This is a genomic window from Pseudarthrobacter sp. fls2-241-R2A-127 (assembly GCF_030209355.1).
In the GTDB taxonomy this organism is placed as follows: domain Bacteria; phylum Actinomycetota; class Actinomycetes; order Actinomycetales; family Micrococcaceae; genus Arthrobacter.
This window is the reverse complement of sequence record NZ_JARVSF010000019.1, coordinates 1-57,671: the sequence shown is the minus strand read 5'-3', so window position 1 is coordinate 57,671 and position 57,671 is coordinate 1. Positions and strand designations below refer to the sequence as shown.

The 57,671-nt window shown below is 65.9% G+C and carries 48 protein-coding genes, 1 tRNA gene, 1 pseudogene and 1 riboswitch (1 of these 51 running past the window's edge); of the genes and pseudogenes, 21 read left to right on the top strand and 29 right to left on the bottom strand.

Translation table 11 applies throughout. From position 1 onward, the window contains the following. On the top strand, positions 1–1,229 hold the 3' portion of the coding sequence (locus QRN53_RS13910; RefSeq protein ID WP_285244424.1) for a helicase-associated domain-containing protein. 1,249 nt of this gene lie to the left of the window's left edge; 1,229 of the gene's 2,478 nt are visible here — the last part of the coding sequence; its start codon lies beyond the left edge, outside the window; the stop codon is at positions 1,227–1,229. A gap of 13 nt (positions 1,230–1,242) precedes the next feature. Continuing rightward, complete coding sequence (locus QRN53_RS13905) at positions 1,243–2,889, top strand: DNA repair helicase XPB (protein WP_285244423.1); 1,647 nt, start codon at positions 1,243–1,245, stop codon at positions 2,887–2,889. Positions 2,890–2,911: 22 nt separating this feature from the next. On the opposite strand, the gene QRN53_RS13900 is transcribed toward QRN53_RS13905, so the two are convergent. Together QRN53_RS13900 and QRN53_RS13895 are read right to left on the bottom strand one after the other, a co-directional pair. Continuing rightward, positions 2,912–3,781: an FHA domain-containing protein gene (locus tag QRN53_RS13900; protein ID WP_285244422.1), complete on the bottom strand. Its 870-nt coding sequence runs from the start codon at positions 3,779–3,781 to the stop codon at positions 2,912–2,914. A gap of 5 nt (positions 3,782–3,786) precedes the next feature. Then, on the bottom strand, positions 3,787–4,044 hold the full coding sequence (locus QRN53_RS13895; RefSeq protein ID WP_285244421.1) for a hypothetical protein: 258 nt from the start codon (positions 4,042–4,044) through the stop codon (positions 3,787–3,789). 165 nt (positions 4,045–4,209) lie between these two features. Here QRN53_RS13895 and QRN53_RS13890 point away from each other — a divergent pair, with 165 nt between their 5' ends. The 4 genes from QRN53_RS13890 (at position 4,210) to QRN53_RS13875 (ending at position 7,397) form a co-directional block, all read left to right on the top strand. Further along, entirely contained in the window at positions 4,210–4,710 is a 501-nt protein-coding gene (locus tag QRN53_RS13890) for a DUF427 domain-containing protein (RefSeq protein ID WP_285244420.1), read from the top strand. Between the two features lie 73 nt (positions 4,711–4,783). Continuing rightward, entirely contained in the window at positions 4,784–5,494 is a 711-nt protein-coding gene (locus QRN53_RS13885; RefSeq protein ID WP_018762141.1) for a response regulator transcription factor, read from the top strand. A gap of 2 nt (positions 5,495–5,496) precedes the next feature. Beyond that, complete coding sequence (locus tag QRN53_RS13880) at positions 5,497–7,008, top strand: sensor histidine kinase (RefSeq protein ID WP_285244419.1); 1,512 nt, start codon at positions 5,497–5,499, stop codon at positions 7,006–7,008. A gap of 101 nt (positions 7,009–7,109) precedes the next feature. After that, entirely contained in the window at positions 7,110–7,397 is a 288-nt protein-coding gene (locus QRN53_RS13875) for a WXG100 family type VII secretion target (RefSeq protein ID WP_285244418.1), read from the top strand. Positions 7,398–7,401: 4 nt separating this feature from the next. On the opposite strand, the gene QRN53_RS13870 is transcribed toward QRN53_RS13875, so the two are convergent. Then, positions 7,402–8,514: a ribonuclease HI family protein gene (locus QRN53_RS13870; protein WP_285244417.1), complete on the bottom strand. Its 1,113-nt coding sequence runs from the start codon at positions 8,512–8,514 to the stop codon at positions 7,402–7,404. Positions 8,515–8,783: 269 nt separating this feature from the next. Between QRN53_RS13870 and QRN53_RS13865 the strand changes: the two genes are divergently transcribed. After that, a complete protein-coding gene (locus tag QRN53_RS13865; RefSeq protein ID WP_285244416.1) occupies positions 8,784–10,094 on the top strand; it encodes an ABC transporter substrate-binding protein in 1,311 nt (436 codons plus the stop codon). Positions 10,095–10,175: 81 nt separating this feature from the next. On the opposite strand, the gene groL is transcribed toward QRN53_RS13865, so the two are convergent. From groL to QRN53_RS13840, 5 genes are all read right to left on the bottom strand, one after another. After that, positions 10,176–11,810, bottom strand: a complete 1,635-nt coding sequence (gene groL / locus QRN53_RS13860) for a chaperonin GroEL (protein WP_255174503.1) — start codon at positions 11,808–11,810, stop codon at positions 10,176–10,178. A 289-nt stretch (positions 11,811–12,099) separates the two neighbouring features. Then, positions 12,100–13,356, bottom strand: coding sequence for an ABC transporter substrate-binding protein (locus QRN53_RS13855; protein WP_285244415.1), 1,257 nt, complete (start codon positions 13,354–13,356; stop codon positions 12,100–12,102). Between the two features lie 5 nt (positions 13,357–13,361). Then, positions 13,362–13,568, bottom strand: a complete 207-nt coding sequence (locus tag QRN53_RS13850; RefSeq protein ID WP_285244414.1) for a cold-shock protein — start codon at positions 13,566–13,568, stop codon at positions 13,362–13,364. Positions 13,569–13,729: 161 nt separating this feature from the next. Continuing rightward, a complete protein-coding gene (locus QRN53_RS13845) occupies positions 13,730–14,362 on the bottom strand; it encodes a LytR C-terminal domain-containing protein (RefSeq protein ID WP_285244413.1) in 633 nt (210 codons plus the stop codon). A gap of 51 nt (positions 14,363–14,413) precedes the next feature. Beyond that, entirely contained in the window at positions 14,414–14,743 is a 330-nt protein-coding gene (locus QRN53_RS13840; RefSeq protein ID WP_285244412.1) for a DUF3263 domain-containing protein, read from the bottom strand. Between the two features lie 127 nt (positions 14,744–14,870). Between QRN53_RS13840 and QRN53_RS13835 the strand changes: the two genes are divergently transcribed. Together QRN53_RS13835 and QRN53_RS13830 are read left to right on the top strand one after the other, a co-directional pair. Next, positions 14,871–15,641, top strand: coding sequence for a uracil-DNA glycosylase (locus QRN53_RS13835; RefSeq protein ID WP_285244411.1), 771 nt, complete (start codon positions 14,871–14,873; stop codon positions 15,639–15,641). A 14-nt stretch (positions 15,642–15,655) separates the two neighbouring features. Further along, positions 15,656–16,495: a siderophore-interacting protein gene (locus QRN53_RS13830; RefSeq protein WP_285244410.1), complete on the top strand. Its 840-nt coding sequence runs from the start codon at positions 15,656–15,658 to the stop codon at positions 16,493–16,495. Here the strand turns inward: QRN53_RS13830 and QRN53_RS13825 are convergent. The 3 genes from QRN53_RS13825 to QRN53_RS13815 form a co-directional block, all read right to left on the bottom strand. Beyond that, a complete protein-coding gene (locus tag QRN53_RS13825; protein ID WP_285244409.1) occupies positions 16,492–17,979 on the bottom strand; it encodes a threonine/serine exporter family protein in 1,488 nt (495 codons plus the stop codon). The two genes, QRN53_RS13830 and QRN53_RS13825, sit on opposite strands and share 4 nt — an antisense overlap. Positions 17,980–18,013: 34 nt before the next feature. Then, positions 18,014–19,330, bottom strand: coding sequence for a peptidoglycan bridge formation glycyltransferase FemA/FemB family protein (locus QRN53_RS13820; RefSeq protein WP_285244408.1), 1,317 nt, complete (start codon positions 19,328–19,330; stop codon positions 18,014–18,016). 130 nt (positions 19,331–19,460) lie between these two features. Continuing rightward, a complete protein-coding gene (locus QRN53_RS13815; protein ID WP_285244407.1) occupies positions 19,461–20,594 on the bottom strand; it encodes a lipid II:glycine glycyltransferase FemX in 1,134 nt (377 codons plus the stop codon). Between the two features lie 122 nt (positions 20,595–20,716). On the opposite strand from QRN53_RS13815, the gene QRN53_RS13810 reads away from it, so the two are divergent. Next, on the top strand, positions 20,717–21,259 hold the full coding sequence (locus tag QRN53_RS13810) for a TspO/MBR family protein (protein ID WP_285244406.1): 543 nt from the start codon (positions 20,717–20,719) through the stop codon (positions 21,257–21,259). A gap of 37 nt (positions 21,260–21,296) precedes the next feature. On the opposite strand, the gene QRN53_RS13805 is transcribed toward QRN53_RS13810, so the two are convergent. The 4 genes and pseudogenes from QRN53_RS13805 to QRN53_RS13790 all read right to left on the bottom strand — a co-directional run bounded on the left by QRN53_RS13805 (position 21,297) and on the right by QRN53_RS13790 (position 27,853). Beyond that, the gene (locus QRN53_RS13805; protein WP_285244405.1) at positions 21,297–22,736 is read right to left on the bottom strand and encodes an L-serine ammonia-lyase; all 1,440 of its coding nucleotides are present in this window, start codon (positions 22,734–22,736) and stop codon (positions 21,297–21,299) included. A 192-nt stretch (positions 22,737–22,928) separates the two neighbouring features. Beyond that, positions 22,929–24,076, bottom strand: a pseudogene (gcvT, locus tag QRN53_RS13800) (glycine cleavage system aminomethyltransferase GcvT). Between the two features lie 11 nt (positions 24,077–24,087). Next, positions 24,088–26,934 (bottom strand): aminomethyl-transferring glycine dehydrogenase, encoded by a 2,847-nt coding sequence (gene gcvP / locus QRN53_RS13795; RefSeq protein ID WP_285244404.1) that lies wholly within the window; start codon positions 26,932–26,934, stop codon positions 24,088–24,090. A gap of 191 nt (positions 26,935–27,125) precedes the next feature. Continuing rightward, positions 27,126–27,222: riboswitch (glycine riboswitch) on the bottom strand. Between the two features lie 94 nt (positions 27,223–27,316). Further along, positions 27,317–27,853: a TetR/AcrR family transcriptional regulator gene (locus QRN53_RS13790; protein WP_109863889.1), complete on the bottom strand. Its 537-nt coding sequence runs from the start codon at positions 27,851–27,853 to the stop codon at positions 27,317–27,319. An 83-nt stretch (positions 27,854–27,936) separates the two neighbouring features. Here QRN53_RS13790 and QRN53_RS13785 point away from each other — a divergent pair, with 83 nt between their 5' ends. Next, on the top strand, positions 27,937–29,496 hold the full coding sequence (locus QRN53_RS13785) for an MFS transporter (RefSeq protein WP_285244403.1): 1,560 nt from the start codon (positions 27,937–27,939) through the stop codon (positions 29,494–29,496). A 64-nt stretch (positions 29,497–29,560) separates the two neighbouring features. Here QRN53_RS13785 and QRN53_RS13780 read toward each other — a convergent pair whose 3' ends face one another. Further along, a complete protein-coding gene (locus QRN53_RS13780; RefSeq protein WP_285244402.1) occupies positions 29,561–30,040 on the bottom strand; it encodes a Dps family protein in 480 nt (159 codons plus the stop codon). Between the two features lie 223 nt (positions 30,041–30,263). On the opposite strand from QRN53_RS13780, the gene QRN53_RS13775 reads away from it, so the two are divergent. Beyond that, on the top strand, positions 30,264–31,820 hold the full coding sequence (locus QRN53_RS13775; RefSeq protein ID WP_285244401.1) for an APC family permease: 1,557 nt from the start codon (positions 30,264–30,266) through the stop codon (positions 31,818–31,820). 142 nt (positions 31,821–31,962) lie between these two features. Here the strand turns inward: QRN53_RS13775 and QRN53_RS13770 are convergent, their stop codons facing one another. The 6 genes from QRN53_RS13770 to araB form a co-directional block, all read right to left on the bottom strand. Next, on the bottom strand, positions 31,963–32,265 hold the full coding sequence (locus QRN53_RS13770) for a DUF4193 domain-containing protein (RefSeq protein WP_018762118.1): 303 nt from the start codon (positions 32,263–32,265) through the stop codon (positions 31,963–31,965). A gap of 105 nt (positions 32,266–32,370) precedes the next feature. After that, positions 32,371–32,562: a hypothetical protein gene (locus tag QRN53_RS13765; protein ID WP_285244400.1), complete on the bottom strand. Its 192-nt coding sequence runs from the start codon at positions 32,560–32,562 to the stop codon at positions 32,371–32,373. Positions 32,563–32,643: 81 nt separating this feature from the next. Next, positions 32,644–33,663 (bottom strand): LacI family DNA-binding transcriptional regulator, encoded by a 1,020-nt coding sequence (locus QRN53_RS13760; protein ID WP_285244399.1) that lies wholly within the window; start codon positions 33,661–33,663, stop codon positions 32,644–32,646. 4 nt (positions 33,664–33,667) lie between these two features. Beyond that, entirely contained in the window at positions 33,668–35,188 is a 1,521-nt protein-coding gene (gene araA, locus QRN53_RS13755; protein WP_285244398.1) for an L-arabinose isomerase, read from the bottom strand. Between the two features lie 28 nt (positions 35,189–35,216). Further along, positions 35,217–35,945 (bottom strand): L-ribulose-5-phosphate 4-epimerase, encoded by a 729-nt coding sequence (locus tag QRN53_RS13750; protein WP_285244397.1) that lies wholly within the window; start codon positions 35,943–35,945, stop codon positions 35,217–35,219. Further along, complete coding sequence (gene araB, locus QRN53_RS13745) at positions 35,942–37,690, bottom strand: ribulokinase (protein ID WP_285244396.1); 1,749 nt, start codon at positions 37,688–37,690, stop codon at positions 35,942–35,944. The genes QRN53_RS13750 and araB overlap by 4 nt, the downstream gene beginning before the upstream one ends. Before the next feature lie 270 nt (positions 37,691–37,960). Here araB and chvE point away from each other — a divergent pair, with 270 nt between their 5' ends. The 3 genes from chvE (at position 37,961) to mmsB (ending at position 42,010) form a co-directional block, all read left to right on the top strand. Beyond that, positions 37,961–39,088, top strand: a complete 1,128-nt coding sequence (gene chvE / locus QRN53_RS13740) for a multiple monosaccharide ABC transporter substrate-binding protein (protein ID WP_285244395.1) — start codon at positions 37,961–37,963, stop codon at positions 39,086–39,088. 107 nt (positions 39,089–39,195) lie between these two features. Next, on the top strand, positions 39,196–40,725 hold the full coding sequence (mmsA, locus tag QRN53_RS13735) for a multiple monosaccharide ABC transporter ATP-binding protein (RefSeq protein ID WP_285244394.1): 1,530 nt from the start codon (positions 39,196–39,198) through the stop codon (positions 40,723–40,725). A 4-nt stretch (positions 40,726–40,729) separates the two neighbouring features. Continuing rightward, entirely contained in the window at positions 40,730–42,010 is a 1,281-nt protein-coding gene (gene mmsB, locus QRN53_RS13730) for a multiple monosaccharide ABC transporter permease (RefSeq protein ID WP_285244393.1), read from the top strand. 115 nt (positions 42,011–42,125) lie between these two features. Here the strand turns inward: mmsB and QRN53_RS13725 are convergent, their stop codons facing one another. The 5 genes from QRN53_RS13725 to QRN53_RS13705 form a co-directional block, all read right to left on the bottom strand. After that, positions 42,126–43,379 (bottom strand): MFS transporter, encoded by a 1,254-nt coding sequence (locus QRN53_RS13725; RefSeq protein WP_285244392.1) that lies wholly within the window; start codon positions 43,377–43,379, stop codon positions 42,126–42,128. Between the two features lie 42 nt (positions 43,380–43,421). After that, positions 43,422–45,593 carry an elongation factor G-like protein EF-G2 gene (locus QRN53_RS13720; protein WP_285244391.1) on the bottom strand — a complete coding sequence of 724 codons (2,172 nt, stop codon included), beginning with the start codon at positions 45,591–45,593 and terminating at the stop codon, positions 43,422–43,424. 84 nt (positions 45,594–45,677) lie between these two features. Beyond that, positions 45,678–46,103: a ChaB family protein gene (locus QRN53_RS13715; RefSeq protein WP_285244390.1), complete on the bottom strand. Its 426-nt coding sequence runs from the start codon at positions 46,101–46,103 to the stop codon at positions 45,678–45,680. A gap of 119 nt (positions 46,104–46,222) precedes the next feature. Next, a tRNA-Thr gene (locus QRN53_RS13710) sits at positions 46,223–46,296 on the bottom strand. 151 nt (positions 46,297–46,447) lie between these two features. Beyond that, positions 46,448–47,335 carry a DsbA family protein gene (locus tag QRN53_RS13705; RefSeq protein WP_285244389.1) on the bottom strand — a complete coding sequence of 296 codons (888 nt, stop codon included), beginning with the start codon at positions 47,333–47,335 and terminating at the stop codon, positions 46,448–46,450. A gap of 178 nt (positions 47,336–47,513) precedes the next feature. Here QRN53_RS13705 and QRN53_RS13700 point away from each other — a divergent pair, with 178 nt between their 5' ends. The 4 genes from QRN53_RS13700 to QRN53_RS13685 all read left to right on the top strand — a co-directional run bounded on the left by QRN53_RS13700 (position 47,514) and on the right by QRN53_RS13685 (position 52,694). Beyond that, positions 47,514–49,010 (top strand): alpha,alpha-trehalose-phosphate synthase (UDP-forming), encoded by a 1,497-nt coding sequence (locus QRN53_RS13700; protein ID WP_285244388.1) that lies wholly within the window; start codon positions 47,514–47,516, stop codon positions 49,008–49,010. Further along, positions 49,000–49,836, top strand: a complete 837-nt coding sequence (gene otsB, locus QRN53_RS13695) for a trehalose-phosphatase (protein ID WP_285244387.1) — start codon at positions 49,000–49,002, stop codon at positions 49,834–49,836. Before QRN53_RS13700 ends, otsB begins: the two co-directional genes overlap by 11 nt. Positions 49,837–50,054: 218 nt before the next feature. After that, on the top strand, positions 50,055–51,137 hold the full coding sequence (locus QRN53_RS13690) for an ABC transporter ATP-binding protein (protein ID WP_110544020.1): 1,083 nt from the start codon (positions 50,055–50,057) through the stop codon (positions 51,135–51,137). Between the two features lie 138 nt (positions 51,138–51,275). Then, positions 51,276–52,694 carry a DUF4032 domain-containing protein gene (locus QRN53_RS13685; protein ID WP_285244386.1) on the top strand — a complete coding sequence of 473 codons (1,419 nt, stop codon included), beginning with the start codon at positions 51,276–51,278 and terminating at the stop codon, positions 52,692–52,694. 3 nt (positions 52,695–52,697) lie between these two features. On the opposite strand, the gene QRN53_RS13680 is transcribed toward QRN53_RS13685, so the two are convergent. Continuing rightward, complete coding sequence (locus QRN53_RS13680; RefSeq protein WP_285244385.1) at positions 52,698–54,068, bottom strand: FAD-binding oxidoreductase; 1,371 nt, start codon at positions 54,066–54,068, stop codon at positions 52,698–52,700. A gap of 190 nt (positions 54,069–54,258) precedes the next feature. Here QRN53_RS13680 and QRN53_RS13675 point away from each other — a divergent pair, with 190 nt between their 5' ends. After that, entirely contained in the window at positions 54,259–55,989 is a 1,731-nt protein-coding gene (locus QRN53_RS13675; protein ID WP_285244384.1) for a glycoside hydrolase family 13 protein, read from the top strand. Between the two features lie 2 nt (positions 55,990–55,991). After that, the gene (locus tag QRN53_RS13670; protein WP_285244383.1) at positions 55,992–57,032 is read left to right on the top strand and encodes a LacI family DNA-binding transcriptional regulator; all 1,041 of its coding nucleotides are present in this window, start codon (positions 55,992–55,994) and stop codon (positions 57,030–57,032) included. Here the strand turns inward: QRN53_RS13670 and QRN53_RS13665 are convergent. Further along, on the bottom strand, positions 57,029–57,532 hold the full coding sequence (locus QRN53_RS13665) for an SRPBCC family protein (protein ID WP_285244382.1): 504 nt from the start codon (positions 57,530–57,532) through the stop codon (positions 57,029–57,031). The genes QRN53_RS13670 and QRN53_RS13665 overlap by 4 nt on opposite strands. Positions 57,533–57,671: the final 139 nt, after the last annotated feature.

Genomic DNA, 57,671 nt, shown 5'->3' with positions numbered 1-57,671 from the left:
CCGGTACGCCGGCCGCCAGGTCTGCGTCCGGCACCACCATCGCAGCGTTGTCCGCCGGGGCGCAGCGGCCCGATGCCCCGGTGGTCCGTAAACGCATCCTGGAAATCCTGCATGAACTGACGTGCGAGGCATCCGCTCCGGACGGCACTGCACCAATACTCGATGCCGCCGCGGTCCTGCAGCGGGCGGAATGGTCACAACCGCGGATGGCCAGGCGGTTCAGTTCCCTGATCCGCGGCGTCCTGGCCGAGGCCGAGCTGCTGGGCCTCGTGGGGTCCGGCGCGCTGAGCCAGCTGGGAAGCGCGTACGCCGAAGACCATCCCGACGCCGCCCTTGCCATCCTGGGCGAGCACCTCCCGGCGGCCCTGAACCATGTACTGCTCCAAGCGGACCTGACCGCCGTCGCGCCCGGCTACCTGGCCCCCGCGCTCACCGAAAAACTGCTGGTGATGGCCGATGCCGAGGGGCAGGGACCGGCCACCATTTACCGGTTCTCCGCCGAGTCCATCAAACGGGCACTCGACGACGGCTACGACGCCCCCGCCCTGCTGCGCTTCCTGCGCGAACACTCGGCCACCGCCGTGCCGCAACCGTTGGAGTACCTGGTGGAAGACACCGCCTCGCGGCACGGCCGGCTGCGCGTGGGGCAGGCCACGAGCTTCATCCAAAGCGACGATGAGGCGATGCTCGCCCAACTGCTGGCCGGGCCGAAAGCAGTCCAGCTTGGGCTGGTCAGGCTTGCTCCCACCGTCGTGGCGTCGTCGGCTCCACAGCGCGACGTAGCCGCCGCGCTCCGCAGCCTGGGCCTCTCCCCCGCCGTGGACGGCACCGAACCTGCCGCCCATCTCCGCCGCGCTGCCTCACCGCCTGAAAACCTCCGGCCCGTCTATACCGCACCGCGGCTGGCACCCGCGGCAGAGGATGTGGACGCCCAGCTGCACCTCCTGCGCCAGGCGCGTGACGCCGTCGGCCACTCCCCGGGACCTGCAACGGGCAGCGAAACCGCCACGCAGCTGGGCCTGGAAGCGCTGCAGCGGGCCATCCGGCTGAAGCAGCGGATCCACATGAACGTGGTGGACAGCCTGGGGAATGCCAGCACTGAAGTGGTTGTTCCGCTGTCTGTCAGCGGTGGCCGGGTCCGCGTTTTCGATCCCGCCAAGGAAACTGAACGGGTCCTGTCCGTCCACCGCATCATCGATATCGAAGCCGCCGAGGAACTGCGGCAGTAAAGGATTACCCCGCGTGACCGACGGACCCCTGATCGTCCAGAGCGACAAGACCATCCTCCTCGAAGTGGACCACGAGCTGGCCACCGAGGCGCGGCACGCCATCGCGCCGTTCGCGGAGCTGGAGCGGGCCCCCGAGCACATGCACAGCTACCGGCTGACCCCGTTGGGCCTGTGGAACGCCCGCGCCGCCGGGCTGGACGCGGAAAAGGTGCTGGACGCACTCCTTAAATACTCCCGTTTTCCCGTGCCGCATTCGCTCCTGGTGGACGTGGCCGAAACCATGTCCCGGTACGGCCGGCTGCGCCTGGAAAAGGACCCGCGCCACGGGCTGGTGATGCGGACCGATGACTACCCCGTGCTCGAGGAAGTCATCAGGGCCAAGAAGATCGCGCCGCTGCTGGGGCCGCGGATCGACGGCGAAACGGTGGTAGTGCACGCTTCCCAGCGCGGCCAGCTCAAGCAGCTGCTGCTGAAGATCGGCTGGCCGGCGGAGGACCTGGCCGGCTACGTGGACGGCACCCCGCACCTGATATCACTCAACGAGGACGGCTGGCAGCTGCGCCCCTACCAGCGCCTGGCCAGCGAAAACTTCTGGGCTGGCGGCAGCGGTGTGGTGGTACTGCCCTGCGGTGCCGGCAAGACGCTGGTGGGGGCCGCCGCGATGGCCACCGGCTCCACCACCACGCTCATCCTGGTCACAAACACCGTTGCCGCCCGGCAGTGGAAGGACGAACTCATCAGGCGCACCTCCCTCACCGAAGAAGAGGTCGGCGAATACTCGGGCGCCTTGAAGGAAGTCCGGCCCGTAACCATTGCCACCTACCAGGTGCTCACCACCAAGCGCGGCGGCATCTACCCGCACCTGGAACTGGTGGACGGCCACGACTGGGGGCTGATCATCTACGACGAGGTCCACCTCCTGCCGGCACCGATCTTCAGGATGACCGCCGACCTCCAGGCCCGCCGCCGCCTTGGCCTGACGGCCACCCTGGTCCGGGAGGACGGCCGCGAAGGCGAGGTTTTCAGCCTGATCGGGCCCAAACGCTATGACGCGCCCTGGAAGGACATCGAGTCGCAGGGCTACATCGCCCCGGCGGACTGCGTGGAGGTGCGCGTCGACCTGCCGCAGGACGAACGGGTTGCTTACGCCATGGCCGAGGACGCCGACAAGTACCGGCTGTGCGCCACCTCCGAGTCGAAGACGCGGGTGGTGGAGCAGTTGGTGGCACGCCACGCCGGTGAGCAGCTGCTGGTGATCGGCCAGTACATCGACCAGCTGGACGAACTCGGCGAGCGCCTGCAGGCACCCGTAATCAAGGGCGACACCCCCGTGAAGGCCCGCCAGAAACTCTTTGACGCATTCCGTGCCGGTGAGCTGCAGACCCTGGTGGTGTCCAAGGTGGCCAACTTCTCGATCGACCTGCCCGAAGCCTCGGTGGCCATCCAGGTCTCAGGCTCCTTCGGGTCCAGGCAAGAAGAGGCACAGCGGCTGGGGCGCCTCCTGCGGCCCAAAAAGGACGGCCGGGCTGCACGGTTCTACTCACTGGTGGCCCGGGACACCCTGGACCAGGAGTTCGCGGCCAAGCGCCAGCGGTTCCTGGCCGAACAGGGGTACGCCTACCGGATCATGGACGCCAAGGACGTGGAGGCCGCCGGATAGGGTCCGGCAGCCCCCCACACTGTCAGCTCACGCCATACGAGCTGTCGCGTTCCATGGTTCCGGTCCGCGGATCGAACTGCGGACGCTCGTAGGCAAGTTCGCCGCCGCTGCGGCCGCCGTAAGGGCGGCCGTGGTCTGCGAACTCTTCCCGGAAGAACGCCAGGCACCACTGGCCCATCTGCATCCGGGCGCCGGTCCTGAGCAGGGAAGGGCCGCTGGTGGCAACGCTTCCGCTGACGGGGCCGTGCGGCACCAGGACATACTCGTCCTGCTCGTCGTGCCTGATCTCGGCGTGCAGCCCCTCCAGGCCTTCGAGCCGGATATCGGACCCCGGGTTGCTTCCGATCGTGGTGACCTCGCCCGACAAGGCCACCTCACGGGGGATCTGGCCTGTCCAGGTGGTGGCGTCCTGCACGAAGATCAGCCGTGGCCGCCCGCTCCCCCTGGTGTAGTGGGTGGTGGTGATGCGGCGGGGAATACGCCGCCTCACCGTGGGGAGCAGGGGCAAAGGTGTGGCAGGCGGCAACAGTGGAATGCCCTTTGGCCGGCGCCGTCCCTGCCGGAGCAGCGGCAGGAGGTTACCGAGCTTCCCCAGCTTGATATGCGGGGACCTGGTGACCAGCCGCTGCGATGCGGGACTGTCCACTGCTCCCAGGCTGATGAGGTTTCCGTCCGGACCGGAGACGTGGACACGGATGCCTTTCCGTGCCAGGACCTCGGCGAAGGGCTTCACCTCGTCCAGGGAGGGCAGTCCGCCTCCTGCCAACGGGGCCAGGTCCGCGAGCGACACCGTCACCTCCGTGCCGGCCGCGGTGGCAGTTCCCCGGGTGACTGCCCCGGACTCATCCGAGAAGGAGAAGTCCAGGTCCACGTCCAACCGGTACTCAGCCATGGCGTTCAGCCACGGTTCAGATCGGATCCGGCGGCATCCTTGTCGCTGGTGGTGACCCGCAGGCTGCCGTTGAGCTTCCAGGTGGCCCGCGGCGCATCAGGACCAATATCGCGGGGCACCTCGATGGTCATGTCCACGAACTGGTAGTTGATGGCGGCACCCTTGCCGGTGAGGTAGGACCACATTTCCTCCGCCAGGTCCGCCCAGTCGCGGATGCTGCGGTCCTTGGTTGTGGTGTTTTCAGATGCGCTCAGATCAGTCATGATGGTCAATCCCTTCACATGGGCCAGGAGCGATGGAGTCCGGGAATCAACACTGTATTCCCGCGCCCCTGACGGCGGAAGGGATGGGACGATGAACGTTCTCACCCTGATTTCGGTTCCCGCCGCCATGCGCCGCAAGCCACGGATTGGGGGGACACTGGATGCATGAGCATGCGCATTATTCCCGCCGTCCCCGGGCCCGGCCAGGAATCGGTCTGGGAGTACCCCCGCCCGCCGCGGATCGAACCCAGTACCGAACGGATAAGGATCGTCCTGGGCGGTGAGCTGATCGCCGACACCACCGATTCGCTGCGTGTCCTCGAGACCAGCCACCCGCCGGTCTATTACCTGCCGAGGTCTGCGTTCGTGCCGGGGTCGCTGGAGCCGGCGGCCGGCAGCAGTTTTTGTGAGTTCAAGGGCTCGGCTGAGTACCTGACCGTCCACGGCGGCGGGGTGGAAGCCGACGGGGCCGCCTGGTCCTATCCCGAACCGTCGTCCGGATTCGAGGCCCTGGCAGGCTGGGTGGCCGTCTACGCGGGCAGGATGGATTACTGCGAGGTGGACGGTGAACGCGTGCTTCCGCAGCCCGGCCGCTTCTACGGCGGCTGGATTACCCAGCGGATCGTCGGGCCCTTCAAAGGAGAGCCGGGAACGATGGGCTGGTGACCATAAGCCCACCACCATCATGCTCACAACGAATATCCAGACAACTCCCAGAGACTGGGAGCATGATGGGAGCATGAACAAGAACGGTCCCGAAGCCAGGCTGCTCGTCGTCGATGATGAACCCAACATCCGCGAGCTTCTCTCCACGTCCCTCCGGTTCGCAGGCTTTGAAGTTGTCTCCGCAGCCAACGGGCGCGACGCCCTGGCTGCCGCGGACACCCAGGCGCCCGATCTGGCGGTCTTGGACGTCATGCTCCCGGATATGGACGGGTTCACCGTTACCCGCCGCCTGCGCGCCGCCGGAAAGCACTTCCCGGTCCTTTTCCTGACAGCGAAGGACGACACGGAAGACAAAGTCACCGGCCTGACGGTGGGCGGCGACGACTACGTCACCAAGCCGTTCAGCCTGGACGAGGTAGTGGCCCGGATCCGCGCCGTGCTGCGCCGGACCCAGCCACTGCTGGATGACGACGCGATCATCCGTGTTGACGACCTTGAGCTCGACGACGACGCACACGAGGTACGCCGCGGCGGCACGGTCATTGAGCTCTCCCCCACCGAGTTCAAACTCCTGCGCTACCTCATGCTCAACCCCAACCGGGTCCTGTCCAAGTCCCAGATCCTGGACCACGTGTGGGAATACAACTTCAACGGCGATGCGTCCATCGTGGAGTCCTACATTTCCTACCTCCGGCGGAAGGTGGACATCGACCCCGAAGCCCCGGCCCTGATCCAGACCAAGCGCGGCGTGGGCTATGTGCTGCGGACGGCTGAAAAGCGCTGACCTTGCTGAAGCGGTGGAAGTCGGCCTCGCTCAGGTCACAGCTGGTGGCCATGATCATGGCCCTGCTGATCGTGGCCCTGACGGTGACCGGAGCCGTCACCCTGACGTTGCTGCACAGCTACCTCCAGGGCCAGGTGGACGACAAACTGAACGCCGCCGTCGACTCTGCCCGGCAACAGCGCTCGTTTACGCAGCTGCAGGCGCCCAGTCCCATTCCCACCGACTATTCGCTGATGCTTTTCGCCCCGGGCGAGCAACCGTACACGTTCGGCGGCGACCCGGACGACCACCCGGACATCGCGTCCATGACCGTGGACCAGGCCCAGGCCCGGGGACTTGCCCCGTTCCAGGTGCGCGGCACGGACGGGCAAAGCTGGCGGGTGGTGGCGGTGACCGTCCAGAACGGCCAGACGACCGCCGTGGTGGTCATCGGGCTTCCCCTGGCGAGCGTCGACGATGTCCTCAAGCACGCCACGCTGGTGGTTACGGGGGTGGGACTGCTGACGCTGCTGCTCGCGTCCCTGATCGCAAGCTGGACGGTGTCCCGTTCATTCCGGCCCTTGGCCCGGGTGGAGAAGACGGCGGCCGCCATTGCAGCCGGTGACCTGTCCCGCCGTGTTGAGGTGGAGAATCCGGCCACCGAGCTGGGACGGCTGAGCAGTTCGCTCAACGCGATGCTCGCGCATATTGAGACCGCGTTTGCGGCACGCACCGCATCCGAGGCCAGGATGCGCCGCTTTGCCGCGGACGCCTCCCATGAGCTGCGGACACCGCTGGTGACTATCCGCGGCTTCTCCGAGCTGTACCGCCATGGTGCCTTGTCCACGGACGAGGACGTGGCCACCGCGATGGGCCGGATCGAAAGCGAAGCCAAGCGCATGGGTTCCATGGTTGAGGACCTCCTCCTGCTGGCCCGCCTGGATGAGCAGCGGCCGCTGCAGCAAAAGCCAGTGGACCTGCAGTTGATCGCGCACGACGCCATGGTGGACACCCAGGCCAGCGACCGCTCCAGGACCATTTCACTGGCGGGCCTCGACGGCGGCCCGGCAAGGCCTGCCCCGGTCCTCGGAGACGAGGCCAAGCTGCGCCAGGTGGTGGGCAACCTCGTGGGCAACGCGTTGCGTTATACCCCGGAGGGCAGCCCCATCGAGCTGGCCGTGGGAGTCCGCGGCACGGATGGCGAGGCGCGCTCCATCATCGAGGTACGTGACCATGGACCCGGCATTTCGGAAGAGGACGCGGCCAAGGTCTTCGAACGCTTCTACCGGGCCGATACCTCCCGGACCCGGGAGACGGGCGGCAGCGGCCTGGGCCTGGCCATCGTAGCGGCCATCGTTGGCTCGCATGGCGGTTCGGTGCGGGTGGAGAAGACCGACGGCGGCGGGGCCACGTTGGTGGTCAGCCTGCCGCACCGTAATGAAATCCCCACAGCGGACGTTGCGGACAGCGAGGACGCGGACGGCGGCACCGACCAGTCCGCCGCCGGCAGCGGCAGCTCGGTTATCCACATATAGACCTCAGGCCATGGCTCTGCCCGGAACGGCTTCATAGGCTCATTCCAGCAGCCCGGAACCGCCGGGCCGGAGGCGTCTCCGCCGTACCGAAAGGCATAGCCATGAGCATCATTTCCGTTGATACCGAGCTACTTCAGCTGAAATCCGCCAACGTACAGTCCACTGTGGACAGGATCAGCGCCGACGTGCAGGCCATGAAGCGCGGCCTCGACGAGCTGCAGGGCTCGTGGTGCGGCTCGGCAGCCACCAACTTCCAGGCGCTCGTCACCGAATGGACCATCACCCAAGGCCGGGTGGAGGCGTCGCTGGCCTCCATCAACGCGGCCCTGGCCTCCGCAGCGGCCACGTATGCCCAGGCCGAGCAGGGCAACGCGCAGCGATTCAGCTAAGGGGTCAGGCTTCCGGAGTTCCTTGATGGAACCGCAGCCGCCAACGTTCGCCGTCGAGGACCCATAAGGAGCTTCGCAGCGTGGTGCCGGCGCGGGCAAAGCTCCGGTACGTCAGCAGGACGGCGCCGGCACCGATACGCTCAGCGCCCAGAACTTCGATGTCGGTCCGTTCACCGGGGTCCTCTTCGAGGGCCATCATCATGGCGTCCCGGGTCCACATTCGTCCGGAGCTGCCGATCTCCATGAAATCCGGATGGAGGAGGACGGCGGTCCTGCCAATGTCACCGCGCACCAGAGGGCCCAGCAGCTCACGTTCGAGTTGCTCAACCAGGGCCTCGGGCGCGACCGCTCCGGCCTGCTGGGCTGCCTGGGCAACCTCCTGCGCTTCGGTATCCAACTCACTGAACAGGTCTAATTCGTCATAAGCCGATACCGGTTCAGGCATGGCCTGCGGGTTTCTGGATTCCGCTGCAGGCACCCTTTGGCCGGCCGCTGCCGGCCGCGTGTCCGGGCGGGCGGGGCCCGCATCGGGGCGGCCTGTGGCAGCCGCCGAACGGGCGGGTGCGGTGGCGGGGATGTCGAGGGTTGCCGGCTGCAGGCCATTGCCGGACCGCGCCTCAAAGCTGCGCCCCGACGCGCCCGGATGGTGCGCCCCCGGGAACCCGGGCCCGGAGCGTGCGGCCACACCCTGCTGGTAGGCGGTTGCCGCGGCCCGGGCGCGTTCATCGGCGGCCTCGTTCAGGCTGTGGCCGGCATGGCCCTTGACCCACTCGAAAGTGTAGGTCCGGCCCGCCAGTTCGCGGTCCAGTTCCTTCAGCAGTTCTACGTTCAGGACTGGTTTCCCGTCCGCCTTGCGCCACCCTTTGCGCTTCCAACCAGGCATCCATTTGGTGATGGAATTGATCACGTACTGGCTGTCGCAGAGGATGCGCAGGTCCTCCCCGGGAAGATGCGCGGTGGCGCGCAGCAGATCCAGGACAGCCATCAGCTCTCCCTGATTATTGGTCCCGTGGGGCCACCCGCCGGCCCGCCAGCAATTGTCATCCACGTACCAGGCCCAGCCGGCAGGGCCCGGGTTTCCCAAGGCCGAACCGTCAGCCGCTGCAGTAATCGTCACCGGTCCATCCTGCCAGAAGCCAACGACAATGGGCTGCGCCCGCCGCGGCACAGCATGCCCGGCTGTCCGCCGCACGGTGCACCGCGCCAGGTTGCCGTGCCCCGGGCCGCCCGGAACACCATCTCGGAAAACGTTTACCGAAGTGCTTGACTCCCACCTCCCAGTCACGAAACAATCGCAGAATCACGGTGAGAAAGCGTTTTCTCGCTGGGTGCCGTCCCCGCGATGATGTGGGGCGACCCAGCGATACCACTCTGGAAGGAACATCAATGACGATTCCAATCATGACCCGGCGCAGTTTCCAGCTCGGCGCCGCCGCCTTGGCCATATCCCTGCTGACCACGGGCTGCGGCGCACCCGGCGGTTCGGGAGACAACGGGCAAGTGACACTGCGGTTCGCGTGGTGGGGCAACGAATACCTGAACGCCCAGACCAATAAGGTCATTGCCGCGTTCGAAGCGTCACATCCGAACATCAAGATCAAGGCCGAGCCGGGCGAATGGGCCGGCTATTGGGACAAACTGGCAACCAAGACAGCCGCCAATGATGCGCCCGACGTCATCCAGATGGACCAAAAGTACATCGCCGAGTACGGCGGCCGCGGGGCCCTGATGGACCTGTCAAAGCAAAGCAGCATCGACACCTCCAAGCTGGACCCGGAGGCCCTTGCCTCCGGCCGGTACGACGACGCCCAGTACGGTCTCAGTACTGGCCGGAACGCCTATGTGATCATGGCCAACACCAAGGTGTTCGAGGCGGCAGGCGTTCCGCTGCCGGACGACAAGACGTGGACGTGGAAGGACTTCGCGGATACCGCAGCGAAGATCAGCGCTGCCAGTGGCGGAAAGAGCTATGGCGCCGCCTACGGCAGCAATGAGGCAGATTTGATCATCTGGCTCCGCCAGCACGGACAGGACCTGTACTCAAGTGATGGCGGACTCGGTTTCGAAACGGCCACCGCCGCGTCCTTCTGGGAACGGCTCAAGGACCAGCGGGATTCGAAAGCCAGTCCGCCCGCCACCGTCGCCACCGAAGACGCCGGCGCGGGTCTGGAGGAAAGCCTGTTCGGCACCAACCGGGTGGCCATGGCCTGGTGGTGGACCAACCAGCTGGGCTCCCTGGAGTCCACCACGGGCAGCAACATCAAGATGCTGCGCGCCCCAAGCGTCAGCGGCTCATCGGCCGGTAACGGCATGTACTACAAGCCCACCATGTTCTGGTCCGCATCGTCCCGCTCGAAGCACCCGCAACAGGCTGCCGAATTCATCGACTTCCTTACGAACAGTCCGGAGGCCGGCGGCATCCTGATGACGGACCGGGGCGTGCCCACCAACAGCGGGATCGTCGCGGACATTACTCCTTCGCTCAAGCCGGCTGACACCACGGTAGTGGGCTTCCTCAAGGACATAGCGCCTGACATCAAGGGTGCACCCCCGGTCCCGCCGGTGGGTGCGGGAAGCGTCCAGAACGTCATCAAGCGTTATACGGACGAAGTGCTGTACGACCGCCTGACACCGCAGGCAGCCGCGGACGCCTTCAAGAAGGAAGTCGAAGGGATGCTGGCTTCCGCCAGGAAGTAGCCCCGGGAACATGAGAAATGCGGCCCCCTCCCAAGGAGGGGGCCGCATTTCATGTCAGCGGGACAGGGCCCGGCGGGAGGCTTAGAAGCCGCCCATGCCGCCCATGCCACCCATGTCGTCTCCACCGGCAGGAGCAGAAGCCTTCTCGGGCTTGTCTGCCACCACGGCTTCGGTGGTGAGGAACAGGCCGGCGATGGAGGCGGCGTTCTGCAGGGCAGAGCGGGTCACCTTGACGGGGTCGTTCACGCCGGCTGCCAGCAGGTCGACATACTCGCCGGTGGCTGCGTTCAGGCCGTGGCCTGCGGGCAGGCCGCGGACCTTGTCGACAACCACGCCGGGCTCAAGGCCGGCGTTGAAGGCGATCTGCTTCAGCGGGGCGTCGATGGCAACGCGGACGATGTTGGCGCCCGTTGCTTCGTCGCCGGACAGCTGCAGGTTGGCAAATGCCTTGGCACCGGCCTGGATCAGGGCTACACCGCCACCGGCGACGATGCCTTCTTCAACCGCGGCCTTGGCGTTGCGGACTGCGTCCTCGATGCGGTGCTTGCGTTCCTTGAGCTCAACTTCGGTGGCGGCACCGGCCTTGATGACTGCAACGCCGCCGGCCAGCTTGGCCAGGCGTTCCTGCAGCTTCTCGCGGTCGTAGTCGGAGTCCGAGTTCTCGATCTCGGCGCGGATCTGGGATACGCGGCCGGCGATCTGGTCGGCGTCGCCGGCACCTTCGACGATGGTGGTCTCGTCCTTGGTGACAACAACCTTGCGGGCCTGGCCCAGCAGTTCGAGGCCTGCGGTCTCGAGCTTGAGGCCGACTTCCTCGGAGATGACCTGGCCGCCGGTGAGGACGGCGATGTCTGCCAGCTGCGCCTTGCGGCGGTCACCGAAGCCCGGGGCCTTGACGGCAACGGACTTGAAGGTGCCACGGATCTTGTTGACGATCAGGGTGGCCAGGGCCTCGCCCTCGATGTCTTCGGCGATGATCAGCAGCGGCTTGTTGGACTGCATGACCTTTTCGAGGACAGCAACCAGTTCCTTGACGTTGGAGATCTTGGAGTTGACGATCAGGATGTACGGGTCTTCAAGGACCGTTTCCTGGCGCTCGGCGTCGGTAACGAAGTAGGCGGAAATGTAGCCCTTGTCGAAGCGCATGCCTTCGGTGAGCTCAAGCTCCAGGCCGAAGGTGTTGGACTCCTCGACCGTGATGACGCCTTCCTTGCCGACCTTGTCCAGGGCTTCGGCGATGAGGGCACCAATTTCGTCGTCACCGGCGGAGATGGAGGCGGTGGCCGCGATCTCTTCCTTGGTTTCGATTTCCTTGGCGGAGTTCAGCAGCTCGGCGGTGACGGCCTCAACGGCCTTCTCGATGCCGCGCTTGAGGGACAGCGGGTCGGCGCCGGCGGCAACGTTGCGCAGGCCTTCCTTGACCAGCGCCTGGGCCAGCACGGTTGCCGTGGTGGTGCCGTCGCCGGCGACGTCGTCCGTCTTCTTGGCAACTTCCTTGACCAGCTCAGCGCCGATCTTCTCGTAGGGATCGTCCAGCTCGATCTCCTTGGCGATGGAAACACCATCGTTGGTGATCGTGGGGGCGCCCCACTTCTTTTCGAGGACGACGTTGCGTCCACGCGGGCCGAGGGTGACCTTAACGGCGTCGGCGAGGGTGTTCAGGCCACGCTCAAGGCCGCGGCGTGCCTCTTCATCAAATGCAATGATCTTGGCCATAACGGCAGTAGTCCTTTCGGGACAGTCGTTAAGAATGAACCTTCGCTGCAGTGCCCGCGACGGACGATCCTTCGACAGCGGCCTCTGTATGCCTCCGGCTGGGGATCTCACTGAAGTGAGGTGTTTCTTTCGCTCCTCGACCGGTGCCGTGCGCGGCCGGCCGGAACCAGGCGTTGCTTAGCAGTCGGTGCGTCAGAGTGCTAACTCAATAATTAGCACTCCCCCGGTGAGAGTGCAAGCGAAAAGACGCCAAACGGGCAGCTGGCGGCGGCGGCTTCGCCGAGGGCGATCAGCCCGGGTGTCCGGCTGTCTCCCGCCCCGTGGGAGTGGGGTTGTTGTCCGGTCCGTAGGTGAACACGGATAAGGATGCCGTGGTGATGTCCCCGTTGGCGTCAAAGGCAATGGGGCCCGACTCGCCGTCGTAATTGATGTCGGGGCCGGCAGCCAGGCCGCCCAGGCAGGCTTTGTAGGTCAGGCACGGCGCAGTGGCCGCTCCTGCGCCCGGTGCCGCCGTCCCTCCCGATACCGCAATGAGGTTGGCTGCGATCGAGCGGCCGGCGTCGTCCTGCGCGCGGGCCGCTGCCAGCGCAGCCAGGGTCACGGCGTCGTAGGTTTCGGCAGCGTAGGACACGTCGTTCAGGGACGGGTCCACCGTCAGGAGTTTTGCCTGGAAAGCCGCGGAGGGCAGCTGCCCCGGAACCACGGCGCGGGCACCCTCCAGCACCTTGGCACCGAGCCCGGACCCGTAGCGGGCGAAGGCGCCGTCGCTCATGATGATGCGTGAACCGCTGAGGCCGGCATTATGGAGCTCGGCCAGCGCCCCTTGGGCGCCCTCACGGGCTACCAGGACGACGGCGTCCGGCTTTGCTTTGGCGATGGAGCCCGCAGCTGCGGCAGCGTCCCCCGTTTTGAAACCGGCGCCGGGAAGGACGGAAAGTCCGGACTGTTTCGCCGCTTCCGTGACGGCGGCCTGCAGGTCCTTGCCGTAGGAACCTTCCTGGTACAGCACGCTGATGCTGGCTGCACCGGTGTCCTTGGCGAGTTTGGCCAGCACCGGCCCTTGGGCGACGTCGGACGCCGCGGTGCGGAAGTAGTAGCCGCCGCTCGCCAGTCCGGTCAAGCCCGCGGCGGTGTTGGCCGGTGAGATCAGGGGCGTCCGTGCGCGCGAAAGAATGTCGACGGCCGCCGCCGCGTGGCTGGAATCGGTGGGTCCGATGACCACGTCTGCTTTGGCAGCCAGCAGGGCATGCGCCTGCCCGGCGGTGTCCTGTTCCGGATGTGCGGGCAGCAGTTCAACGGGACGGCCTTTGTGGCCCCCTGCCGCGTTGATGTCCTGGACGGCCAGCTTGGCTGCGGCGAGCTGGGGCGCATTCAGGAAAGCATTGTTGCCGGTGTTGTCCAGGACCAGGCCCACCCGGAGGACGCCGTCGCCGGACGCCTCGGCGGATTCCACCCGGGCGTTTCCGCCCGTCTCGGAGCATGCTGTGGTGCCGAGTACGGCTGCCAGGGAAACGGCCAGGACCGTGCGGGCTGCGGGACGGTGCATCGGCTTCACTCGGCGGGCCGGACGTTTTCCGCCTGCGGTCCCTTTTCGCCTTCCCCGATCTCCAGCTGCACCCGTTGCCCTTCTTCGAGGGCCCGGTAGCCCTCGCCCCGGATCGCAGACCAGTGGACAAAGATGTCATCGCTGGAGCCGTCAACGGTGATGAAGCCGTAGCCCTTTTCAGCGTTGAACCACTTGACGGTTCCCAGTGCCATGGTGACCAACTCTTTTCCGTTGCGGCCGGATGGGCCGGTGCTGTTGCGTGCAGCCCGGCGGGCCGTGGCCTGGAATCACTCTAGCCACGGCTGCCACGGGTCGCAGGCGGCGGCAGGCCCGGAGCCGGGAACGTTATGCAGGCGTAACTGAGGCCGTCCGGCTACCGGTATCCGGGGCCAAGGACCACCACGAGCGGCGCCTGGAACTCGGTGCTGCTGACGACGGCGGGGATGTTCAGCAGGGCCGAGAGCTCCTGGGCGCCGGCCAGCTGCTGGGGACCGGCGTAGTAGATCACGGAGGATTTTTGCGGCGCACCGGACCAGTTGCCCACCTGTCCTAGCCGCCAGCCATCAGCCTGGACGGTTCCGCCAATGCGGCTGGCCAACCCGGCGGTACCGGCCGCGTTGTAGATGGCCACTGGCTGCGTCCGGTCCACGACCGCCTGCCGGGTGGCCGACGGCGTCGGCTCCGGGCTGCTGCTGCGGGACGGTTCGGCGGTGGCCGAAGGTTCCGAAGCGGCCGGTGGCGTGGTTGCCTGGGTAGCTGACGCGGTGGATCCGGTGCCGGCCAAAGCCGTGGATTCCACGCTGGCGGACGCCTCGGTTGCCGTGGCGTTGAAGCCAAGCTTGGGGAGGATCAGGAAGGACACCAGCCCGATGGCCAGCGCCGCCACGCCCACTGCGAGGATGGGCCACAGCCGTACCCGGGACGGGGCTGAGGCCGTCCGGTGGACACCTTGTCGCGACGCGGCCTCGGGGACCTTGTCGAATTCATCGCGGGCGTATTTGGTCATGGTGGAACGACATCCTTGTAGATTGCTGCCAGGGTCCCGGCCTGGGGCGTATTAAGCGTCGGATCCCAGGCGGCGGGCGGTGCGTGCACGGTGGCGCGACGTACGTAGTCTACGCAATCTCTTGACCAGCATGGGATCGTGGGCCAAGGCGTCCTCCCGGTCGATCAATGCGTTGAGGAGCTGGTAATAGTGGGTTGCGGAGAGGTCGAACAGCTCCCGTATGGCCTGTTCCTTGGCCCCGGCGTACTTCCACCACTGCCGTTCGAGCGCCAGCATCTGCTGTTCGCGCTCGGTGAGGGAGGAATCACGGAGCGCGAAATCCGCCAGCAGGGACTTCCGTGGATCCTGCTCAGGCAGGTGTTCCCGGGCCGGTTCCGCCACGGCACACTCCTTCGCTGGTTACGCTACATGTCTTACCCCCATGCTACCGGGCGAATAACAGGGGTGTCATTCGCCCGGCGGTCGACACGCTTCCCGGCCGCCAGGGGCCGCCTGCAAGAATGGGACGATGTTTGAATCGGATGCGCTGTTCGACCTTCAGCAGGACCCGGTGGACACCACACGCTTCAGCGACCTGGCCCGGCTCGCCCTGGCAGAGCTCATGGCGCCGGACTGGGCGGCGGCACTGCGGGACGTGGAGGGCAAACTGCGGTCAGTGCTGGCGTTCCTTGCCGACGAAGAAGCGGCCGGGCACCAGATCCTGCCGCCGCCGTCGAACGTCCTGCGCGCGTTCCGCCAGCCGCTCGCCGGCGTGAAAGTCCTCATCGTGGGGCAGGACCCCTACCCCACGCCGGGACACGCCGTCGGGCTTTCCTTTTCCGTGGACGCGCGGACGCGTCCGCTCCCCCGCAGCCTGGTGAACATCTACCGGGAACTCGAATCCGACCTGGGCATTCCGCCGCGCGTCCACGGCGACCTGTCAGCCTGGGCGGACCAGGGTGTCCTGCTCCTGAACCGGGTACTCACCGTCAGGGCCGGGGCAGCGGGTTCGCACCGGGGCAAAGGTTGGGAGGAGATTACGACGGCGGCCGTCACGGCAGTGGCCGGACGTCGCGCCGCGGACGGGTCCAGGACGCCCCTGGTGGCCGTGTTGTGGGGCAAGGAGGCGGAGGGCGTCAAGCCCCTGCTGGCCGGCGTCCCGGCCGTCGCCAGCGCCCACCCCAGCCCGCTGTCCGCCTCGCGCGGCTTCTTCGGTTCCCGGCCGTTCAGCCGAGTTAACGAGCTGCTGCGGGAACAGGGTGCGCCGGACGTAACCTGGGAGCTCCCGCCGGTGCCCTAGCTTAGGCTTGCCTGATGAGCACTGTGCCCGCAGCCACCAGCGCGACGAAAAACAACCGCCCCCAGGTCAACCTGACGGTACTGCGCAAGGAGCAGTTGTCCCCGCACATGGTGCGAATCATCGCAGGTGGGGACGGCTTCGAGGACTTCGTCAACAACGCCTTCGTGGACCGTTACGTGAAGATCGTTTTCCCGCAACCCGGAGTGGACTACCCGTCGCCCTTGGATCTTTGGACGGTCCGGGAAACCATGCCCCGCGAGCAGTGGCCGTTCACCCGCACGTACACGCTTCGCCGGGTGGATCCCGTGGCCAGGGAACTCGCCATCGACTTTGTGGTTCACGGCGACGAAGGCCTTGCCGGTCCGTGGGCGGCGAACGCCCAGCCCGGCGACGCGCTCACCTTCACCGGTCCCGGCGGTGCGTACAACCCCAATCCCGAGGCTGACTGGTATCTGTTCGCCGGCGACGAGGCCGCTTTGCCGGCCATTGCCGCGTCGATCGAGGTGCTTCCTGCCGGTGCGGTGGGACTGGCTTTCCTGGAAGTCGGGTCCGAGGCCGACATCCAGCCCCTGAACGCTCCGGCCGGGCTCGAAGTCCGCTGGCTGGTCCGCGGCGACGCCCCCGCAGGCTCCAGCACCTTGCTGGTGGAGGCCGTGGCCGGCGCGGAGTGGCCCGCAGGCACCGTGGACGTCTTTGCGCACGGTGAACGGGGCTACATGAAGTCCCTGCGGGAGGTCTTCTTTAAACAGCGTGGCCTGGAACGCCGGCAGGTGTCATTGTCCGGGTACTGGGCCCAAGGCCGCGTGGAGGACGTGTTCCAGGCCGAGAAGAAGCTGCCGGTGGGCCAAATCTAGCGCCGCCGGGCGCGGCGCCGCTCGTTGCTGGCCAGGCTGCGGGTCAGCGGCCGGGCCAGGACGTCGCCCAGGACGATTCCGCCGGCTGTTCCCAGCACAATGGCGCCGGCGCTCAACATACCGCCTGCCCCGTTCAGGATTTCCGATTCCTCCACCGTGAGCACATACATGGACCGGAAGATGGTGAGCCCGGGCAGCAGGATCAGCGCCGCAGGCACCGCCACCACAAGCTGCGGCGCGCCCATCCGCAATGCCACCACGCGTGCCAGGAGGCCGATGACGACGGCCGCCAGCGCCGGCGCGAAACGGTCTCCGATGCCCAGCACGCCGCCGCCCAGGAGCACCAGGTAACCCGCCACGCCCACCCCTGCAGTGGGCAGCAGGAGCTGCCAGGTGGTCTGCTCGGTGATGCCGATCGCCATCACCGCGGCGGCCACGAACAGGATGAGGACCCACAGATCGTAGGCGGGCGGGAAGGTCTGGGTGACGTCGATCCGCTGCAACCCGGTCAGCTCTCCCACCACGAAGGCCACGGCAATGCCGGCCACGATCGCGCCGAAGGTCAGGAGGGTGGACAGGAACCGCCCCGCGGCAGTGACCGGGAAGCCGTTGATGGCGTCCTGCACGGAGGAGACCAGCCGGCCGGTGGGCAGCAGGAGCAGGATGCCGCCCACCACCACGATCGCCGGTGACGTGGTGAGCCCGAACTGCCAGAGCAACAAGGCAAGGATGGTAACGACGAACGAGCAGCTGGCCGTGGTGAAGAAGTCCGGGACCCGCCAGCGCCCCAGTTGCCGGGCCAGGAGGCTGATCCCGATGTTGGCCACGAACGCGATCGCCGAGGACACGACACCGCCGCCCAGGACCCCCACGAACACGGCGGCGAAGACACCGAAGGCAGCGGTGACCATCCAGCGCGGATACGGCTTGGGGCTGGTGATGGCCTCGTTGAGCCGGCGGATGGCCTCCTCACGGCCCACGCCGCCTGCCACGATGTCCGTGACCAGCCGGTGGACCTTGGCCAGGCCCGCGTAGTTGTTGGTCCACGAGCGCACCACGCGCAGCAGGGCAATGGGAGTCTGGTCCTTGGGTGCGTAGTTGATGCCCACGGACTGGTTGGTGATGTCCACCTCGATGTTCTTCAGGCCCAGGGCGGCAGTCACGGCGATGATGCTGGTTTCCACCTCCAGGGCGCCGGCCCCGTAGCGGAACATGGTTTCTGCCAGGTGGAGCGCGAAGTCCAAGGTCTTCCGGGCCGACGTGTCCACGCCGCCCACCTGGATGGTGGGGTTGGCATAGGGGCTGCCGGCCAGGCGGTCCACGATGCTCAACGGCGCGGTGGGCGGGTTCTCGCCCTGCACCAGGCGGCGCAGCATCCTCCTGGCGGCTGCATCCTGCCGCAACTGGGCAGGAGTCAGCGGCTCGGTCTTGGGCAGGCCGTCAGTCTTCGGCCTGGACCCTGGCCGTTCGGGCCGGTCAGTCATGCCCGGTTCCTCCCTGTGCGCGGTGTGTGGACGTTCAGGCTGCGCGCTTCAGCGGCAGCTTGCCAAGCAGGGTGCGGGCCGCGGCGGCGGCTGATCTGGCCAGCCGGTTGGCGTGGAAGACGGCAGGCCTTACGGGCATGGTGAAGTCGCCCACCAGCTGGACCACTTCACCGCCGAATCCCTTCTTGAATTCGTAGCCGCCGTGTCCCTCCTCATCCTGGCCGGAGATGCCGAACGTGCCGTAGAAGTTGTACCGCGGGTATTCCTTCTCCAGGGCGTGCAGCATCATGCCCCAGTACAGTGAGGTTGCGCCGTTGAAGTAGATGTAGTCCTGGACGGTGCCGCCGATGACGCACACCACCTCATCGCCGTAGCAGACGAAGTGGATGGCTGCCACGGTGGCAGTCCCCACGGAATCCGGGAACCTCTCAATGTCCTTGAGGCTCCGCTCGTAGCTGTCCACGAGGTCCTGGACCACTTTGAGCCGGTTGGCCTTTTTCTTGCTGCCGGTTTCTTCTACTTCACGCCGGAGCTCTGCGGCGGTGGCCGACTCCGCAGCCAGGCGTTCGGTGATGGATTTCCGGTATGCCGGGATGTCGATCTTGGCCATCATGAGCTTGGTGAATTCCGCCGAGGTGCTCCGGAGCAGGTGCTCGTAATAGGCCCGCTCACGGTAGGTGAATCCCTTTTCGTCCCCGGCCCGGCTCAACGCACCGTAGAAGTCGTCGAGGGTTTCCAACGTGGCCTGTTCCAGGAAGACGCCGTTCTTTTCGGCTTTGCGGATGGCCTTCCGGGTCCGGTAGCTGGTTCCCATGATGAGTTCTTCGGCGTCCTGGATTCCCACGAGGCTCTTGATGAACATCCAGTTCACGTTGACGAAGTTCATGTCCAGGCCCTGGTGCCGGAACCCGAGCCGTTCCAGGTCAGCCACAAGCGGCCGGTTGTCTTCGACGTCCGGGTGTTCGGCGCCGTCGGCGTCCCGGGCGATGTACCTGATATTCGGCGAGATCCGCAGTTCAGCGGCTTTGCGGCCGGCGGCGTGCTTGCGGAGAAGTTCGACGACGCCGCTCACCAGGTTGCGGTCCTGGTAGTCCATGAGGGGGCCCTTGGCGCATTCGCAGATGGTGTAGCCAAGCCTGGTGGTGGAGTAGTTGAGTTTTCCGGCGGCGACGAGTTCGCCGCTGCGCCGGACTCCGAAGAGTTCCACCTGCTGGCCCCGGGCGCGCTGGAAGCGGGCAAAGTCGATGGACTGCAGGAAGCTGTTTTGCGGGTGCTTTACGGCGAAGGCCTCAAATTCGGCGTCGCTGAGGATGGTGTATTCAAGTCCGGTAGCGGCGGAAACAGGATTCAAGGGGTGACCTTCTTTTCGACTCTTCGCGGCCTGGTGGGCACGCGCTGGGCGGACGGTATTCGGGGCGGGCTGCACGGGGCGTATGCTCCGGCCGGAGGATGCGATGGGCTGCATCCCACGGGACTGCCGGTCAGTAGAACTGCTGGCCCGTCCGGGCGGTTTCTATCCTGCGGAGCACCTTTTCGCCGCCGCTGGTCCACAGCTTGTGGCGCAGCGGGGACAGGACGTAGTCGTGGCAGCCCACAAAGTCGGTGACCGTCTTGGTGAAGCTGGTCTTGAACATGCCCATCCCGAAGAGGTTGTGGGTCTTGTCCTTGATCCGGGCTGCCGGCGGGGTGCCGCAGAAGTCGTATTCCGTGCAGCCAAGTTCCTGCATGCGGCGGATGGCTTCCCACTGGACCAGGTGGGAGTCCCCGTACTGCTTGCGGTTTTGGGTGGAGCCGCCGTCCTTGTAGGTTGCCTTGGCACCGTAGTTGATCACGAAGGCTCCGACGCTGGGTTTTCCATCCTCGTAGACGAAGAAGAAGCTGCCCTGGCCGCGGTTGCAGAATTCGTCCCAGAACCGGGCGTAGTAGTCGTAGCTGCGCAGGGGCATTGACCCTTTGGCGCTGACGGTGTCGGCCATCAGGTCGTAGAGGGCACGGTAGGTCTCCGGGCCCTGTTCCTGCCGTACCACCTGGCAGCCCTCGCGTTCGGCGCGCCGGATGGCGTTGCGGGCGCGGGAAGAGATCGCCTTGAACACTTCTTCGCTGCTGCCGGAGATATCCAGCAGCGCCGTGGAGTCGTTGGACTGGATGTTGGGGGCTTTGAAAAGGCCCGCAGCCTGGATGTCCTTCTGCGCTTCAGCGGTGTCGATGATGTCCGGTTCCACCTTGATGGTGAAGACGTTCAGTTTCCGGCTGCGGACAAAGGCCGCACAGGCTTCGAGGGCAGCCTTCAGGTCCGCGGCGGCGGCAACATCGGGACCCTTGATGAGGTACCAGAGCCGCCCCAAAACCGGAAAGGACTTTTCGAGGACCAGGTTGTAGCTGGAGTTTCCCGGGGCTTCCAGGACAAGGAAGCGGACTTTCCAGCCGGTTCCGTTCTTGACCGATGCGTAGGCGGCGGACTGCAGCATGTTGCCGCCGTTGGGGTTGGCCGTGACGTGCTTGTCCCAGTTCTCAATTTCCTCGGCTGTGGCAAAACGTGCGGTGAATTCTCGCAAGGGGGCCGTGTCCAATCGGGTTTGTGCGCGGTTTCGGTGGGTCTGGATGCGTGCGGACATGCAGCATCAAGTCTAAAGCCTCAGCCGCTGGAGCCTTTCTCCCGGCGACGCCTGGCATGGCGCCGGCCCTCCACTGGGCCGGCGCCTTGACGGGGCTGCCCGGGGTCGGCGAGGGTTGGAGGATGAGGCCGGACCGGGAACAGAGCACCACTTCCTCGGAGCGTGGCCGGCCCTATGGCGCCGGGGTCCAAACCGCCGGGCTGGCCGTGTTCCTTGCGGCGTCCTTGCTGGTGGCGGCACTCGGCGGCCTGGCCTCGGCCAGCAACGTCAATGGTTGGTATGCAACGGCGGACAAGGCTCCATGGTCCCCGCCCAACGGCGTGTTCGGCCCGGTCTGGGGAATCCTTTACGCGGCGATGGCTGTTGCCGGCTGGCTGGTGTGGCGCAAGCGGACGGAACGGACCCGGACCGCCCTCACCGCCTACGGGATCCAGTTGGTCCTCAACCTTGCCTGGACCCCCGCGTTCTTTGCCCTCTACCCTGCCCTTGGAACTGCTGCACTCTGGCTCGGGGTGGCCATCATCCTGGGCCTGATCGCCGCTGTTGCGGTCACGGTCCTCTATTTTGGTCCCATCAGCCGAACCGCAGGGTTACTGCTTCTGCCGTACATCTCCTGGCTGGTGTTTGCCGCGTCCTTGAACTGTTGGGCCGCCGTCCACAACTAGGGAGTTCGCGCCGGGTTCCGGGAATACGCGCGGGCGGTCAGCATTCGACGACGTTGACGGCGAGGCCGCCCATGGCGGTTTCTTTGTATTTGTGGGACATGTCTTTGCCGGTTTCGCGCATGGTGATGATGACTTCGTCGAGGGAAACGCGGTGGGTGCCGTCGCCCCAGAGCGCCATTTTGGCGGCGTTGATGGCTTTCGCGGCGGCGATCGCGTTCCGTTCGATGCAGGGGACCTGGACCAGGCCGCCGATCGGGTCGCAGGTCAAGCCCAGGTTGTGTTCCATCGCGATTTCCGCGGCGTTCTCCACCTGCGCCGGGGACCCGCCCATGACTTCTGCCAGGCCCGCGGCGGCCATCGAGGACGCGGACCCCACCTCGCCCTGGCAGCCGACCTCGGCCCCGGAGATCGAGGCCTGTTCCTTATACAGCACCCCGACGGCGGCCGCGGCGAGCAGGAACCGCACCACCACACCGTCCCGGTCCTCCTGCGTGGCGGTGTCCATGCCCGGGGCGAAATGCAGGGCGTAAAACAACACCGCGGGAATGATCCCGGCCGCCCCGTTGGTCGGGGCGGTGACCACCCGGCCGCCGGAGGCGTTCTCCTCGTTGACCGCCAACGCCACCAGGTTCACCCATTCCTGCCAATACCTGGGATCGAACGGGCCCGCGTCCCACGCCGCGTCCGCGTCCGTGTCCTGCCCGTCGGCGCATTCCTTCTTCAACCGCTCAAACCAGTCCGGGGCGCGGCGGCGGACCTTCAACCCGCCCGGCAACACCCCGTCCCGCTTCAACGAGGCCGCCACGCAGGCTTCCATCACGGACCAGATATGCAGCAACCCGGACCGGATCTCCTCCACAGTCCGCGAGGCTTTCTCGTTGACCAGCATCACATCAGCGATCCCCAGGCCGGTCACCGCGCAATGCTCCAACAACTCCGCCGCGGTCCGGAACGGCAGCGGCAACTCCCCCTTCGAGGCCTCCAGCTCCTGCCGGGCCGCGTCTTCCTCACCCTCCCGGACGATGAACCCGCCACCAACCGAGAAAAACGTCGCCGCATGCACCACCGAACCGGCATCATCGGTGACGGTGAACGTCATCCCGTTCGTGTGCCGCGGCAACACCGTCAACGGACGCAACACCATATCGCCCACCCCGTACGGCAACGCCACACCCCCGGCCAGGTTCACCACCCCGGTCTCCGCGATCGAGGCCAGCCGCTCCTCCACCTCCGCCGGCAGGATCAACTCCGGATGAAACCCCTCCAACCCCAACAAGATCGCGGTCATCGTCCCATGCCCATGCCCCGTCGCAGCCAACGACCCATACAAATCCACCCGCAACGACGCGACCTCAGCGAGCTTCCCGGAGACTTTGATCTCCTCAGCAAACACAGCAGCAGCCCGCATCGGCCCCACAGTATGAGAAGACGACGGCCCAATCCCAATAGAAAACAGATCAAAAACGCCAACAGCCACGGTGTGTTCCTAACGAGACGGAGAAGAAGAGAAAGGGGGCCCCTGTGGGACCGGTATCCGGAAGCGTGCGTCTAAGGGAGCGTCACGTCCGCCCAGCGGGCGTCTACGCGACCGAGCACGCGGAGGATGCCGGCCCCACCGGGCCAAAGGTGACCACGGGGGTTTCGACAGGCCCAACCACGGCGAGGCGCCTTACTTTTGGCGCTTGTAGAACGGCAGGTCGACGACTTCGAACGGTTCTGCCTTGCCGCGGAGGTCCACGTCCAGAGCGGTGCCGGGCGCCGAGTGTTCGACATCCACGTAGGCCATGGCGATCGGGTATCCGAGGGTGGGTGAGGGCTGGCCGGAGGTGACTTCGCCAACGGCGGCGCCGTCTTTAAGCACCGGATAGTGGGCGCGGCCGGCGCGGCGGCCGTGGCCTTTGAGTCCCACGAGACGGCGGCCGGACGTGCTGCCGGCACCGGCTTCCTTCTTGGCGGCCAGGGCGGCTTTGCCAACGAAGTCACCTTCTTTGGAAAGGGCGACGACGGGGCCCAGGCCAGCGGCGAACGGGTCGCCCTGCAGCGACAGTTCGTTCCCGTACAGCGGCATTCCGGCTTCCAGGCGGAGCGAGTCGCGGGAGGCGAGGCCGGCGGGGGTCAGTTCCCCGTCGTCGGCGATGGCGATCAGTGCCTGCCAGAGGCCGGCGGCATCGCCGTTGTCCACGAAGATCTCAAATCCGTCTTCGCCGGTGTAGCCGGTGCGTGCGACCAGGAGTTCCTTGCCCGCGCCGCCTACCAGGACCGGAACCTCGACGGCTGCGTAGTACTTCAACTCCGCCACCAGGGAGTGCTGCGCCGCAGGCACCAGGCGAAGCAGGAGCTCCTGCGCCTTGGGACCTTGGACCGCGATCAGCGAGGTCCGGGCAGAGGCGTCCTCCACTTCCACGTCGAACCCTGCAGCCCGTTCCTGGAGGGCTGCGGCCACTACGTCGGCGTTGCCCGCGTTCGGCACCACAAGGAAGACGTCGTTGCCGTCCTCCGCGGCGGGGCGGCGGTAAGTGATGAGGTCGTCGATGATGCCGCCGTCTTCATTGCAGATCAGCGAGTACTTGGCTTTGCCCACGGCCATGGCGGAGATCTTCCCCACCAGCGCGTAGTCCAGGAAAGCGGCCGCACCCGGGCCGGTCACCCAGACCTCACCCATGTGGGAGAGGTCGAACAGGCCGGCAGAGTTGCGCACGGCGTGGTGCTCGGCGAGCTCGGAGGCGTATTTCAGCGGCATTTGCCAGCCGCCAAAGTCGGTGAAGGAGCGCCCAGCTTTTTGTGCTCGTCGTACAGCGCGGTGTATTTCTCGGTCACGGTGCTGGTCCTTAGTTCTCGAACTCGGACAGCGGCGGGCAGGAGCAAATGAGGTTCCGGTCGCCGGCTGCGCCGTCGATGCGTCCAACGGGCGGGAAGTACTTGTCCTGCTTGTGGTGGGCCGGGAACGCGGCCTGCTCCCGCGGGTAGGCGCGGTCCCAGTCGGAGGACACGACGGCGGCCGCGGTGTGGGGTGCGTGGCGCAGCGGTGAGTCGGCAACGGCAAAGTCCCCGTTGGCCACTTGGTCGATTTCCTTGCGGATGGCGATCATTGCCTCGATGAAGCGGTCGATCTCGGCCAGGTCCTCGGACTCAGTGGGCTCCACCATCAAGGTTCCCGCCACCGGGAAGGACAAGGTGGGGGCGTGGAAGCCGAAGTCAATGAGGCGCTTGGCCACGTCCTCGGCGGTCACGCCGGTGCGGGCGGTCAGTTCGCGCAGGTCCAGGATGCACTCGTGCGCCACGAGTCCGCCTTCCCCGGTGTAAAGAACCGGGTAGAACTCGTTCAGCCGGGAAGCGACATAGTTGGCGGCCAGGAGCGCGGATTTGGTGGCCTCGGTCAGGCCCTCGCCGCCCATCAGCTTCACGTACGCCCAGGAGATCGGCAGCACGCCGGCGGAACCGAAACGGGAGGCCGAGATCGCGACCCCGTGTCCGGCTTCGTGTGCGGCCTTGTTCGCGTCACCCGGCATGAAGGGTGCCAGGTGCGCCTTGGCAGCCACCGGTCCGACGCCGGGACCGCCGCCGCCGTGCGGGATGCAGAAGGTTTTGTGCAGGTTCAGGTGCGAGACGTCGCCGCCGAACTTACCCGGCTGGGCCAACCCCACCAGCGCGTTCAGGTTGGCGCCGTCGATGTAGACCTGGCCGCCTGCGGCGTGGATGGCGTCGCAGACCTCGCGGACGTCCCCGTCGAAGACGCCGTGGGTGGAGGGGTAGGTGATCATGATGCAGGACAGGACGTCCTTGTTCGCCTCGATCTTGGCGGTCAGGTCATCGTGGTCGATGGTGCCGTCGGACGCCGTGGCCACGACGACCACCTTCATGCCTGCCAGGACAGCGGAGGCGGCGTTGGTGCCGTGCGCCGAAGCGGGAATCAGGCACACGTTGCGCTGCTGGTCCCCGCGGGAGTGGTGGTAGCCCCGGATCGCCAGCAGCCCGGCCAGTTCACCCTGGGAGCCGGCGTTGGGCTGGATGGACACCTGGTCGTACCCGGTGATGGTGGTCAGGTCCGCCTCGAGGTCGGTGATCAGTTCGCGCCAGCCTTCGGTCTGCGAGTCCGGGGCGAACGGGTGGATGGAGGCGAATTCCGGCCAGGAGATGGCCTCCATCTCCGCCGTGGCGTTCAGCTTCATGGTGCAGGAACCCAGCGGGATCATGGTGCGGTCCAGCGCCAGGTCCCGGTCGGACAGCTTCCGGATGTAGCGCAGGAGCTGAGTTTCGGACCGGTGCGTGTTGAACACCGGGTGCTGCAGGTAGTCAGTAGAACGCTCGACGGCGGCCTCCAGCGCAAAGCCTTCACCCTCACCTCCGGTGGCGCCAAAGATGCCGGCAACCTGGGCGACGATGGCCGCCGTCGTGGTTTCATCCAGGGAGATGCCCACGGTGTCAGCGTCAACGCTGCGCAGGTTGATCCCGCGCTCCTCCGCGTCGGAAACAATTGCGGCGGCGCGTCCCGGGACGCGGATGGTGATGGTGTCGAAGAAGCTCTTGTGCACCACCTCGACGCCGGCAGCTTCCAGCGCGGCGGCCAGGGTGCGGGCGTGCCCGTGGGCGGTTCCGGCGATGGCCCTCAGTCCGTCCGGGCCGTGGTAGACGGCGTACATGGAGGCGACGATGGCCAGCAGCGCTTGGGCGGTGCAGATGTTGGACGTGGCCTTCTCGCGGCGGATGTGCTGCTCACGGGTCTGCAAAGCCAGACGGTAGGCGGGAACACCGGCGTCGTCCTTGGACACGCCCACCAGGCGGCCGGGCAGCGACCGCTCCAGGCCCTTGCGGACCGCCATGTAGGCGGCGTGCGGGCCGCCGAAGAACAACGGCACACCGAAACGCTGGGCTGAACCGACGGCGATGTCCGCGCCCTGCTCACCCGGAGGGGTGATGAGCGTCAGGGCCAGCAGGTCCGCGGCAACGGTCACCAGCGCCCCGCGCTCCTTCGCAGCCGAAATAACGCCGGCCTGGTCCCAGACCCGGCCGGAAGCGCCCGGCTGCTGCAGCACGATGCCGTTGATATCACCCTCCGGCAGGCCGTTGGACAGGTCTGCGACCTCCACCTCAAAGCCCAGCGCCTCGGCGCGGCCCTGCACAATGGCGATGGTCTGCGGGAGCACGTCGATGTCCAGGACGGTCTTGCCGTCCACCGCGGGTTTGGTCTTGTTGGAGCGGCGCATGAGCAGGACCGCTTCGGCCACGGCGGTGGCTTCGTCCAGCAGCGAGGCGTTGGCGATGGGCAGGCCCACCAGGTCCTGGACCATGGTCTGGAAGTTCAACAGGGGCTCAAGCCGGCCCTGGGAAATCTCCGGCTGGTAGGGGGTGTACGCGGTGTACCAGGCCGGCGATTCCAGGATGTTGCGGCGGATCACCGGTGGGGTCACGGTGTCGTAGTAGCCCTGGCCAATCAGCTGCACAGCGGTCTTGTTCTTCGCGGCAAGCTTGCGCAACTCTGTAAGGACTTCAACCTCGCTGAGGGCGTCCTGCAGGCGAAGGGCGGTCTCCTGCCGGATGACGTTGGGAACAGCGGTGTCCACGAGGGAGTCGACCGTGTCGTAGCCTACGGCTTTGAGCATGGTGTCGACGTCGGCCTGGCGGCGCGCGCCGATATGGCGGTCTACGAAGGTGGTGGAGGCTGGGCTAACCGACACGAAGGAACTCCATTTACTCAGGCGGCGCAGGGTACGCCACAGCTATTCGGGTTCCTCCCCGCTCTGTATTGGACCTGAGAGTTTCCGCGGTGCCTGCCTGGACAGGACCCGCTTGCACCGTCGGTGAGCACAACAGTCTTTTCGCTCCCCCAACGGGAGGCTGGACACTGCCTGCTGCTTTCCAGAGGCGCCTCGCCGCGGCGGTACGGGGGCCTGCGAGATTCCTGGGGAGGATTTGCTCCTACGGCGCCTGCCTGTACACCGGCAGAACTCTCCCGCCGCAGATCAAAGGCTATTTATTTGTGGGATTGCGGTGGCCGGTGACAGCCCTCACAACGTTCAATTGTCCTATGCCGCAACCCTTCCCGGCAAATAGCGAGGGCTACCTGCGGAGCCGCTCCAGGGCTGCCAGGAGTTCCTCCACGTCAGCGGCCGCTCCCCCTTGCGGCGCCGGGCCCACGGACAGCATGGCATTGAAATACAAACCGTCCCCCATGTACAGGACTGCCTTGGCCAGTCCCGGCCCTACATCGGCTGCGATCTCGTCCAGCCACCGCTGCTGGATGGCCGCGAAGCGGCGCCGCGTTTCCTGGTGTGCAACCTCCGCCAGCCTGGTGGCGGCCACGATGGCCCGGTCCAGCGGAGTGTCCGCCCAGACGGAGGAGCGGATGAAGTAGGCCGCCGCCCCCTCGGCGGCTGCGGCCATGGCATCGGCATCCTCTTTGGCCAGTCCGTCCAGGCGGTCCAGCAGCACTTCGATGAGCGCTTCCTTGTTGGGGAAGTGGTAAAGCAGGCCACCCTTGGATACCCCGGCCTTCTTGGCTACCGCATCCAAGGTGGCCGCCCGCTCCCCCACGTCGATCAACAAGGTTTCGAAGGCGTCAAGGACCGCGTCACGGGCTACAGGCTTTCGGGGCATGCATCCCATCATGCCCTCCGCCGGCGGAGAAACGGGAAATCGCGAAGTTTCAAACTGTACCGTCTGGACGGTATAGTTATTTTATGACGACTCCCCCCTCGATCCTGGCGCCCGCACTCGATGGCGGGCCAGCCGCGCGCTCCCCGCGGCGCGACTGGCTCGCGCTGGGGCTGTTGATGTTCCCAGTACTGCTCGTCGCCGTGGACAACACCGCCCTGACATTTGCGCTCCCCGCCATCACCCGGGCCCTGGAACCCTCCGGCGTACACCTTCTGTGGATTATCGACTCCTATCCCCTGGTGCTGGCTGGACTCCTGGTATCAATGGGAAGCCTTGGCGACAGGATCGGCCGGCGCAGGCTCCTGATGATCGGCAGCACGGGCTTTGCCGCCCTGTCCGCTGCGACGGCTTTTGCACCCACCGCGGAGTGGCTGATCGCCGGACGGGCAGCACTGGGATTCTTCGGGGCGATGCTGATGCCGTCCACGTTGTCACTGATCCGCAACATCTTCCCGGAGCCCAACCGCCGGCGGATGGCCGTCGCCCTCTGGGCGGCGGGTTTTTCGGGCGGAGCCGCCCTGGGGCCGATCTTCGGCGGCTGGCTGGTGGAGCATCTCTGGTGGGGCGCCGTCTTCCTGGTAGCAGTGCCGCTCATGCTCCCCCTGCTGGTACTCGGGCGGACCTTGATCCCCGAATCCAAGGACCCCTCGCCAGGGAAAGTGGATGTCCCCAGCATCCTGCTGTCCATGCTGGTGATGGTTCCCATGGTCTACGGCATCAAGGATGTTGCCACCAAGGGTCCAGACCTTGCAGGCCTTGGCAGCATGGCGTTCGGTGTGGTGATGGGCGTGGCGTTCGTACGTCGCCAGCACCGCCTGGATCACCCGCTGCTGGACATGTCGCTGTTCCGGAACCGGGTGTTCAGCATGGCCATCAGCGCCAATATCCTGGCCTTGTTTTCGTTCAATGGCTTCATCCTGTTCCTTGCCCAGCACCTCCAGCTCATCGAGGGCGTGAGCCCGTCCGCGGCGGGCGTGGCGATGATTCCGGCCCTGGCAGCCACGGTGGTGTCCGGCCTGGCGGTGGTGCCGCTGGTCCGCAAGGTCCGGCCAGGGTATGTGGTGGGTGCGGGCCTGGCCTTCAGTGCCACGGGCTACAGCCTGGTGACGTTCGGAAACCACGACGGCGGCCCTGCCCTGCTGCTGGCGGCGCTCCTGATCCTGGCGCTCGGCGTGGGGACGGCGGAAACCATTTCGAATGACCTCATCCTGGGATCCGCCCCGCCCGAAAAGTCAGGCGCCGCCGCAGCCATCAGCGAAACAGGCTACGAGGTGGGCTCACTGCTGGGAACGGCCGTCCTCGGCTCCATCCTGACCGCGTCCTACCAGCACAACCTGCGCCTCCCCGCAGGATTGGATGGCATGCTCCCGGGAACCTCGCTGCACAATGCCAAGGAAACGCTGGCAGGCGCCATGGAAGCGGCCGCCGGCCTGCCCGGTCCGCTGGCCGACGCCGTCCGGGATGCCGCCGCCGCCGCGTTCGATTCCGGAGTGCACATCACTGCGGCGATTGGGCTCGTGCTGATGGCGACGGCGGCAGTCCTTGCCGCCGTCGTGCTCCGCAAAGTGCCCAAGGCCGCCTAGCGGCAAGCACGAGGCGCCCGGCGCCGAGGCATACCCTCAGCGCCGGGCGCCTTGTGGAATGCCGCTACTTGGCGTCTGCGGCCGTGACCTTGGCGGTGGGCTTCATGTTTTCCGCCTGCACCATCCAGGCGAACTGCTCCAGCCGGGCGATGAACTCATGGAGGAGGTCCGCCGATGTGGGATCCTCCTCGTCCACCTCGTCATGGACTTTGCGCATGGTGCCCACGGCCGCCTCCATGGCGGCAACGATCCGCTCGATGGCATCCTCGGTGCTGATGAGGCCATCCGGGAACTGGGCCAGGCTCGTGGTGTCGGCCACGGTGGAGCTGCGGCCATCGGGAAGTGCGTGCAATGCACGCATGCGCTCGGCAGTATCATCGGCGAACTGGCGGGCGGCGTCCACGATCTCGTCAAGCTGCAGGTGGAGGTCGCGGAAGTTGGTACCCACGATGTTCCAGTGCGCCTGCTTGCCCTGAATGTGGAGCTCGATCAGGTCAGCCAGGACAGCCTGCAGGTTGTTGGTCAGTGTCGGTGAAGCTTTCATGCATCCTCCTCAAATCGGCCAGTACGGCAGACGCTACCAGCCCCCCGACGGCGCGTCGGCAGGGCCTTCGGAAATTTCTCAGTGAGCTTACTAAATTTGAAAAGCCGGTCATAAACGAACGTGATTCATATTGCGTCTTGCATCACAGGGCCGCCGCCCCCATACTAAATGAACGCCATTCATATAGTGACGCCCGTCTCAAAGCCTTCCAGAAAGTGGTGCCATGACAGAGACAATCCGCACCAGCACGGCAAAACCCGGCCCGCACGCCCACGCCCCCTCCACGGACGGAGTCAGCGCCAAGGGGCTCAGGGGCGGACAGCTCGGCCTGCTGGCCGTCGTCGTCCTGGGTATTTCAACCATTGCCCCCGCCTACACGCTCACCAGCGCACTTGGACCCACCGTCAACGAAGCCGGACTCCAGTTGCCCGTCATTTTCCTGATCGGGTTCATCCCCATGATCCTGGTCTCGCTGGCCTACCGGGAGCTCAACGCCGACTCCCCGGACAGCGGCACCACCTTTACCTGGGTCACCAAAGCATTCGGCCCATGGGTCGGCTGGATGGGCGGATGGGGCCTCCTGGCCGCCAACATCATCGTGCTGTCCAACCTGGCCGGCGTCGCCGTCGACTTCTTCTACCTCTTCCTGTCCCAGGTCACAGGCTCCCCCGAGCTGGCAGACCTGGCCGACAACAAGGCGCTGAACGTCATCACGTGCTTCGTCTTCGTGGCACTGGCTGTCTGGGTCAGCTACCGCGGCATGCACACCACCAAAATGGTGCAGTACAGCCTGGTGGGTTTCCAGCTGCTGGTGCTGGGCCTGTTCGTGGCCATGGCCTTTGCCAACTGGTCCACGTCCGAGACCGCCATCCCGTTCAGCTGGGACTGGTTCGACGTCACCAAAATCGAGACCTTCGGCCAGGTTGCCGCCGGCATTTCCCTGTCGATCTTCGTGTACTGGGGCTGGGACGTCTGCCTGACAGTCAATGAGGAAACCGCCAACGGCAAGAAGACCGCCGGCGTGGCGGGAACCCTCACCGCCGTCATCGTGCTGGCCATCTACCTTCTGGTCAGCATCGCCACCATGATGTTCGCCGGCGTGGGAGATACCGGCAACGGATTGAACAACGCCGAGAACCACGAGAACATCTTCACGGCGCTGGCCTCCCCCATCATGGGCCCGTTCGCCATCCTGATGTCCCTTGCGGTGCTCTCCAGCTCGGCCGCCTCCCTGCAGTCCACGTTCATGTCCCCGTCCCGCAGCCTGCTGGCCATGGCCCACTACGGCGCGCTGCCGGAACCGTTCAGCCGGATCAGCAGGAAGTTTGCGACGCCAGGCTTCGCCACGATTGCTGCCGGCGTCGTCTCCGCCGGGTTCTACGCGGTGATGCATGTGGTCAGTGACAATGTCCTGAACGACACCATCCTGGCGCTTGGCCTGATGATCTGTTTCTACTATGGCCTCACCGCCGTGGCGTGCACCTGGTACTTCCGGCACAGCCTGTTCAACAGCGTTCGCCACTTCTTCTTCCGCCTGGTGTGCCCGGTGGTGGGCGGCGTGGGCCTGTTCGTGGTGTTCGCCCAGACCGCCGTGGACAGTCTGTCCCCGGAGTTCGGCAGCGGTTCGGAGATCTTCGGCGTGGGCCTGGTGTTCATCCTGGGCGTCGGCATCCTGGCCCTGGGCGCCGTCGTCATGCTGGTCATGTCCCGCACCCACCCCCGTTTCTTCCGCGGCGAAACCCTCAAGCAGGACACCCCCGCCCTGGTGGTCCCGGAATAGGAAACCCATACAAAAGGTGCCGTGCCCCTACCCGGGGCACGGCACCTTTGTGCTGTCACAGCAGTGCGCCACATCGATCAGACAAAGCAGCGCCGGCCACCTCACGGGAGGTGGCCGGCGCCGTGAAGATTCAGGAAGCCGTTCAGCCTTCGCAGTCGCGGCAGTACTTCAGGCCGTCCTTTTCGCGGGCCACCTGTGACCGGTGGCGGACCAGGAAGCAGGAGGAACAGGTGAATTCGTCGGACTGTTCAGGAACCACAATGACCGTGAGTTCCTCGTTGGACAGATCGGCGCCCGGGAGGTCGATGCCTTCAGCGGTGTCATTCTCGTCGACATCGATGACTGCGGTCTGCGCGTTGCCGCTCCGGGACGCCTGAAGGGCCTCAAGGGAGTCGGCGGGAGACTCTTCTTCCTGCTTGCGTGGAGCATCGTAATCGGTAGCCATTAGCGTGTTCACTTTCGTTGCTGCACAGCGCCATTTCAGGCACCTCAGTGAAGCAGTTTAGGGCATCATCCCGGGCCCTGCGCAATAGTGTGGGCAAGCAGACATTCAGCTGCGGCCGGGCACCCTCCGCAGGTGTTCGGCGTGGGCATGATCGGCGCCGACGGAGACTCCGCTCAAGGCCGGAAGCCAGCCCCACCGGCTGGCATCGGCCATGGCGCCGGCGGCCTCGGCCTCGGATTCACAGGTAAAGGTATCCAGGGCCCAGTCGCGAAGCCTGGTGAGCAAGGTAGCCGTCATGCCTGAAACCTACGCAGCTATTGTTGTGGCAACGTTTCGCGGCGGTCTCCGCCGGATTAAATCCGGCACCTGCCGGTGGCTTCAGGCGGGCGGGGATGTGCTGCTGCGCAGGACAAGCTCAGGTTCCACCACCAATGTCCGGGGCCCTTCCTCGCCGCCCAGTACTGCAAGCATCATGTCCATGCAGCGCCTGCCCAGTTCTTCGAAATCCTGCCGGACCACCGTTAGCGGCGGGCTGAAGTACGCGGATTCGGGTTGGTCGTCGAAACCCACCAGGGAAATGTCCGTCGGCACGTTCAGTCCCGCTTCGTTCAAGGCGCGCAGGATCCCCAACGCCATCTGGTCGTTGCCCACGAAGAGGGCGGTGGCGCGCCGGGCCGCCGCCAGCCGCCGGCCAATGTCGTAGCCACTGCCGGCGCTCCAGTCTCCCTCGACCAGAAGATCCGCCTCGAGCCCGGCGGCCTCCAGGGCTGACCGCCAGCCCTCCGCCCGGGCCACGGCGTCAATCCAGTCCTGCGGCCCCGCGACGTGCCCGATCCGGGTGTGGCCCTGCGCTATCAGGTGCCGGACGGCCAGTTCGGCTCCCTTGCGCTGATCAACCCGGACACCGCCAACGGCGTCATTCCCGTCCGAGCCAACCGCCACCACCGGCACCCTGATGGGGAGTTCCGCCAGCGCCGCCACCGTGGCCATGTGCGGAACAATCACCACTATTCCGTCCACGGCCTGGTCCAGGAAGTGCCTGACGGCGTCCAGGATCGTGTCCCTGGTGACTTCCCGCAGCGCAGCGACGCTGACAAAATATCCGGCGTCCCGCGCGGCCCGTTCCACTCCCAGCAAGGTGTTGGCAGGACCGTACTGCGATAACTCGCTGCCCAGGACGCCGATGGTCTGCGAGCGCCTGGTGACCAGGCTCCGGGCAGCCGTGTTGCGGCGGTAGCCGAGTTCGGCAATCGCCGCTTCCACCTTGTGCCGTGTCTCCCTGCTGACGTTGGGGTGGTTGTTGACCACCCGCGAGACGGTTTGGTGCGAGACCCCGGCCAGCCCCGCCACGTCCTCGAGCCTTGGCAGCCGCCGGGGCCGGGAGCTGGGCTGCGCCACGAATTCAGATCCCGCCGGCGAGTTTGTAGTAGGCGGCGTTCCAGTTCAGGTCCTTCTTGAACTGGCGGATGGTGGTGCCTTCGTCGATGGTCAGGAGTTCGGTCTTGGCTATTTCGGCGAAGTCCTCAAACACGTCCATGCCCACCTGGGTGGACAGCACGGTGTGGTGGGCGGCGCCGGCGGTGAGCCAGGCGGCGGCGGAGGTGGCGAAGTCCGGCTTCGGTTCCCACAGCGCGCGGGCCACGGGCAGGTTGGGCAGCGGCTGGTCCAGGGGGACGACGTCGACGGCGTTGGCCACCAGGCGGAAGCGGTCGCGCATGTCGGACAGGGCGACGACGACGCCCGGGGAGGCATCGGCGTCGAACACCAGGCGGACGGGGTCTTCCTTGCCGCCGATGCCCAGGGGGTGGATTTCCAGCCGCGGCTTTGCAGCGGTCAGCGAGGGGCAAACCTCGAGCATGTGCGCGCCCAGGATCTTCTCCGAGCCCGGTTCCAGGTGGTAGGTGTAGTCCTCCATCAGGGATGCGCCACCGGGGAGCCCGGCACCCATCACCTTCGCGGCCCGGACCAGGATGGCGGTCTTCCAGTCGCCCTCGGCGCCGAAGCCGTACCCGGCGGCCATGAGCCGCTGCACGGCGAGGCCGGGAAGCTGGCGGAGGGCGCCCAGGTCCTCGAACGAGGTGGTGAACGCCGCCGAACCGTTGGCCTCGAGGAAGCTGCGCAGGCCCAGTTCGATCCGGGCGCCGTACCGCAGCGAGTCATGCCGTGCCGCGCCTGCGCGCAGCTCCGGCACCACGTCGTACAGGTCCTCGTATTCGGCCACCAGGGCGTCGACGTCGGCCTCTTCAGCGCCGTGGACGGCGTCGGCGAGCTCGTTGACCGACCAGGTGTTCACCGCGACGCCGAAGCGCAGCTCGGCCTCGGTCTTGTCGCCTTCGGTGACAGCCACGTTGCGCATGTTGTCACCGAAGCGGGTGAGCTTCAGCGTGCGGACCGCTGCCCAGCCGGCGGCGGCGCGCTGCCAGGAGCCCACCTGGCGGGCCACCTCGGGGTCGGAAACGTGTCCGACGACGGTCTTCCGGGCAATGCCCAGGCGGGACTGGATGTACCCGAACTCGCGGTCGCCGTGAGCGGCCTGGTTCAAGTTCATGAAGTCGAAGTCGATGTCCGCCCACGGAAGGTCGCGGTTGGCCTGGGTGTGCAGGTGCAGCAGCGGCTTGCGCAACAGGTCCAGGCCCTGGATCCACATCTTGGCAGGGCTGAACGTGTGCATCCAGGCAGTCACGCCGATCACCGAATCATCCGAGTTCGCTTCCAGCGCGGTCCGGCGGATGGCATCCGAATCGGTGAGGACCGGCTTCCATACGATCCGCACCGGCACTGTCGAAGAGGCGTTGAGCTGGTTGGCGATCTCCTGGGACTGCGCCGCCACCTGCTTCAGGACCTCCTCGCCATAGAGATGCTGGCTGCCGGTGAGGAACCAGACCTCGTAGCCGTCGAGGGAGGTGTTTACTGCGGTATTCATACGTACTCCTGGTAAAAGTTGGGGGGTCTTACTGCCCGTAGACGTTCTGGTACCGGGCATAGAGCGATTCGATATGGCTGTCCTCGATCGGAAGGGGCTCACCGAGCTGCCGCGAGATATGGACAGTGCGGGCCACTTCCTCGCACATCACGGCGGCCTTCACGGCGGACCGGGCATCCTTGCCGATAGTGAAAGGGCCGTGGTTCTGCATCAGGACCGCCGGTGAGTTCGAGTTCTTCAGGGTCTCCACGATGCCGTGGCCGATCGAGTCGTCGCCGATCAGCGCGAACGGACCCACCGGAATGGAACCACCGAACTCGTCGCCCATCATGGTGAGCACGCAGGGAATGGCCTCGCCCCGTGCGGCCCACGCGGTGGCGTACGTGGAATGTGTGTGCACCACACCGCCCACCTCGGGCATGTGCCGGTAGACGTAGGCGTGCGCGGCGGTGTCGGACGACGGCGAGAGCGGCGGGTTGCCCCAATCGACGGTGCCGCCGCCACCTACGTTCGTGCCCCTCACAGGCATACCGTGCAGGTCGGTCACGACCATTTGCTCCGGGGTAAGGTCCTGGTAGCTGACGCCGGACGGTTTGATGACCATGAGGTCGGTGCCGGGCACCCGGGCCGAGACGTTGCCGGCAGTCCACACCACCAGTTCGTAGCGCGTCAGCTCAGCGTGCAGGGCGCAGACTTCCTCCCGGATGCGGGCGATCGTATCCAGGATTGCGGCTTCTGTTCCTTGCCGGACGCTCATGCGGACACCTCCATGGCAGACGGGACAGCGGAGGCTGTGCCGGGCACCGCGGCCCTGGCGGCCCGTCGCTGGATGGCCTTTAGCCGGTGCATTAGGTCATTACTGCCGCGGCCGAAGTAGTCGTGGAGGGTTTTGTACTCCTGGAAGAGTTCCTCATACGCGGCCACGTTTTCCGGGATCGGCGTGTAGACCTCGCCGGGTTCGGCACCCATGGCGGCGGCCGCTTCGCGGATATCCGCATAGTGGCCGGCCGCGACGGCGGCGTGGATCGCCGACCCCAGGGCCGGGCCCTGCTCGGAGCCGATGGTGGAGAGCTGCAGGCCTGTGGCGTCCGCGTAGATCTGCATCAGCAGTTTGTTCTTCAGGAGGCCGCCGGCCACGATGAACTCCTTGACCGGAACCCCGGCATCGCGGAAGGCATCAACAATCGTGCGGGTACCGAACGCGGTGGCTTCCAGCAGCGCCCGGTAGGTGTCCTCCGGCCTGGTGGCGAGGGTCTGGCCCACCACGATGCCCGAAAGCTCATGGTCCACCAGGACCGATCGGTTGCCTGAGTGCCAGTCCAGGGCGATCAGGCCGTGCTCTCCGATGGCCTGCCGGGAGGCCAGTTCGGTGAGGTATTCGTGGATCCCCAGCCCCGCCGCCTTGGCCGCCTGGTGGTACTCGGGCGGGACCCCGTACGTGGTGAACCAGCCAAAAATGTCTCCCACGCCTGACTGTCCTGCCTCATAGCCCCACAGGCCCGGGACGACGCCACCGTCGACAGCCCCGCACATTCCCGGTACTTCGCGCAGTTCAGTGCCGTTCATGACATGGCAGGTGGAGGTGCCCATGATGGCCACCAGCTGGCCTGGGTCCACGGCCTTCGCTGCCGGGGCCGTCACGTGCGCGTCAACGTTTCCCACCGCCACGGCGATGCCCTCAGGCAGCCCGGTCCAGGCTGCGGCCTCCGCCGTGAGCGTTCCCGCGGCATCGCCCAGGCGTCCGATGGTGTGTGCCAGCTTGGAGCTGACGAAGTCCTTGAAGTCCGGATCCAGGGCAGCCAGGAAATCCTCTGACGGGTAGCGGCCGTCCTGGTAGATGCCCTTGTAGCCGGCGGTGCAGGCATTACGGACATACCGGCCGCACAGCTGCCAGACGATCCAGTCCGCCGCCTCCACCCAACGGTCCATTGCGGAGTAGGCCTCGGGGTCCTCTTCCAGGAGCTGCAGCCCCTTGGCGAACTCCCACTCCGACGAGATCAGGCCACCGTAGCGCGGAAGCCAGTCCTCGCCCCGCTCGGCGGCGAGCCGGTTGATCCGGTCGGCCTGCCCCTGGGCGGCGTGGTGGCGCCAGAGCTTCACGTAGGCGTGCGGACGGTTGGCGTAGCCCGGCAGTTCATTCAGCGGTGTGCCATCGGCCTTGACGGGCACCATGGTGCAGGCCGTGAAGTCCGTGGCAATACCGACGACGTCCGCCGGGTCGATCCCCGCGTCAGCCATAGCTGCCGGGACGGCGGTCCGCAGGACCTCCCGGTAGTCGTTGGGCACCTGGAGCGCCCATTCCCCGGGAAGCCGGGCGCCGTCGTCGCCTGCTGTGTCGCGTGGCAGGACGTCGGTGACCACGGCGTGCGGGTACGCATGGACCGCACTGCCGAGTTCCTTGCCGTCGCGGACGCGCACCACCACGGCGCGGCCGGAAAGTGTTCCGTAGTCCACACCGATGACGCAATGGTCAGGGCTGGAACTGAAGGGTGTATCTGGCATTCGGTTGCCTCCGCCCGGGAGGCACGGGCCTCATTGCCGGGGTTGTCTAGGGGTCAAGGTCAAGCTAAGCGCTGCAGCAAGTGTGAACGCTAACAAAGAAGAAGTCAATGAATCAGAAGCAAGATTCAAGCCATCGATAGCGCCCTCTTGTTAGCGTTCACAAATCAGTCTATATTGAACCGACACATCAACAATGTGGCCAGGACCAGGCAGCATCGCTGCTGCCTCGTCCAATAACACTTCGCGGCAGTGCTGCCGCGGAAGGAGAAAATGGTGAGAATCAAAAAGATCGTGGGCGCGGTGGCCCTTGTCCTCGCGCTGACGGTGGGAGCCACCGGTTGCGGCTCACGGGGAGCGGCAACCGAGTCCAGCAGTGCGGCCAAGCCCGCCGACTCGCTGGTAGGGATCTCAATGCCCACACAGACGTCCGAGCGCTGGATTGCCGATGGCGCCAACGTCGAGAAGTCGCTCAAGGACCTGGGCTACAAGACAGACCTCCAGTTCGCCAACGACGACATTCCAACCCAGGTCTCGCAGATCGAAAACATGCTGACCAAGGGTGCCAAGGCCCTGATCATCGCAGCCATCGACGGCACCACCCTGACCGATGTCCTGGCCAAGGCCAAGGAGCAGAACGTCAAGGTCATCGCGTACGACCGCCTCATCAACGGCACCCCGAACGTTGACTACTACACCACGTTCGACAACTACACGGTCGGCGTCCAGCAGGCCACCTCACTGCTGACGGGCCTGGGGCTCCTTGACGCCAGCGGCAAGAAAGTGGACGGCAAGGGTCCGTTCAACATCGAGCTCTTCGCCGGAAGCCCTGACGACAACAACGCCAACTTCTTCTGGACCGGCGCTATGGACACCCTCAAGCCGTATATGGATGCGGGCACCCTGAAGGTCCCCAGCGGCCAGACCAAGTTTGAGCAGGCCGCGATCCTTCGCTGGCAGGCACCCGTGGCGCAGAAGCGCATGGAGGACATCCTCACTTCCGCTTACAGCTCGGGCACCAAGCTGAACGGTGTCCTCTCCCCGTACGACGGACTGTCCATCGGCATCATCTCGGCCCTCACCAGCACCGGCGGCTACGCCAAGGGAACCCTGCCCGTGGTCACCGGCCAGGATGCCGAGAAGGGCTCCGTGAAGTCCATCATTGCCGGCGAGCAGTACTCCACCATCTTCAAGGACACCCGCCAGCTCGGCGCCCAGGCCGTCAAGATGGTTGACGCCGTCCTGAAGGGCCAGGAACCGGAAACCAATGACACCAAGACCTACAACAACAAGGTCAAGGTTGTCCCGGCTTACCTGCTGAAGTCCGTGATCATCACCAAGGACAACTACCAGAAGGAACTGATCGACTCGGGTTACTACAAGGACTCCGACGTCAAGTAGTCAGCGTCCGGGGGCTGTGGCCGGACCTCCGTCCGGCCACAGCCCCTCCCGCAACCTCCTGCAGCAGCAGGAAGGCCCAGCTTTCGACCAGTCAGTGAGAATTGACGATGAAAACACCCATTCTTCAAATGCGAGGAATCACCAAGACGTTCCCGGGCGTCAAAGCCCTGCAGGATGTCACGCTGGATGTGAACCGTGGAGAAGTTCACGCCATCTGCGGTGAAAACGGCGCCGGCAAATCAACGCTCATGAAGGTGTTGTCCGGCGTATATGCGCACAACACCTTCGACGGGGAAATCCTCTTCGAAAACGAACCCTGCACCTTCTCCAGCATCTCGGACAGCGAGAAGCGCGGCATCGTGATCATCCACCAGGAACTGGCGCTGAGCCCGTACCTCTCCATCGCCGAGAACATCTATCTGGGCAACGAACAGGCCACCAACGGATGGGTGGACTGGCGGAAGACCAATCTGGAGGCAGCCAAACTGCTGGCCCGGGTGGGGCTCGACGAAAACCCCGTCACTCCCGTGCAGCACATCAGTGTGGGCAAGCAGCAGCTCGTGGAAATCGCCAAGGCGTTGTCCAAGGAAGTGAAGCTGCTCATCCTGGACGAGCCAACAGCCGCCCTCAACGACGAGGACTCCGGCCACCTGCTGGACCTGATCCTCCATTTGAAGGGACAAGGCGTCACCAGCATCATCATCAGCCACAAGCTCAACGAGATCCGCAAGGTGGCTGACGCCGTCACCATCATCCGGGACGGCAAGACCATCGAGACCCTTCGCCTCGATGAAGGCCAGATCACCCAGGAACGGATCATCCGAGGCATGGTGGGCCGCGACCTCGAGAGCCTGTACCCGGAACGGGAGCCGAACATCGGCGAGGAAGTCCTCCGGATCGAAGACTGGTCCGTCCGCCACCCGCAGGACCACGCCCGCATGGTGGTAAGAAACGCCAACCTGCACGTCAGGAAAGGCGAAGTAGTGGGCCTTGCCGGGCTGATGGGCGCCGGCCGGACGGAGCTGGCCATGAGCGTGTTCGGCCGCACCTATGGCACCGCCACCTCGGGCAAGGTCTACAAATACGGCGAGGAGATCAACACGGCCACGGTCTCGGATGCGATCCGGCACGGCATCGCCTACGCCACCGAGGACCGCAAGCACTATGGCCTGAACCTTATCGAGGACATCAAGCGCAATATCTCGCTGGCATCGCTGCGCAAGCTCGCGAAGCGCGGCTTCGTCGACAAGAACCAGGAGACCGTGGTGGCCAACGGCTACCGCACCAGCATGAACATCAAGGCGCCCTCGGTGGCTGCCATCACCGGGAAGCTTTCCGGCGGCAACCAGCAGAAGGTGGTGCTGAGCAAGTGGATGTTTTCCGATCCGGACGTCCTCATCCTCGATGAACCCACCCGCGGGATCGACGTCGGCGCCAAATTTGAGATCTACACGATCATTGCCAGGCTCGCGGCCGAAGGAAAGGCCGTCATCGTCATTTCCTCGGAACTTCCCGAACTCCTGGGTATCTGCGACCGCATCTACACCCTCGCCGCCGGCCACATCACCGGTGAAGTGCCCATCGCCGAGGCCACCCAGGAATCACTGATGCACTACATGACCAAAGAGAAGGAATAGCGAAATGTCAGCCCTAAGAGAATCGCTCGGATTCCTCACAAGCCGTCTCCGCCAAGTTGGCATTTTCGTTGCCCTGATCCTGATCGTCCTCCTGTTCCAGGGACTGACCGGCGGGATCCTGCTTGAGCCGCAGAATGTCACCAACCTGGTGGTCCAGAACAGTTACATCCTCATCCTGGCCATCGGCATGGTGATGGTGATCATCGCAGGCCACATCGACCTGTCCGTCGGCTCCGTGGCAGGGTTCATCGGCGCTGTCGCCGGCGTCATGATCGTGCACTGGGGCTGGCCCTGGTGGGCTGCGATCCCGGCGTGCCTGCTGGTCGGCGCACTCGTCGGGGCCTGGCAGGGATACTGGATCGCCTACGTGGGAATCCCTGCCTTCATCGTCACGCTGGCAGGCATGCTGATCTTCCGCGGCCTGACCCTCATTACCCTGAAGAACCAGCAGATCACGCCGTTCCCGGCTGAGCTGCGGGCCTTGGGCGGAGGGTTCCTCCCGGACATTTCCGGTGGCACGTCAGTACTGGAATGGCTTACGGTCATCCTTGGCGTGGGCGCCACGGTGGCACTCCTGATCCAGGCCCTGAAGGAACGTCGGATCCGCCGGAAGTTCGACCTCGAAAGCGAACCCATGGTCTGGTTCGTCATCAAAACCGCGTTCACGGCCCTGCTCATGCTCATCATCACCTTCCTGCTGGCCTCCTACCGGGGCACGCCGATCGTGCTGGTGGTCCTGGCCGCCCTCGTGATCGCGTACACGGCACTGATGAACAACAGCGTGTTCGGCCGGCACACCTATGCAATCGGCGGCAACCTGCATGCAGCCGAGCTCTCCGGAATCAAGACCAAGGCCGTGACGTTCCGGCTCTTCGTGAACATGGGCGTGCTCGCTGCCTTGGCGGGCCTCGTCTTCACCGCCCGGCTCAACTCGGCCCAGCCGGCAGGCGGAACCGGCTTCGAACTCGATTCGATCGCGGCGGCATTCATTGGCGGTGCGGCCGTCACCGGCGGCATCGGCACTGTTGCCGGGGCCATGATCGGCGGACTCATCATGGGTGTGCTCAACAATGGCATGTCCATCCTGGGCCTGGGCACGGACTACCAGCAGCTCATCAAGGGCCTGGTGCTCTTGGTCGCCGTCGGTTTCGACATCTTCAACAAGAACCGGAGCGGGGGCGGCAGCGACCTTGGGAAACGGTTCAGGTTGAAGACCACTCCCCCGCCCGCGGAGGAGAAACTGACGCCGGTTGCCAGCGAAACGGTGGAGGCAGGCGCCAAGTAGTACCGGCTTCGGCCACCTGGCGGACAGTTTCCTTGAAGGCTCCTGGCCCTGGTCCCATGCGGTCCACGGCCAGGGGCCTTCGCTGCGTGTGGCCGGCTGCGCGCCGCGTGCCTGGTCAGGGCGCGGCCGCCAGGCCCGTCCCGGCATCGGCAGGCGCGCGACGCCGCCTGCTCAGCAGGATGAATGGCGCCGCCAGCAGCTGCACGGCGCCGCTCATTGCCAGGGATGCAGGGTAACCGTAAAGGTCCGCTGCCCTGCCGAGCAGCGGCTGCACCACCACCCCGCCGCTCGAGCCCATGAGCGAGGCAAAGCTGAGGACGGTGGCCCGCTGCTTGGAAGCGATCATGTCATTGAGGTAAGCCTGGCGGACCGGGGTGCCGGCGGAGGCCACCACGGCCCAGAGGGCCAGGAGCACCAGCGCCAGCCAAAAGACGTGGGTTGCCAGCAGCACCACCAGGACCACCGAGCTGATGATGTTGGAGCCGATCAGTACGGTGGTGCGCCGGTGGACCAGCTTCCGCACCAGCGGTGCCAGCCAGCCGCCCACAATGTCGGCCCCGGCCACGATGGCCGCGGCCAGGCCCGCGATGGCGTAGGCCCTTGGATCGCCGAAGAGCTGCAGGAGGTAGGGCTGGAGGGCGTAGAAGACGTAGAAGCCCACGCCTTCGGTGAAGGGCGCGGCCAGCATCATGTACCTCACGGGCGGATTGCGCAGCCCGCCGTCGAGCGAAGCCTTAAGGACTGCCCGGGTGGCCTGCAACGGGTGCGCCGAACGCTCAGGCGTGAAGCCGACGTCGTGCATGAGAAGGAATGCCACAGCAAACATTGCCACCAGCACCGCGACGCGCAGCAGGAAAGGCACGCCCAAGTTGGTGGCCTGTGCGATCACCCCGCCTGCCACCGAACCGCCCAGCATGGCGATGCCGGAAACCATCTGGCCGCGGCCCAGGACTGCCTCAAGGCTGCCCTCATATTCGGTGAAGTGCAGGGCGTCCACCAACCAGGCCTCCACTGCGCCGGAGAAGAAGGTGAAGCCGAGCCCCAGCAGCGCGGAGACGGCCGCCCACCACCAGAACGGCGCGGACACCTGCCAGAGCAGGTAGTAGAGGAAGGTGGACCCGGCCAGGGTGACGGTCCCCAGCAGGAAGGACACCCGGCGCCCCCAACTGTCCGCGACCACCCCTGTAGGTACTTCGAAGAGCACCATTCCGGCCGTGAAGAAAGCGTTCGCCGCGAAAGCCTCAAAGTTGTTCAGGCCGGCGTCGAGCAGGAAAAGTGTGTTGATGCCCCAGATGAAAGACGCCGCGAGGGTGTTGCCCAGCGTCAACGTCAGGTAGATGTTCTGGATTTTTCGTGCTGCGGCGTTCACGGGCGGCCGGCGTTCCTTGGCGATTTTCCTGCCCGGGCGGGATCAGGAGGGAGTGAAATTCGATGGCACCGGCTCGTGGCGCAGGTAGTGCCGGCGGAACCTGCCGGTGCCGGCGGTCAGGGCTCGCAGTTCCACCGCGTAGCGCAGGAGTTCCTGGTCCGGAACTTCGGCACTGATCTCGGTGAGGCCTTGGCCGGAGGAATTGGTGCCGGTCAGGCGGCCGCGCCGGGCCGACAAGTCGCTCATCACTGTCCCCACATGCTCGTCCGACACGGTAATGGCCACTGCGGACACCGGTTCGAGCAGCTGGATCTTGCCGGCCGCTGCCGCTTCACGGAGCGCCAGGGCTCCTGCCGACTGGAAGGCGGCGTCGGATGAATCCACGCTGTGGGCCTTGCCGCCCACCACGGTCACCCGCAGGTCCACCACGGGGAAGCCTGCAGTGACGCCCCGCTCCATCTGCGCCCGGACGCCCTTCTCGATCGACGGGATGAACGTTCCCGGAATGACGCCACCAACGGTTTTGTCCACGAACTCGAATCCGGCGCCGCGGTCCAGGGGCTCCACCTCGATCTCGCACACGGCGTACTGGCCGTGGCCGCCGGATTGTTTGACGTGGCGGCCGTGGCCTGTGGCGGGGGCCGCGAAGGTTTCCCGCAGGGGCGTCACCACGTCAACGGTGTGGAGTTTCACGCCTTGCTCGCGCAGCCTGTCGAGCACCACCTCCGCGTGCGCCTCACCCATGCACCACAGCACCAGTTGGTGCGTTTCGGCGTTCCGGTCCACCCGCAGGGTGGGATCGCCCGCCGCGATCCGGCCGAGGCTGCGGGCCAGTGCGTCCTCGTCACTGCGGGAGTCCGCTACCACGGCAACCGGCAGCAGCGGCTCGGGCATTTCCCAAGTGGCGAGCAGCAGCGGGGTGTCCCGCGCGGAAATGGTGTCTCCGGTCTCGGCGCTCCCCAGTTTGGCCAGGGCGCACAGGTCCCCTGCCACGCAGTAGGGGACGGGGCGCAGGCTTGCACCCAACGGCGAATAGATGTGGGTTACGCGTTCGTCTGTGTCGTGGTCCTGGTGGCCCCGGTCGGCCAGGCCGTGGCCGCCAACGTGGACGGGTGAATCTTCACGCAGGGTCCCGGAGAAGACACGGACCAGGCAGATGCGGCCCAGGAAGGGATCGTTGGATGTCCGTACCACCTCCGCGGCAAGCGGACCTGACGGGTCGCAGGAGAGGGTTCCGGCCGGCGCTCCTGCGAGGTCGGTCAGGTCCGGCAGGCTGCGCTCCCCCGGCGGCGGGAAAGCGCGGACCAGCAGCTCCAGCAGCTCGGCGGTGCCGAGTCCTGTGACAGCGGACGTGGGCAGCACGGGAAAGAATGAGCCGCGGGCGACGGCGGTTTCCAGGTCGGTTGCGAGCGCTGCGGGCTCGACGTCCCCACCGTCCAGGTAGCGGTCCATGAGTGTCTCGTCTTCGCTTTCGGCGATGATTCCCTCGATAAGGGTGCCGCGGGCCGGACCGGCCGCCGCGAGCTCGGCAGGGTCGGCGGGGCGGGTTGCAGGCGAGGTGTCACCGGACGAGTAGTCGGTGACCTCGCCGGAGAGCAGGCCAAGCAACCCGGCGCCGTTGCCGTCCCCCTGCAGTGGCATGCACAGCGGCAGGACGCCGTCGCCGAACGCTTGTTGGCAGGCTGCCAGGGTCCGCTCATAATCTGCGCGCGGATGATCCATCCGGGTGATCACGACGGCGCGCGGCAGCCTCACGTGTTCGCACTCGGCCCACAGCGCGGTGGTGGTGGCATCGATGCCGTCCACCGCGGAGACCACGAACAGGGCAGCATCGGAGGCGCGCAGCCCGGCCCGCAACTCCCCGATGAAGTCCGGGTAGCCCGGGGTGTCCATCAGGTTCACTTTGACGTCGTCCACCATCAGCGGCACCAGGGACAGCGTGACCGACCGCTGCTGGTGCACGGCCGCTGGGTCGGAATCGCTGACCGTTGTTCCGTCCACGATGGAGCCTTTGCGGGTGATCATGCCGTTGGCAGCGAGCAGCGCCTCAATCAGCATCGTCTTTCCGGCGCCGGAGTGCCCTACCAGGGCCACGTTGCGGATTTGCCCGGGGTCCGAGGCGGCGATGCCGGCGTTTTGATCGGCGCGACGGGCATCGGGGCCGTTCTTGCCGGCCGCCGCCCGCACTGACTCCTTGGTGCTCTTCACCGACATGGGAACCTCCTGGCATCATTCCCGGCCGGACCGGACGTACCCTCTGATTCGACACCTTGGGCGGCGGGACGGCAAGGGTGCAGGCTATTTGCTGCGGGCTTTGCGGGTTGCCTTGGTGTTTGCCTTTTGGAGTGCCTCCACCAGTTGGCCCTTGTCCATCGTCGAGCGGCCCTTGACGTCCAGTTCCTTGGCCAGTTGATAGAGGTGCGCCTTGGAGGCGTTGGCGTCCACGCCACCGGCAGTGGGTTCAGGTGAGCGGCCGCCCTGTTCGGCGTGTTTGTCCGATGGACCGCGTTTTTCCTTGGGTTCCCAGTGGTCCCCCACCTTTTCGTAGCCGTGTTTCAGGGACGCGTAGGCCGTGCGGGCCGCCCGCTCCTCGTCGTCGCCATAGGACTCAAGGGCCGAATCGTAGGTCTTGGCGAACGTGTCTTGGGCCTTTTGCCCCGACCGCTGCAACGTCGAAGGGATTTCGTCCTTGCGGGCGTGGTCGTTCTTGCCTGTCTTGGGCATGGCACCCATCCTCCTGGTAGTCAGCATGCTGAGCATTGGGATGGGTCCAGCTTAGTCCGGGGACAGCAAAAGGCCCCGGCGCGGGTTCGTGGAACCGCACGCCGGGGCCGTCGCACCGGAGCCCCCTGTCGGATTCGAACCGACGACCCCCGCTTTACAAGAGCGGTGCTCTGGCCAACTGAGCTAAGGAGGCGTGGCCCCTTGGGGCCCGCGCCGTCAAGGCGCTAGATAAGGTTAGCCCAACTCCCGCCGGGGGTAAAAACGCCGCTCACGCTGGCGCCGGACGCGGAAAGGGCCCGCCCCGCATACGTTCCGGAACGGGCCCTTTCGCGGGGTCCTGGCCTTTAGCCCTTGGCGGTGATTGCTGCCTGCAGGAAGTCCGGGAACGGGGTCTGGGCGCTGTCTCCCTTACCCCACTGCTTGCCGTCAACGAAGACGGTGGGCGTCCCGCTGACCCCGATGGCCGAGGCTTCCTTCGTTACATACTTCACGTAAGGGCGGTAAGTCTTGTCATCAACACAGGAACCGATGTTGGCCCCCATGTCGGAGGCAATCTTCTTCAAGTCGTTGTCCGAGAGGCCCGCACTGCCTTCAGCGGGCTGCTGGGCGTACAGGGCGTTAAAGTAGTCGGCGTATTTCTCCGGAGCCGTATTGGCCACGCACGCTGCCGCGTTGGCCGCCCGGGACGAGTAGTTGGTGGAGGAGCGGCTGTCCAGGAAGCCCAGCGGCCGGTACTCGACGGTAATCTTGCCGTCGTTGCGCAGGGACGTGAGCTGGTCGTTGTACTGCGTTTCGAAGTTCTTGCAGATGGGGCAGATGAAGTCGACGTAGAGGACCACCTTGACCGGCTTGCCGGCTTCGGCCTCCGCACCCGGTGCAACTACCTCTGCCGGCGGAGTCTTCGGTGCATCGCCCACGGAGTTGGCGTCCACCGTTGCAGGGTCGCTCTTGGCCACATCCGAGTTGGCAAGCAGGGTAACGCCGCCATGGATGTTGGCGTTGGCCGGCGTGGGCCCCTGGTCCGCAACCGGGGCGTTCTGCTTCAGGCTGCTGGTGACCACCAGGGCCACCACCACCAGGATGGCCACCACAGCCGCGACAATTCCCCAGCCGATCAGCAGCTTGTTGCGCTTGTCCTTTTTTACCTGTGCTTCCCGGATCAGGCGCGCCTTTTCCCGCGCCTCCGCGGTTCGCTCAGCCTTGGACTTACGTACTTCGTTTGCGGGGCTCATGAATTCCTTGGGTCGGTCGACGAAGGGGGACCACTGGGTGGCACCCCTACATTTTAGGGGAGAAAACTTAGAGCTTGCGGTTTCAACCATTCCTCCGGGTTGACCAACGGACGAATGGCTCCGATGATTCCGTCCGACTAGTGTGGCTTAGAGGCACAAGCAACCCCAGGGGGCCGCAATGCAAACACCCGTCCAGGAAAAACCCGCCGGCACGGCGGAAGCCGCAGGCACCGATTCCGGCCATGCCGCGCACACGAAGTACGACTTCATGGTGGTCTCGAACAGGCTGCCGGTTGACCGGGTGGCCGACGGCGGTGACGACGGCTCAGGCTGGCGCCGTTCGCCCGGCGGCCTGGTGACTGCGCTGGCGCCGATGATGACCAAGACGGACGGAGCATGGGTCGGCTGGCACGGCGCTCCTGACGAGACGGTCGAGCCGTTCAGCCACGGCGGCATGGACCTTGTTCCGGTCCAGCTCAGCACCGATGACGTGGAGCTGTACTACGAAGGGTTCTCCAACGCCAGTCTTTGGCCGCTGTACCACGATGTCATCGCCCCGCCGGAGTTCCACCGAACCTGGTGGGACGCCTACCGCAGGGTTAATCGCCGGTTCGCCGACGCAGTGGTGCGCCACGCGGACCAGGGTGCCACCGTGTGGGTGCAGGACTACCAGTTGCAGCTGGTCCCCCGGTTGCTCCGTGAAGCACGCCCGGACCTGCGGATCGGCTTCTTCAACCACATTCCGTTCCCGCCGCCGGAGATCTTTGCCCAGCTCCCCTGGCGCCAAGCCATCATCGACGGGCTGCTGGGCGCGGACCTGGTGGGCTTCCAGCGGCCCAGCGACGCGGGAAACTTTATGCGCTCGGCCCGCCGTTTCCTCGGTGCCAGCGTCAAGCAGCAGCAGGTACACGTCAAAGGCCAGGACGGCCAAATCACCCACATCGCCAGGGCGCAGGCCTTCCCCATCTCCATCGATGTCAAGCAGATCACCGAGCTGGCGGCCAGGCCGGAAATCATTGAGCGGGCCCGGCAGATCCGGCAGGACCTGGGCAACCCCAAGACCATCCTGCTGGGAGTGGACCGCCTGGATTACACCAAGGGCATCCGCCACCGCCTGAAGGCGTTCGAGGAGCTCCTGGCGGACGGCCGGCTCACGGTGGGCGATGCAACCCTCATCCAGGTTGCCTCCCCCAGCCGGGAGCGCGTGGAACAGTACCGGCTCCTGCGCGAGGAAGTGGAAGGCACGGTCGGCCACATCAACGGCACCTACGACACCCTGGAGAACACCGCGGTCCGCTACCTGCACCACAGCTACCCGGTGGAGGAGATGGTGGCGCTTTACCTGGCCGCGGACGTCATGCTGGTCACCGCGCTGCGCGACGGAATGAACCTGGTGGCCAAGGAATACGTAACGGCCCGGAACAACAACGACGGCGCACTGGTCCTGAGCGAATTCGCCGGAGCGGCCGACCAGCTGAAGCAAGCGCTGCTGATCAATCCGCACGATATCGCCGGCCTCAAGAACACCATCATGACCGCCGTGGAGCTCACCCCGAGGGAAGCCTCGCGCCGCATGCGGGCCATGCGCAAGCAGATCCTGGACCACGACGTGGACCACTGGTCAGCGGACTTCCTGCGCGCCCTGAACGAAAAGGTGGTCCGCGATGACTCCTGACGGCCACCGCACCAAGCGGCCGCTGACACTGGCCCCCGAGCTGCGGGAGGCCCTGCGACGGATCGCCGACACCGGGCAGCTGCTGGTGGCCATGGATTTCGACGGCACCATGGCACCCATCGTGGACAGCGCGCATGACGCGAGGCCGCTCCCGCGCTCGGCAGCAGCCTTCGCGGGCCTGGCGGTGCTTCCACGAACGACGACGGCACTCATCTCCGGCCGCGCCCTCGCCAGCCTCCGGGAGGTTGCGTCCCCGCCGGTGGATACCCTCCTGATCGGAAGCCACGGCGCCGAAGCGTGGCTGGGCCCCGGTTCCACGGAGTTGGCACTGGAGGAGGACCAGAAAGCGCTTCTGGCCGAGGTTCGGTCGGTGCTGGCTGAGATCGTGGCCGAGGCTCCCGGAACTTCCCTTGAAGACAAGCCCGCCGGGGTGGTCCTCCACACCCGCCAGGCTGACGACGATGTCGCCGAGGACGCCGTTGCGGCCGCCCGCGCGTCGCTGCAGGACCGCAAGGGGGTGTTCCTGAAGGAGGGCAAGCGTGTCCTGGAGACCTCGGTGGTCCACGCGTCCAAGGGCGAAGGCATCGCCTTCCTCCGGCAGGCCACCGGCGCCACCGCCGTCCTGTTCGCCGGGGACGACGTGACGGACGAGGACGCATTCGGCCGGTTGGAGCCGGGCGACGTGGGGGTCAAGGTGGGCTTTGATTTCACCCAGGCCCAGTACCGGGTGGAATCACCCGTGCACATCGCCGAACTGTTGGAGGTGCTGTTGCAGGAGCGGAGCATCAGGGTGGCCGAGGAAGATCCTGAGGCCGCCTCCGACTAGGAAAGTGACCAACACCGCAAGTGACCTTTGTAACATTTCCGCAAAAAGAAGCCCGATCTGGCATACTCTTTGTGTGATGTGGCGCACAAAAACCGTGCGGCGTCATTGAGCGCTCCGGGGAACGTCCCGGAGCACTTTGCTGGAACACAACTGAATAAACATGAACCATTCACAATGGATCGTCCGGCACGTACCTGCCGGTGAAGGGATTGATAACTGTGGCTACAGTTACTTTTGATAACGCTACGCGTCTGTACCCGGGCACAGATAAGCCCGCCGTCGATAAGCTCAACATCGACATCGCCGATGGCGAATTCCTGGTCCTCGTTGGACCCTCCGGTTGCGGTAAGTCCACCTCGCTGCGCATGCTCGCAGGCCTCGAGGACGTCAACGCAGGCCGCATCCTCATTGGTGACCGCGACGTCACCGATGTGCCGCCGAAGGACCGCGACATCGCGATGGTCTTCCAGAACTACGCGCTGTACCCGCACATGACTGTGGCTGACAACATGGGCTTCGCCCTCAAGATCGCCGGCGTCTCCAAGGAAGAGCGCGCTGAGCGCGTCCGTGAAGCCGCCAAGCTCCTTGACCTCGAGCAGTACCTGGACCGCAAGCCGAAGGCTCTCTCCGGTGGCCAGCGCCAGCGCGTTGCCATGGGTCGTGCAATCGTCCGTAACCCGCAGGTCTTCCTGATGGATGAGCCGCTGTCCAACCTGGATGCGAAGCTCCGTGTCCAGACCCGCACCCAGATCGCATCGCTGACCCGCCGCCTGGGCGTCACCACCGTCTACGTGACCCACGACCAGGTCGAGGCCATGACCATGGGCGACCGCGTGGCAGTGTTGAAGGACGGCCTGCTGCAGCAGGTTGACACCCCGCGCAACCTCTACGACCGCCCCAAGAACGTCTTCGTTGCGGGCTTCATCGGCTCCCCTGCCATGAACCTGCTGGAGCTCCCGGTTGTCGACGGCGGCGTGCAGTTCGGCGGCACCGTTTACCCCGTGCCGCGCGACGTCCTCGAAGGAGCGCACGGCTCCACGGTCACCCTTGGTTCCCGTCCCGAAGACCTTGAAACCGCACCGCACGGTGAGGGCCTGAAGGTTGAGGTCGACGTCGTCGAAGAACTCGGCGCAGACGCCTACGTCTACGGACACACCACGCTTGACGGCAAGGACCACGACATCGTGGCCCGCGTCGACGGCCGCCGTCCCCCGATGAAGGGCGAGGTCATCTACGTCCGCCCGCAGTCCGGCCACGTGCACCTGTTCGACACGAAGACCGGCCTGCGCCTGGGCGACTGATCCCCGGCGCCGGTGGTTGAGCCTCGCTCAATCCCTGCCTGACCGACGGCGGCCCGCACCCTTTCACCACGGTGCGGGCCGCCGTTGGGCTTTAACGAAGAATTATCGTCCTTGCCCCGCGTACGGGAGAATTGACCCATGACCGAGGAAAACAGCGCCCAGTGGCACGACGAACCCACCGACTACGCGCAGATCGGCAAACTGCCGCGGTTCGTGGCGGCCAGCGCCGATGACAACAAGGCGGCCTCGGTGGCGTCGTCGCTGAACATCACGGCCGCGGCGGCGGACCCTGAGCTGCTGGACCTGCCGTGGCATATCGCCCTGGAGGAATGGCCCGCCCAGTACCTGGCAGCGCTTCCCCGCGGGATCTCCCGGCATATCGTGCGCTTCGCCCACCTCGGCGGCTCGGTCATCGCCATCAAGGAGACGTCAGAGCACGTGGCGCGCCACGAATACCACATGCTCCGCAAACTGGCCCGGCTGGACGTCCCCTGCGTGGAGCCCGTGGCCGTGATTACCGGACGCACCACCCCGGACGGCCGCCCGCTCAACCCGGTCCTGGTGACGCGCCACCTGAAGTTTTCCATGCCGTACCGCGCGCTGTTCTCCCAGATGCTGCGCAAGGACACGCTGACCCGCCTCATCGACGCCCAGGCCCTCCTGATGGTGCGGCTGCACCTCATCGGCTTTTACTGGGGCGATGTCTCGCTGTCCAATACGCTGTTCCGCCGTGATGCCGGCGCTTTCGCCGCGTACCTGGTGGATGCTGAAACCGGCGAGCTTTACCCGGACCTGTCCACCGGCCAGCGCGAATACGACCTTGAGATAGCCCGGGTGAACATCGCCGGCGAGCTGATGGACCTGCTCGATGGCGGGCTGATCGAGGAGAAGGTGGACCCGGTGGCCACCAGTGAGCTGATCATGGACAGCTACCGGCGGCTGTGGGCGGAGCTGACCGAGAAGGAATCTTTCGAGCTCGGCGAACGCTGGCGGGTGGGGGCCCGCATCCGGCGCCTGAACGAACTCGGCTTCGACGTCGAGGAGTACGCCATCAAGACCACGCAGAACGGCGCCACCATCCAGCTGCAGCCCAAAGTGGTCGACGCCGGGCATCACCAGCGCCGGCTGCTGCGGCTTACCGGCCTGGACGCCCAGGAGAACCAGGCCCGCCGGCTCCTCAATGACATGGACTCCTTCCGGGCGGACAACAATCCGGAGATGGACGAGGAATACAGCGCCCACCTGTGGGTCAGCCAGATCTTCGAGCCCATTGTCCGCTCCATCCCGCGCGATCTCTCCGGCAAGCTGGAGCACGCCGAGGTGGTCCATGAAGTCCTGGAACACCGCTGGTACATGTCGGAAAAGCAGGAACGCCACATCCCGCTGGCCGAGGCCGTGCAGTCCTACATCGACTCGATCCTCCGGCACCGGCGGGACGAGGCAGCGATCATGCTCAACCCGGACACCGAGCTGTTGAAGATCCTTGAGGTGGAAAACGAGGAGTCCCGCTATGGTGCGGATGGGTCCGACGACGAATACCCGGACTCGGACGACTAAGCCCTAGATTGCCTTGCCGGGGTTCAGGATTCCCGCAGGATCGAACAGTTCCTTGATCCTGCGCTGAAGATCCCGGACTGGCTCCGGCTGTTCCAGGCCCAGCCAGCGCAGTTTGTACTGGCCTATGCCGTGCTCCCCGGTGATGGTGCCGCCCATGGCCAACGCCGCCGTGATGGACTCGTCCAGGGCAGCCTGGAGGCGTTCCATGGCACCGGCGTCAACACTGCCACCGTGCCGGTCGATCCAGAAGGTGGGATGCAGGTTTCCGTCGCCTGCGTGTGCCACCACTTTGAGGTGCACCTGCTGCGCGGCGGCCATGCCCTCCAGCGCGGCGACGTAGTCCACCAGGCGGGAGCGCGGGACGGCCACGTCTTCGCCGACGCGGTACTCGTCGTCCACCTCCGTACCGCGGCTGTGCCGTCGGAGCTCTACCAGCCGCTCAGCTTCGGCGCTGGCCTCTGTGGTGACCGTGGCTCCGCCGTCGCGCAGGACCTGCCGCACCACCGCAGCTTCGGCGGCTGCCCCAAACCCGTCGGTCTGGACCAGCAGCAGCGATCTCCCGCGGGCGGTGAGGTCGGACCCATGGATGTCGTCGAGCTGGGCCAGCGTACCGCCGTCGAGCAGTTCCATGATGGCGGGCTGGACGCGGGCTCTTCCCACGGCCAGGACGCCGGCGGCGGCAAGCCTGAAGTCCGGGTAGAAGGCGGCGACGGTGTGCGTTTCCCGGGGCAGGTACTTCAGCCGCACCGTGATTCCGACGACGATCCCCAGGGTGCCTTCGGATCCCACGAAGAGTCCGGTGAGGTCGTAGCCGGCCACGCCTTTGAAGGTCTGGTGGCCTGTGTGGACCAGGGACCCGTCAGCCAGCACGACGTCCAGGGCCAGGACCGAGTCCCTGGTGACCCCATACTTGGCGCACCGCAGGCCGCCGGCGTTCGTGGCCACGTTTCCGCCGATAGTGGAGCTGCGGAAACTCGCGGGGTCCGGGGCGTACATGAGGCCATGCACCGCGGCGGCCTCATTGAGGACGGCGTTCACGACGCCGGGCTCCACCACAGCCGTTTCGTCGTCCGGGTTCAGGGCGAGGATCCGGTCCATCCGCTCCAGCGAGAGGACAATGCAGTTCCGGGTTGCGTGGGCACCGCCGGACACCCCCGTCCCGGCGCCGCGCGGTACGATCGCCACTCCCCCGGCTGAGCAGGCCCGCACCACCGCCTGGACATCTGCCACCGACTCAGGGAATACGACGGCGAGCGGAAGCTGGAAGTCGATGACGGGCGCCTGGTCGATGGCGTAGCGGTGAAGCGCGGCCTCGCCACGGTCCACCCGTCCCGGCCCCAGCCTGGCCTCGATTTCATCAACGATGCTTCCCACAAAGCCCTCCACCCGTCGTCGGACACGTCCACCAAGTCTAGTTTCCGTCGGCCGGGAACCCGCGGCAGCTTCTACTCTGCAATCGCTTCCATAATCTCCGGTGTTACGCGCCACCAGGCTCTTGAACAGGCCATATACCGGGGATGGAAGCGTTTTCAGTTAATTCGTCTGCGGCGGCTATGCTTTCTTCATGTCTGTCGAAACTGTGACCCAGGACACTGCGAGCGTTGCCGGCCCTTTGACGCTCATCCACGCCGCTGACGCCATCCCCGGCTGGTGGCGGTCCGCCGTGATCTACCAGGTCTATCCTCGTTCGTTCCGTGATCTGAACGGCGACGGTGTGGGGGACCTGGCGGGGATCACTGAGGAGCTGCCGCATCTGGCGGACCTGGGCGTCGACGCCGTCTGGCTCTCGCCCTTCTACCGGTCACCGCAGCGCGACGCAGGCTACGACGTCAGCGACTACTGCGATGTGGACCCGATCTTCGGCACCCTGGGCGACTTCGACGTCATGATGGCAGAATCCCACCGGCTCGGGCTCCGGGTCATCGTGGACTTGGTACCCAACCACTGCTCGGACCAGCACCCGGCCTTCCAGGCAGCCCTCGCAGCACCCGCCGGGAGCCCCGAACGCGACATGTTCATCTTCCGTGACGGGACCGGCCCGGACGGCCAGGAGCCACCGAACAACTGGCAATCACACTTCGGCGGTCCTGCGTGGACGCGCGTGGCAGGACCAGACGGCGCGCCGGGCCAGTGGTACCTGCACCTCTTCGACTCCTCCCAGCCCGACTTCAACTGGGACAACCCGGCGGTCCATGCAGAATTCGAGCGGGTACTTCGGTTCTGGCTGGACCGCGGCGTCTCCGGCTTCCGGGTGGACGTGGCCCACGCCCTGGTCAAGGCACCGGGCCTCCCCGCTTGGGGTGGCCGCGCCGACGGCGGCAGCAGCGACGGCTTTCCGGGGCATGAGGCACCCATGTTCGGCCAACCCGCCATCCATGACATTTACCGGACGTGGCGGCGGATCCTGGACGAATACGGCCCGGACCGGATCCTGTGCGCCGAGGCGAGCGTGGACCTCCACCGCCTGGCCCACTGGGTCAGGCCGGACGAGATGCACCAGGCGTTCAACTTCCCCTACCTCCACGCCGGACTGGATGTCTACCGGCTGAGGTCGGTCATCACGGACTCGCTGACAGTCCTTGACGGCGTAGGCGCTCCGAGCACGTGGGTGCTCTCAAACCACGACGTGGTCCGGCATGCCAGCCGGTTTGGCTACAACGGCCACGGCCCGCGTGACGGCGACGGCATCGGTACCAGCGACCCCCAGCCGGACGAGGACCTCGGCCGGCGCCGCGCAGCGGCCGCTTCGCTGTTCATGCTGGGGCTGCCCGGTGCTGCTTACCTCTACCAGGGAGAAGAGCTGGGGCTGCCTGACGGCATCGACATCCCTGGCCACCTGCGGCAGGACCCGACGTTTGCCCGGACCGGGGGCCAGCGCCTGGGCCGCGACGGCTGCCGGGTGCCGCTGCCCTGGCGGGCCGACGACCGGCACCTTGGATTCGGCTCCGGGAGCGATCCCTGGCTGCCCATTCCCGCGTCCTTCGCGGAACTCGCCCGTGACGTCCAGGCGGAATCACCGTCGTCGCACCTGGCCCTGTACCGTGAAGCCCTGGCCCGGCGGCGGGAACTGGACCTGGGCCGGGGATCCCTGTCCTGGGCCGAGCACTGGTGCACCGGATCCGCCCTCGGGTACGTGAACGGCACTACGCTGGTGCTTATGAACCTGAACCATGAGCCACTGGAGATGCCGGACGGCCACGTACTCCTTCGCAGCCTGCCGGGATCCGAGGGCCATGCCCTCGCATCCGGGGAGACTGCCTGGTTGCAGCTTGGACCTGACGCCACGGCAGACTGACGTTGGCGGGCATCAAAGAAGTTGCCATGCGTGCCGGGCTGTCGGTGGCCACCGTTTCGCGGGCGCTGAGCGGCAAGTCCAATGTGTCGTCGAAAAGCCGTCGCCTGGCGCAGGAGGCAGCCAGGGAGCTCGGATTCGTTCCGTCCTACCACGCATCAAGCCTGGCATCGGGGCGCAACAGCAACATTGGGCTGGTGGTGCCCAACGTCCAGCGCTGGTATTTCTCCTCAGTACTGGAAGGAGTCTCGGAAACCCTCCTGGATGCCGGGTACGACCTCACCCTGTACAACGTGGGCGAGCAACCTGAGCGGCGCAGCAGCATCCTGAACGATTTCCTGCTGCGCAAGCGCCTGGACGCGGTGATCGCAGTCGCGTTGGTCCTTCGCGAGGATGAGATCGGCCAACTCCTCGCCGTGCATCGACCCATTGTGGGCATCGGGGGTGTCCTGCGGGGCGCCTCCACCATCCGGATCGATGACGAAGGCCTTGCCAAGGGCGCTACCAGCCATCTGATCCGGCTTGGCCATACCCGGATTGCGCACATCACCGGGGACGCGGGGTTGAACAGGGACTTCAAGCTTCCCAAATTGCGGCAGAAGGGCTTTGCCTCGGCCATGGCTGAGGCAGGACTGCCTGTCCGGGAGGAATGGGTGGTGAACGCGGACTTCACCATCCAAGGCGCCTATGCGGTGGGGCGCCGGCTGCTGGGAACGGCGACAGAGCGGCCGACCGCGGTGTTCGCTGCGTCCGATGAGATGGCCCTGGGCATCATGCTCGCCGCACGCGACTTCGGCTTGCAGATTCCCCAGGACCTCTCTGTCGTGGGCATTGACGGGCACGAACTCAGCGAGACGTTCGGCCTCACCACCATCAAGCAGGATCCGCGCGGGCAAGGCAACCTGGCCGCCGCCACCGCCCTGGCGTTGCTGAACGCAGGCAAAGATTCCGACGGCGGTCAGCCGGCCGCAGCCGTCCAGGACCAGGAATATCCCACAGAGTTCCTGATCCGAACGAGCACCGCAGTACCGCCGGCCGGCAATTAGTCGGCTGCGCCCGGGGCGCCCATGAACCGGGCGTACTTGTCGAGGATCACGGGCCACGCCTGGACGTAGTGCACCCGGACGCCGGCAGGGTCCTCGGCGCCCTCCCAGCCGTCGTGGACCACCCGGACTTCCGTCCCGTCGTCTACCGCGCGGAAGGCCACCAGCAGTTCGGTGGACCACATCGCCGTGGTGCCCGGGTGCCACGTGGCGTGGAAGGACAGCGGCGGCTGCCAGTCATCAAGGGTCCCCCAAATGCTGGACCGTCCGTCGTCGGCAGTCTCGAGGATCAGGTTCTCCTCAAATTCGACGTACGACGATGCCCCATAGACGCCATACGGCTCCAGCGGCCACCACAGGTGGGCGTGGTCGGTGAAACCGGCGAATGCCCGGGCCACGGGTCCGGGAACCACCACTGCGGTGACCACCGGTTCCAGGGAGCCGACGCCGGCATTTGCCTCCGCTTCGAAGGGGTCCTGGGCATGGCTGAAGATGCTGCTCATGGGGAATAACTCTACCCGTGACGCCCCATCACCACCTGCCGGTTCCCCGGGGACGCCCCATCAATTCCTGCCGGGTTCCCCGGGTGTTAGCGGCCATGAAAAACTGCCCATAGGCGGCCACGAAAGTGCCCACTGACGG

What these genes read in the sequence shown, in the direction of transcription:
- groL (WP_255174503.1), bottom strand. Translation starts at nt 11,810, where the DNA reads ATGGCCAAGATCATTGCATTTGATGAAGAGGCACGCCGCGGCCTTGAG.
- QRN53_RS13780 (WP_285244402.1), bottom strand. Translation starts at nt 30,040, where the DNA reads ATGAAAGCTTCACCGACACTGACCAACAACCTGCAGGCTGTCCTGGCT.
- QRN53_RS13850 (WP_285244414.1), bottom strand. Translation starts at nt 13,568, where the DNA reads ATGGCACTGGGAACCGTCAAGTGGTTCAACGCTGAAAAGGGCTACGGC.
- araA (WP_285244398.1), bottom strand. Translation starts at nt 35,188, where the DNA reads ATGAATACCGCAGTAAACACCTCCCTCGACGGCTACGAGGTCTGGTTC.
- QRN53_RS13835 (WP_285244411.1), top strand. Translation starts at nt 14,871, where the DNA reads ATGTTTGAATCGGATGCGCTGTTCGACCTTCAGCAGGACCCGGTGGAC.
- QRN53_RS13885 (WP_018762141.1), top strand. Translation starts at nt 4,784, where the DNA reads ATGAACAAGAACGGTCCCGAAGCCAGGCTGCTCGTCGTCGATGATGAA.
- QRN53_RS13790 (WP_109863889.1), bottom strand. Translation starts at nt 27,853, where the DNA reads ATGCCCCGAAAGCCTGTAGCCCGTGACGCGGTCCTTGACGCCTTCGAA.
- QRN53_RS13685 (WP_285244386.1), top strand. Translation starts at nt 51,276, where the DNA reads ATGACCGAGGAAAACAGCGCCCAGTGGCACGACGAACCCACCGACTAC.
- QRN53_RS13900 (WP_285244422.1), bottom strand. Translation starts at nt 3,781, where the DNA reads ATGGCTGAGTACCGGTTGGACGTGGACCTGGACTTCTCCTTCTCGGAT.
- QRN53_RS13865 (WP_285244416.1), top strand. Translation starts at nt 8,784, where the DNA reads ATGACGATTCCAATCATGACCCGGCGCAGTTTCCAGCTCGGCGCCGCC.
- mmsA (WP_285244394.1), top strand. Translation starts at nt 39,196, where the DNA reads ATGAAAACACCCATTCTTCAAATGCGAGGAATCACCAAGACGTTCCCG.
- QRN53_RS13830 (WP_285244410.1), top strand. Translation starts at nt 15,656, where the DNA reads ATGAGCACTGTGCCCGCAGCCACCAGCGCGACGAAAAACAACCGCCCC.
- QRN53_RS13665 (WP_285244382.1), bottom strand. Translation starts at nt 57,532, where the DNA reads ATGAGCAGCATCTTCAGCCATGCCCAGGACCCCTTCGAAGCGGAGGCA.
- QRN53_RS13890 (WP_285244420.1), top strand. Translation starts at nt 4,210, where the DNA reads ATGAGCATGCGCATTATTCCCGCCGTCCCCGGGCCCGGCCAGGAATCG.
- QRN53_RS13765 (WP_285244400.1), bottom strand. Translation starts at nt 32,562, where the DNA reads ATGACGGCTACCTTGCTCACCAGGCTTCGCGACTGGGCCCTGGATACC.
- QRN53_RS13720 (WP_285244391.1), bottom strand. Translation starts at nt 45,593, where the DNA reads ATGTCGGTGAAGAGCACCAAGGAGTCAGTGCGGGCGGCGGCCGGCAAG.
- araB (WP_285244396.1), bottom strand. Translation starts at nt 37,690, where the DNA reads ATGCCAGATACACCCTTCAGTTCCAGCCCTGACCATTGCGTCATCGGT.
- QRN53_RS13875 (WP_285244418.1), top strand. Translation starts at nt 7,110, where the DNA reads ATGAGCATCATTTCCGTTGATACCGAGCTACTTCAGCTGAAATCCGCC.
- QRN53_RS13705 (WP_285244389.1), bottom strand. Translation starts at nt 47,335, where the DNA reads ATGAGCCCCGCAAACGAAGTACGTAAGTCCAAGGCTGAGCGAACCGCG.
- QRN53_RS13785 (WP_285244403.1), top strand. Translation starts at nt 27,937, where the DNA reads ATGACGACTCCCCCCTCGATCCTGGCGCCCGCACTCGATGGCGGGCCA.
- chvE (WP_285244395.1), top strand. Translation starts at nt 37,961, where the DNA reads ATGGTGAGAATCAAAAAGATCGTGGGCGCGGTGGCCCTTGTCCTCGCG.
- QRN53_RS13895 (WP_285244421.1), bottom strand. Translation starts at nt 4,044, where the DNA reads ATGACTGATCTGAGCGCATCTGAAAACACCACAACCAAGGACCGCAGC.
- QRN53_RS13715 (WP_285244390.1), bottom strand. Translation starts at nt 46,103, where the DNA reads ATGCCCAAGACAGGCAAGAACGACCACGCCCGCAAGGACGAAATCCCT.
- QRN53_RS13750 (WP_285244397.1), bottom strand. Translation starts at nt 35,945, where the DNA reads ATGAGCGTCCGGCAAGGAACAGAAGCCGCAATCCTGGATACGATCGCC.
- QRN53_RS13845 (WP_285244413.1), bottom strand. Translation starts at nt 14,362, where the DNA reads ATGACCAAATACGCCCGCGATGAATTCGACAAGGTCCCCGAGGCCGCG.
- QRN53_RS13810 (WP_285244406.1), top strand. Translation starts at nt 20,717, where the DNA reads ATGAGGCCGGACCGGGAACAGAGCACCACTTCCTCGGAGCGTGGCCGG.
- QRN53_RS13815 (WP_285244407.1), bottom strand. Translation starts at nt 20,594, where the DNA reads ATGTCCGCACGCATCCAGACCCACCGAAACCGCGCACAAACCCGATTG.
- mmsB (WP_285244393.1), top strand. Translation starts at nt 40,730, where the DNA reads ATGTCAGCCCTAAGAGAATCGCTCGGATTCCTCACAAGCCGTCTCCGC.
- QRN53_RS13770 (WP_018762118.1), bottom strand. Translation starts at nt 32,265, where the DNA reads ATGGCTACCGATTACGATGCTCCACGCAAGCAGGAAGAAGAGTCTCCC.
- QRN53_RS13775 (WP_285244401.1), top strand. Translation starts at nt 30,264, where the DNA reads ATGACAGAGACAATCCGCACCAGCACGGCAAAACCCGGCCCGCACGCC.
- QRN53_RS13675 (WP_285244384.1), top strand. Translation starts at nt 54,259, where the DNA reads ATGTCTGTCGAAACTGTGACCCAGGACACTGCGAGCGTTGCCGGCCCT.
- otsB (WP_285244387.1), top strand. Translation starts at nt 49,000, where the DNA reads ATGACTCCTGACGGCCACCGCACCAAGCGGCCGCTGACACTGGCCCCC.
- QRN53_RS13700 (WP_285244388.1), top strand. Translation starts at nt 47,514, where the DNA reads ATGCAAACACCCGTCCAGGAAAAACCCGCCGGCACGGCGGAAGCCGCA.
- QRN53_RS13855 (WP_285244415.1), bottom strand. Translation starts at nt 13,356, where the DNA reads ATGCACCGTCCCGCAGCCCGCACGGTCCTGGCCGTTTCCCTGGCAGCC.
- QRN53_RS13825 (WP_285244409.1), bottom strand. Translation starts at nt 17,979, where the DNA reads ATGACTGACCGGCCCGAACGGCCAGGGTCCAGGCCGAAGACTGACGGC.